This window comes from Streptomyces sp. 8N706, assembly GCF_052245415.1.
Taxonomy (GTDB): domain Bacteria; phylum Actinomycetota; class Actinomycetes; order Streptomycetales; family Streptomycetaceae; genus Streptomyces.
The window spans coordinates 1-57,671 of sequence record NZ_JBQQBW010000007.1; the positions used below are offsets into that span (position 1 = coordinate 1).

At 69.9% G+C, this 57,671-nt stretch carries 47 protein-coding genes and 1 pseudogene (1 of these 48 running past the window's edge); 27 read left to right on the forward strand and 21 right to left on the reverse strand.

Features of this window, described 5'->3' with window-relative positions; genetic code table 11:
- From ACTWQE_RS04730 to ACTWQE_RS04760, 7 genes are all read left to right on the forward strand, one after another.
- A partial coding sequence (locus ACTWQE_RS04730) for a thiolase family protein (RefSeq protein WP_443327522.1) occupies positions 1 to 534 on the forward strand: 534 nt, incomplete at its 5' end.
- Positions 535 to 576: 42 nt separating this feature from the next.
- Positions 577 to 1,335 (forward strand): 3-oxoacyl-ACP reductase FabG, encoded by a 759-nt coding sequence (gene fabG, locus ACTWQE_RS04735; protein ID WP_443327523.1) that lies wholly within the window; start codon positions 577 to 579, stop codon positions 1,333 to 1,335.
- An 88-nt stretch (positions 1,336 to 1,423) separates the two neighbouring features.
- Positions 1,424 to 2,617: an acyl-CoA dehydrogenase family protein gene (locus ACTWQE_RS04740; RefSeq protein ID WP_443327524.1), complete on the forward strand. Its 1,194-nt coding sequence runs from the start codon at positions 1,424 to 1,426 to the stop codon at positions 2,615 to 2,617.
- 208 nt (positions 2,618 to 2,825) lie between these two features.
- A complete protein-coding gene (locus ACTWQE_RS04745) occupies positions 2,826 to 4,322 on the forward strand; it encodes an AMP-binding protein (RefSeq protein ID WP_443327525.1) in 1,497 nt (498 codons plus the stop codon).
- Positions 4,323 to 4,586: 264 nt separating this feature from the next.
- Positions 4,587 to 5,249 (forward strand): DedA family protein, encoded by a 663-nt coding sequence (locus ACTWQE_RS04750; RefSeq protein WP_443327526.1) that lies wholly within the window; start codon positions 4,587 to 4,589, stop codon positions 5,247 to 5,249.
- An 88-nt stretch (positions 5,250 to 5,337) separates the two neighbouring features.
- Positions 5,338 to 6,561, forward strand: a complete 1,224-nt coding sequence (locus ACTWQE_RS04755) for a sensor histidine kinase (protein WP_443327527.1) — start codon at positions 5,338 to 5,340, stop codon at positions 6,559 to 6,561.
- On the forward strand, positions 6,552 to 7,196 hold the full coding sequence (locus ACTWQE_RS04760; RefSeq protein WP_443327528.1) for a response regulator: 645 nt from the start codon (positions 6,552 to 6,554) through the stop codon (positions 7,194 to 7,196). The genes ACTWQE_RS04755 and ACTWQE_RS04760 overlap by 10 nt, the downstream gene beginning before the upstream one ends.
- Before the next feature lie 182 nt (positions 7,197 to 7,378).
- Here the strand turns inward: ACTWQE_RS04760 and ACTWQE_RS04765 are convergent, their stop codons facing one another.
- The 8 genes and pseudogenes from ACTWQE_RS04765 to ACTWQE_RS04800 all read right to left on the reverse strand — a co-directional run.
- Complete coding sequence (locus ACTWQE_RS04765) at positions 7,379 to 8,662, reverse strand: ATP-binding protein (RefSeq protein ID WP_443327529.1); 1,284 nt, start codon at positions 8,660 to 8,662, stop codon at positions 7,379 to 7,381.
- A gap of 518 nt (positions 8,663 to 9,180) precedes the next feature.
- Positions 9,181 to 9,942, reverse strand: a complete 762-nt coding sequence (locus ACTWQE_RS04770; protein WP_443327530.1) for a class E sortase — start codon at positions 9,940 to 9,942, stop codon at positions 9,181 to 9,183.
- A gap of 219 nt (positions 9,943 to 10,161) precedes the next feature.
- A complete protein-coding gene (locus ACTWQE_RS04775) occupies positions 10,162 to 11,799 on the reverse strand; it encodes an FAD-dependent oxidoreductase (protein ID WP_443327531.1) in 1,638 nt (545 codons plus the stop codon).
- Between the two features lie 440 nt (positions 11,800 to 12,239).
- Positions 12,240 to 13,229, reverse strand: coding sequence for a glycine betaine ABC transporter substrate-binding protein (locus tag ACTWQE_RS04780; protein WP_443327532.1), 990 nt, complete (start codon positions 13,227 to 13,229; stop codon positions 12,240 to 12,242).
- Positions 13,229 to 14,095, reverse strand: coding sequence for an ABC transporter permease (locus tag ACTWQE_RS04785; RefSeq protein WP_443327533.1), 867 nt, complete (start codon positions 14,093 to 14,095; stop codon positions 13,229 to 13,231). The genes ACTWQE_RS04780 and ACTWQE_RS04785 overlap by 1 nt, the downstream gene beginning before the upstream one ends.
- Positions 14,092 to 15,390 (reverse strand): ABC transporter ATP-binding protein, encoded by a 1,299-nt coding sequence (locus ACTWQE_RS04790; RefSeq protein WP_443327534.1) that lies wholly within the window; start codon positions 15,388 to 15,390, stop codon positions 14,092 to 14,094. The genes ACTWQE_RS04785 and ACTWQE_RS04790 overlap by 4 nt, the downstream gene beginning before the upstream one ends.
- Positions 15,383 to 16,030 carry an ABC transporter permease gene (locus ACTWQE_RS04795; protein WP_443327535.1) on the reverse strand — a complete coding sequence of 216 codons (648 nt, stop codon included), beginning with the start codon at positions 16,028 to 16,030 and terminating at the stop codon, positions 15,383 to 15,385. Before ACTWQE_RS04795 ends, ACTWQE_RS04790 begins: the two co-directional genes overlap by 8 nt.
- Positions 16,031 to 16,310: 280 nt before the next feature.
- Positions 16,311 to 16,576 (reverse strand): annotated as a pseudogene (locus tag ACTWQE_RS04800) (Lrp/AsnC family transcriptional regulator); the annotation flags it as partial.
- 92 nt (positions 16,577 to 16,668) lie between these two features.
- Here ACTWQE_RS04800 and ACTWQE_RS04805 point away from each other — a divergent pair.
- From ACTWQE_RS04805 to ACTWQE_RS04815, 3 genes are all read left to right on the forward strand, one after another.
- A complete protein-coding gene (locus ACTWQE_RS04805; protein ID WP_443327619.1) occupies positions 16,669 to 17,304 on the forward strand; it encodes a nucleotide-binding protein in 636 nt (211 codons plus the stop codon).
- The gene (locus tag ACTWQE_RS04810; RefSeq protein WP_443327536.1) at positions 17,301 to 17,564 is read left to right on the forward strand and encodes a hypothetical protein; all 264 of its coding nucleotides are present in this window, start codon (positions 17,301 to 17,303) and stop codon (positions 17,562 to 17,564) included. The genes ACTWQE_RS04805 and ACTWQE_RS04810 overlap by 4 nt, the downstream gene beginning before the upstream one ends.
- Positions 17,565 to 18,229: 665 nt before the next feature.
- The gene (locus ACTWQE_RS04815; protein WP_443327537.1) at positions 18,230 to 18,817 is read left to right on the forward strand and encodes a polysaccharide deacetylase family protein; all 588 of its coding nucleotides are present in this window, start codon (positions 18,230 to 18,232) and stop codon (positions 18,815 to 18,817) included.
- A gap of 103 nt (positions 18,818 to 18,920) precedes the next feature.
- On the opposite strand, the gene ACTWQE_RS04820 is transcribed toward ACTWQE_RS04815, so the two are convergent.
- From ACTWQE_RS04820 to ACTWQE_RS04830, 3 genes are all read right to left on the reverse strand, one after another.
- Positions 18,921 to 19,655, reverse strand: coding sequence for a TIGR03943 family putative permease subunit (locus ACTWQE_RS04820; RefSeq protein WP_443327538.1), 735 nt, complete (start codon positions 19,653 to 19,655; stop codon positions 18,921 to 18,923).
- A complete protein-coding gene (locus tag ACTWQE_RS04825; RefSeq protein ID WP_443327539.1) occupies positions 19,652 to 20,662 on the reverse strand; it encodes a permease in 1,011 nt (336 codons plus the stop codon). The genes ACTWQE_RS04820 and ACTWQE_RS04825 overlap by 4 nt, the downstream gene beginning before the upstream one ends.
- A 502-nt stretch (positions 20,663 to 21,164) precedes the next feature.
- Positions 21,165 to 21,506, reverse strand: coding sequence for a hypothetical protein (locus ACTWQE_RS04830; protein WP_443327540.1), 342 nt, complete (start codon positions 21,504 to 21,506; stop codon positions 21,165 to 21,167).
- A 756-nt stretch (positions 21,507 to 22,262) separates the two neighbouring features.
- On the opposite strand from ACTWQE_RS04830, the gene ACTWQE_RS04835 reads away from it, so the two are divergent.
- Genes ACTWQE_RS04835 through ACTWQE_RS04850 form a run of 4 tightly spaced genes read left to right on the forward strand, consistent with a single transcriptional unit; the run spans position 22,263 to position 25,291 of the window.
- The gene (locus tag ACTWQE_RS04835; protein WP_443327541.1) at positions 22,263 to 22,595 is read left to right on the forward strand and encodes a hypothetical protein; all 333 of its coding nucleotides are present in this window, start codon (positions 22,263 to 22,265) and stop codon (positions 22,593 to 22,595) included.
- On the forward strand, positions 22,595 to 23,875 hold the full coding sequence (locus tag ACTWQE_RS04840) for a putative T7SS-secreted protein (protein ID WP_443327542.1): 1,281 nt from the start codon (positions 22,595 to 22,597) through the stop codon (positions 23,873 to 23,875). Before ACTWQE_RS04835 ends, ACTWQE_RS04840 begins: the two co-directional genes overlap by 1 nt.
- Before the next feature lie 34 nt (positions 23,876 to 23,909).
- Positions 23,910 to 24,614 (forward strand): hypothetical protein, encoded by a 705-nt coding sequence (locus ACTWQE_RS04845; RefSeq protein WP_443327543.1) that lies wholly within the window; start codon positions 23,910 to 23,912, stop codon positions 24,612 to 24,614.
- 5 nt (positions 24,615 to 24,619) lie between these two features.
- Positions 24,620 to 25,291 (forward strand): hypothetical protein, encoded by a 672-nt coding sequence (locus ACTWQE_RS04850; RefSeq protein ID WP_443327544.1) that lies wholly within the window; start codon positions 24,620 to 24,622, stop codon positions 25,289 to 25,291.
- Between the two features lie 183 nt (positions 25,292 to 25,474).
- Here ACTWQE_RS04850 and ACTWQE_RS04855 read toward each other — a convergent pair whose 3' ends face one another.
- From ACTWQE_RS04855 to ACTWQE_RS04875, 5 genes are all read right to left on the reverse strand, one after another.
- The gene (locus tag ACTWQE_RS04855) at positions 25,475 to 26,029 is read right to left on the reverse strand and encodes a hypothetical protein (protein ID WP_443327545.1); all 555 of its coding nucleotides are present in this window, start codon (positions 26,027 to 26,029) and stop codon (positions 25,475 to 25,477) included.
- Between the two features lie 99 nt (positions 26,030 to 26,128).
- Positions 26,129 to 26,263 (reverse strand): hypothetical protein, encoded by a 135-nt coding sequence (locus ACTWQE_RS04860; RefSeq protein ID WP_443327546.1) that lies wholly within the window; start codon positions 26,261 to 26,263, stop codon positions 26,129 to 26,131.
- Positions 26,264 to 26,433: 170 nt separating this feature from the next.
- Positions 26,434 to 27,492: a UDP-N-acetylmuramate dehydrogenase gene (locus tag ACTWQE_RS04865; RefSeq protein ID WP_443327547.1), complete on the reverse strand. Its 1,059-nt coding sequence runs from the start codon at positions 27,490 to 27,492 to the stop codon at positions 26,434 to 26,436.
- A 311-nt stretch (positions 27,493 to 27,803) separates the two neighbouring features.
- Positions 27,804 to 28,595: a hypothetical protein gene (locus ACTWQE_RS04870; protein WP_443327548.1), complete on the reverse strand. Its 792-nt coding sequence runs from the start codon at positions 28,593 to 28,595 to the stop codon at positions 27,804 to 27,806.
- Between the two features lie 359 nt (positions 28,596 to 28,954).
- Positions 28,955 to 30,526, reverse strand: a complete 1,572-nt coding sequence (locus ACTWQE_RS04875; RefSeq protein WP_443327620.1) for a glycosyltransferase family 39 protein — start codon at positions 30,524 to 30,526, stop codon at positions 28,955 to 28,957.
- A gap of 894 nt (positions 30,527 to 31,420) precedes the next feature.
- Here ACTWQE_RS04875 and ACTWQE_RS04880 point away from each other — a divergent pair.
- Positions 31,421 to 32,368 (forward strand): arginase family protein, encoded by a 948-nt coding sequence (locus ACTWQE_RS04880; RefSeq protein ID WP_443327549.1) that lies wholly within the window; start codon positions 31,421 to 31,423, stop codon positions 32,366 to 32,368.
- A gap of 384 nt (positions 32,369 to 32,752) precedes the next feature.
- Here ACTWQE_RS04880 and ACTWQE_RS04885 read toward each other — a convergent pair whose 3' ends face one another.
- Entirely contained in the window at positions 32,753 to 33,829 is a 1,077-nt protein-coding gene (locus ACTWQE_RS04885; protein WP_443327550.1) for a mechanosensitive ion channel family protein, read from the reverse strand.
- Positions 33,830 to 34,187: 358 nt separating this feature from the next.
- Here ACTWQE_RS04885 and ACTWQE_RS04890 point away from each other — a divergent pair, with 358 nt between their 5' ends.
- On the forward strand, positions 34,188 to 34,544 hold the full coding sequence (locus ACTWQE_RS04890; protein ID WP_443327551.1) for a hypothetical protein: 357 nt from the start codon (positions 34,188 to 34,190) through the stop codon (positions 34,542 to 34,544).
- 526 nt (positions 34,545 to 35,070) lie between these two features.
- Here ACTWQE_RS04890 and ACTWQE_RS04895 read toward each other — a convergent pair.
- Complete coding sequence (locus tag ACTWQE_RS04895; protein WP_443327552.1) at positions 35,071 to 35,724, reverse strand: TetR/AcrR family transcriptional regulator; 654 nt, start codon at positions 35,722 to 35,724, stop codon at positions 35,071 to 35,073.
- A 489-nt stretch (positions 35,725 to 36,213) separates the two neighbouring features.
- Between ACTWQE_RS04895 and ACTWQE_RS04900 the strand changes: the two genes are divergently transcribed.
- Positions 36,214 to 36,864: a class I SAM-dependent methyltransferase gene (locus ACTWQE_RS04900; protein WP_443327553.1), complete on the forward strand. Its 651-nt coding sequence runs from the start codon at positions 36,214 to 36,216 to the stop codon at positions 36,862 to 36,864.
- A gap of 312 nt (positions 36,865 to 37,176) precedes the next feature.
- Here the strand turns inward: ACTWQE_RS04900 and ACTWQE_RS04905 are convergent, their stop codons facing one another.
- On the reverse strand, positions 37,177 to 37,671 hold the full coding sequence (locus ACTWQE_RS04905) for a MarR family winged helix-turn-helix transcriptional regulator (protein WP_443327554.1): 495 nt from the start codon (positions 37,669 to 37,671) through the stop codon (positions 37,177 to 37,179).
- A 167-nt stretch (positions 37,672 to 37,838) separates the two neighbouring features.
- Here ACTWQE_RS04905 and ACTWQE_RS04910 point away from each other — a divergent pair, with 167 nt between their 5' ends.
- The 9 genes from ACTWQE_RS04910 (at position 37,839) to ACTWQE_RS04950 (ending at position 55,005) form a co-directional block, all read left to right on the forward strand.
- Positions 37,839 to 38,255, forward strand: coding sequence for an Ohr family peroxiredoxin (locus ACTWQE_RS04910; protein ID WP_443327555.1), 417 nt, complete (start codon positions 37,839 to 37,841; stop codon positions 38,253 to 38,255).
- Between the two features lie 279 nt (positions 38,256 to 38,534).
- Complete coding sequence (locus ACTWQE_RS04915) at positions 38,535 to 41,162, forward strand: hypothetical protein (RefSeq protein ID WP_443327556.1); 2,628 nt, start codon at positions 38,535 to 38,537, stop codon at positions 41,160 to 41,162.
- A 78-nt stretch (positions 41,163 to 41,240) separates the two neighbouring features.
- Entirely contained in the window at positions 41,241 to 42,203 is a 963-nt protein-coding gene (locus tag ACTWQE_RS04920) for a Gfo/Idh/MocA family protein (protein WP_443327557.1), read from the forward strand.
- A 173-nt stretch (positions 42,204 to 42,376) separates the two neighbouring features.
- Complete coding sequence (locus tag ACTWQE_RS04925) at positions 42,377 to 43,252, forward strand: hypothetical protein (RefSeq protein ID WP_443327558.1); 876 nt, start codon at positions 42,377 to 42,379, stop codon at positions 43,250 to 43,252.
- Between the two features lie 15 nt (positions 43,253 to 43,267).
- On the forward strand, positions 43,268 to 45,295 hold the full coding sequence (locus ACTWQE_RS04930) for a CHAT domain-containing protein (protein ID WP_443327559.1): 2,028 nt from the start codon (positions 43,268 to 43,270) through the stop codon (positions 45,293 to 45,295).
- Positions 45,295 to 50,343: a hypothetical protein gene (locus tag ACTWQE_RS04935; protein ID WP_443327560.1), complete on the forward strand. Its 5,049-nt coding sequence runs from the start codon at positions 45,295 to 45,297 to the stop codon at positions 50,341 to 50,343. The genes ACTWQE_RS04930 and ACTWQE_RS04935 overlap by 1 nt, the downstream gene beginning before the upstream one ends.
- On the forward strand, positions 50,340 to 51,725 hold the full coding sequence (locus tag ACTWQE_RS04940) for a hypothetical protein (RefSeq protein ID WP_443327561.1): 1,386 nt from the start codon (positions 50,340 to 50,342) through the stop codon (positions 51,723 to 51,725). The genes ACTWQE_RS04935 and ACTWQE_RS04940 overlap by 4 nt, the downstream gene beginning before the upstream one ends.
- A gap of 379 nt (positions 51,726 to 52,104) precedes the next feature.
- A complete protein-coding gene (locus ACTWQE_RS04945; RefSeq protein WP_443327562.1) occupies positions 52,105 to 53,346 on the forward strand; it encodes a choice-of-anchor Q domain-containing protein in 1,242 nt (413 codons plus the stop codon).
- A gap of 291 nt (positions 53,347 to 53,637) precedes the next feature.
- Entirely contained in the window at positions 53,638 to 55,005 is a 1,368-nt protein-coding gene (locus tag ACTWQE_RS04950; RefSeq protein ID WP_443327563.1) for a phenylacetate--CoA ligase family protein, read from the forward strand.
- A gap of 96 nt (positions 55,006 to 55,101) precedes the next feature.
- Here ACTWQE_RS04950 and ACTWQE_RS04955 read toward each other — a convergent pair whose 3' ends face one another.
- The gene (locus tag ACTWQE_RS04955; RefSeq protein ID WP_443327564.1) at positions 55,102 to 55,758 is read right to left on the reverse strand and encodes a TetR/AcrR family transcriptional regulator; all 657 of its coding nucleotides are present in this window, start codon (positions 55,756 to 55,758) and stop codon (positions 55,102 to 55,104) included.
- Positions 55,759 to 56,229: 471 nt separating this feature from the next.
- On the opposite strand from ACTWQE_RS04955, the gene ACTWQE_RS04960 reads away from it, so the two are divergent.
- Positions 56,230 to 56,781 carry a transglycosylase SLT domain-containing protein gene (locus ACTWQE_RS04960; RefSeq protein WP_443327565.1) on the forward strand — a complete coding sequence of 184 codons (552 nt, stop codon included), beginning with the start codon at positions 56,230 to 56,232 and terminating at the stop codon, positions 56,779 to 56,781.
- A 284-nt stretch (positions 56,782 to 57,065) separates the two neighbouring features.
- Here the strand turns inward: ACTWQE_RS04960 and ACTWQE_RS04965 are convergent, their stop codons facing one another.
- A protein-coding gene (locus tag ACTWQE_RS04965; RefSeq protein WP_443327566.1) for a type 1 glutamine amidotransferase domain-containing protein crosses the window boundary here: on the reverse strand, positions 57,066 to 57,671 show its 3' portion. 135 nt of this gene lie beyond the right edge of the window; only the last 606 of its 741 coding nucleotides appear in the window; the start codon falls outside the window, past its right edge; it ends in the stop codon at positions 57,066 to 57,068.

Here is a 57,671-nt window from a genome sequence, read left to right on the forward strand (position 1 = left end):
GATGAGGGCATCCGCGAGGACACCACCGCCGAGCGCCTCGCCTCCCTCAAGCCGGTCTTCCGCCAGGGCGGCAGCGTCACCGCCGGCAATGCCTCCCCGATGAACGACGGCGCCGCCGGTCTGCTGCTGGTCAGCGAGGAGGCGCTGGGCGAGCTGGAGCTGGAGCCGCTGGGCCGCTACGCCGCCGGCGCCAGTGCCGGGGTCCACCCCGACACCATGGGCATCGGCCCGGTCCCCGCCACCCGCAAGGCGCTTGCCCGGCTCGGCCGGGACATCGCCGGCATCGAGGAGGCCGAGTTCAATGAGGCCTTCGCCGCTCAGGCACTTGCCTGCATGGACCAGTTGGGCATCGATCCGGAGCTCGTCAACCCCACCGGCGGCGCCATCGCGCTCGGCCACCCCCTCGGCTGCTCCGGCGCCCGCATCCTCACCACCTTGCTGCACCGTATGCGCCGCACCGGCGCCCGCCGCGGGCTGGCCACCATGTGCGTCGGCGTCGGCCAAGGCAGCGCCGTGGTCGTCGACCGTGGCTGACACCCACTCACTGCAGAAGACATCACCGATGGGAGAACATTCGTGAGCAGGTTCACCGACAAGGTCGCTGTCGTCACCGGAGCCGCCCAGGGCATCGGCGCGGCCACCGCCCGGCGCCTGGCCGAGGAGGGCGCCGCCGTCGCCGTCGTCGACCTGACCGCCGAGCGGGGCGAGGCCGTCGCGGCGCAGATCCGGGAGAAGGGCGGCACCGCCCGTGCGTACGGATGCGACGTCGCCGACCTCGACGCCGTCGAGGTCGTCTTCGCGCGGATCGTCGAGGAGCTGGGCGGCCTGCACATCTTGGTCAACAACGCCGGCATCACCCGCGACAACCTCTTCTTCAAGATGCCGAAGGCCGACTGGGACACCGTCCTCACCGTCAACCTCACCAGCGCCTTCAACTGTGCCCAAGCCGCGCAGACCTACATGGTGAAGCAGCGGTACGGCAAGATCGTCTCACTCAGCAGTCGCTCCGCCCTGGGCAACCGCGGCCAGGCCAACTACGCCGCCGCCAAAGCCGGGATCCAGGGCCTCACCGCAACCCTCGCCATCGAGCTGGGCCCGTACGACATCAACGTCAACGCGGTCGCCCCCGGGTACATCGCCACTGCCATGACCGCCGCCACCGCCGAGCGGGTCGGCTCCGCACCCGAGGAGCACCAGCAGCTGGCCGCCGAGCGCACCCCGCTGCGCCGCGTCGGGCAGCCCGAGGAGATCGCCGCCGTGGTCGCGTTCCTCGCCGGCGACGACGCCTCGTACGTCAGTGGCCAGACCCTGTACGTCAACGGCGGAGCCCGCTGAAGACAGGCAGCAGAGCCGCCGCCGGCTACGGGGGGCGGATCCCTCGGCCCGTTTCGATGTCCATCACGTCATCACGTAAGGAAGCACCGTGAGCAACAGCCGTACTCTCGCTCCGTTCGACCCGATGGATCCGCTGGGCCTGGACTCCCAGCTCTCCGAGGACGAACGGGACGTCCGCGACACCGTCCGGAAGTTCTGTGCGGAACACGTGACCCCCTACGTCGCGGACTGGTTCGAGGCCGGTGATCTGCCGACCGCGCGGGAACTCGCCAAGGAGTTCGGCAAGCTCGGCGTGCTCGGCATGCACCTCGAGGGCTACGGGTGCGCCGGCGCCGGCGCCGTGCACTACGGTCTGGCCTGCCTGGAACTGGAAGCCGCCGACTCGGGCATTCGCTCGATGGTCTCCGTGCAGGGCTCACTGGCGATGTACGCGATCTGGGCGAACGGTTCCGAGGAGCAGAAACAGGAGTGGCTGCCGCGCATGGCCGCGGGCGAGGCCATCGGCTGCTTCGGTCTGACCGAGCCCGACTCGGGATCCGACCCGGGCTCGATGACGACCACGGCCCGGCGCGACGGCACGGACTGGGTCCTGAACGGCCGCAAGATGTGGATCACCAACGGCAGCATCGCCGACGTCGCCGTGGTGTGGGCGTCCACCGAGGACGGAGTCCGTGGTTTCGTCGTTCCGACCGACACGCCCGGATTCAGCGCCCCCAAGATCAAGCACAAGCTGTCCTTGCGGGCGTCGGTGACCAGCGAACTGGTGCTGGACGACGTCCGGTTGCCCGGCAGCGCGATGCTGCCCAAGGCTAAGGGGCTCTCCGGACCACTCGGCTGCCTGAGCGAGGCGCGGTACGGAATCATCTGGGGCGCCATAGGATCCGCCCGGTCCGCCTGGCAGGCCGCGCTCGAATACGCCCAGCAGCGCACCCAGTTCGGCAAGCCGATCGCAGGCTTCCAGCTCACCCAGGCCAAGCTCGTCGACATGGCGGTGGAACTGCACAAGGGCCTGCTGCTGTCCCTGCACCTCGGTCGTCAGAAGGACACGGTCGGCCTGCGCCCCGAACAGGTCAGCTTCGGCAAGCTCAACAACACACGCGAGGCGCTGGGGATCTGCCGGACCGCGCGCTCCATCCTCGGTGGCAACGGCATTTCGCTGGAGTACCCGGTGATCCGGCACATGGTGAACCTCGAAACGGTGCTGACCTATGAGGGCACGGCCGAGATCCACCAGCTGGTGCTCGGACAGGCGTTCACCGGGCACAACGCGTTCCGCGGATAGGAGACGTGGCCGGACCCGACGGCTCGGCCCCGCGCGTGCGAACGCGGGGCGGACGTCGAGCTCGCGGCGGTCGCGCCGGTTCGACCAGGCCGCACGGATAACCGCCAACCCGCCGACCGTACCGGCCACAGGCAGTCACACGCGGGCTGCACCGCCGGCTCGCGAACACGTCCGTACAGGACACCGCTCAATGAGGAGAGGATTCCGGATGACCGCAACCGTCTGCTTCGAAGACACGGAGATCGCCCCCGAGGAGCTTGATGCCCGGGCGCGCAAACTGGCGGGCGGCCTGGCGGCGCTGGGGCTGCGCGAGGGCGATGTGGTCGCGGTGCTCCTGCGCAACGATCCGGTCTACGTGGACATCATCCTCGCCTGCCGGATCGGCGGGTTCTCCTACTGCCCCCTCAACTGGCATTTCACGCCGTCCGAAATCGGCTACATCATCCAGGATTCCCGCGCCCGGGTGGTGGTCGGCCACGCAGATCTGCTCGACGCGGCACGCTCCGCGCTGCCCCACGGCGTCACCACGCTCGCCGTCGCGGGCGATGCCGGCGTCGAAGCGGTCGAGTACGAGAACTGGCTGGTGGACCAGCCGGATTACAGCGGCCCGGTCGTCGCACCGCGCGGGCACATGGCCTACACCTCGGGCACGACGGGACGGCCCAAGGGCGTGGTCCGCGCTCCCATACCCCTGGGGGAGCTGGAGCTGTACCGGAGTCGGTCCCTCGAGGTGATGGAGGCCTGTTTCGGGGTGCGGGCCGGCTGCCGTGCCCTCATACCGGCTCCGCTTTACCACAGTGCGCCGAGCGGGTTCGTGCAGTGGACGAGCCAGATCGCCGACACCCTCGTCATCGCACCTCGCTTCGACGCCGAGCAGACGCTCGCCCTGATCGAGCGCCACCGCGTCGACACCCTGTACTGCGTCCCGACCATGTACGTCCGCCTGCTGAAACTGCCGCGCAGCGTGCGTGAGCGCTATGACCTGTCCTCGCTGCGGTTCGTCGGTTCCACGGGCGCGCCCTGTGCTCCGGAGGTGAAGAAGGCGCTGATCGACTGGCTCGGGCCGATCGTGTACGAGACCTACGCCTCCAGCGAGAGCGGCTGGATCACCGTCATCGACTCGAAGGAGGCACGTGAGCGTCCCGGCAGTGTCGGCCGTCCGGTCGGCGAGGCGCGGATCCGGGTCGTCTCCCCGGACGGCGTGGACTGTCCCCCCGGTGAGACCGGGATCATCTACGTGCGGCAGCCCGCGTACACCGACTTCACCTACCGGAATCAGCCCGAGGCGCGTGAGCGCGTCGCTCTGGACGACCTGATCACCCTCGGTGACATGGGCTATCTCGACGAGGACGGTTACCTCTACATCTGCGATCGCGCGGTGGACATGGTGATCTCCGGTGGAGTCAACATCTATCCGGTTGAGATCGAGAACGCGATCCTTGTGCAGCCCGGTGTGCTCGACTGCGCGGTGTTCGGTGTGCCTGACCCGGAATTCGGCGAGCGGCTGCACGCCCTGGTGCAACCGGAGCGCGACGCCGTGATCGAGCCGGGGGAGCTCGGCCAGGCCCTGCGCGCCACGCTCGCCGGATTCAAGGTGCCGCGGAACATCGAGATCGTCGACGACCTGCCGCGTGACGACAACGGCAAGATTGCCAAGCATCGCATCCGTGCGCAGTACGCGGAGCCGGGGAAGCGACAGGCCTGACGGTCGGAGTGGAAGTCCTCGGCGCAGCCAACGCTCGACGAAGAGGCCGTGCGTCGGCAGCATCGCCGCGGGCAGCAGCGCTGCCATGTGGCCGATCCAGCCTTACCGGCCTACGGACAGTGCGGTTTTCCGCAGGTCGAGTACTGCGGAGAACACCACCATGCCGGATGGCAATCCTCATAGCGCCGGTGATCTGCGGTTTCTAGCTTGGAGGGGCATCGGGGCGCCTGCCCCGGGCGATTGACCCGCGGCTAGGAGACCTACATGCACGTCACATCCTTGGCTCTGCCTGAGGAACCCGCGGACGGAATCGCGGGCTGGGCCGCCGATCTCGTCGACACTTTGGGCGGTCCGGGAGCCGGCTTGGCCATCGCGCTGGAGAACCTCTTTCCACCGCTGCCCAGCGAGGTGATTCTGCCGCTGACCGGGTTCGCCGCCGGACAGGGAGTACTCACGCCGGCCTCGGCGCTGTTCTGGACCACGCTCGGTTCCGTTGCGGGAGCCGTGGTCCTCTACTGGATCGGGATGCTTTTCGGCCGTGAACGCATGCACGCGATCTGGGCGAAGCTGCCGCTGGTCCAGATCTCCGATCTGGAGCGCACGGAGGAATGGTTTGCGAAGCACGGCACCAAGGCGGTCTTCCTCGGCCGCATGGTGCCGATCTTCCGCAGCCTCATATCCGTCCCCGCCGGGGTGGAGCGGATGCCCCTGCTCGTGTTCCTCATGCTGACCACGCTCGGCAGCCTGATCTGGAACTCGGTCCTGGTATTGGCCGGTTACTGGCTGGGCGACCAGTGGGCGGCGGTGGAGACCTACGTCGGGATCCTCTCCAAGGCCGTCCTGGCTCTGGTCGTCGTCGCCCTCGCGGCGTACGTGGCCGTACGGCTGCGCGGCCGGAACCGGGCCCAGCACCGCCGCACTTCATGACCCGCCACACGCACTCCCGCACGGGCCCGTCCCAGCGCAGTCTGGGCGATCTTGCTCCGGCTGTGCGGCCGCACTAGGCTCGGTCCCCGTGCAGGGGGACTCCGCAGGCATCAGCACCCATCACTTCGCGGGCCCGATGAGTCAGGACGACTCCGGAGAGGACGTCGTCGCGGCGGTCCGGACACCTTCCTGGCCGCGCAGGAGCCTCGGTGCGCTCCTCGGCTGTGCCACGGCCCTGTTCAGCTTCTCGTACTTCCTCCTTGTCGGCACTGCCCTCGGCTCTTTCCTGCTGTGGCCGCTCACCCGGCCCAGTGCCCTCAGCGTCCTCATGGCCGGAGCTCGCCGGCTGACAGCCCTGGAGCGGGCCCGTCGGTCCGTCTTCTTCGGCGACCGCTTTCCCGAGCGCTACAGGGCGTCCGACCAGAAGGTCCTGCGCTATCTGGCGGTCCGCAGTTACTCGGGGCTGCTGTGCGGAGTCGTGATCGGACTGCTGGGTTTCGGCGTCGTCCTGGCGGGGCTGCTGCTGAGGGGGATGGCTCAGGGGACGGTCCGCTGGGACGAGTTGCTGATGCAGGTGCTCCTCGGCGGCGTGCTGCTCTTCCTCGACGTTCAGGGGCTCCACTCGCTTGCCGCCCTGGACGCGCGGATCGCCCGCGAGTGTTTCGGCCCCTCCGAGGGGGAACTGCTGCAGCGCCGCATCGACGAACTGGCCGCCAGCCGGGCGGCGGTTGTGCAGGCGGTCGACGCGGAACGCCGGCGCATCGAGCGGGATCTCCACGACGGAGTTCAGCAGCGTCTGGTGGCGCTCGCCATGCTGCTCGGCCGTGCACGCAGGGGGCGTAGTCCCGAGCAAGCGGACGCCCTCCTGCGCCAGGCGCACCAGGAGTCGGGGGATGTCCTCACAGAACTGCGCGAAGTGGCCTGGCGGGTCTATCCCTCAGCGCTGGACAGCCTGGGGCTCGAGGAGGCGCTGGGCGGGGTGTCCGAGCGGTGCAGCATCCCCATCCGTACGGCGTTCGACGTCGGCGGGCCACTTACGCAGCCCGTGGAGACGGCCGCGTACTTCGTGGTGTCGGAGTCCGTGACCAACGCGGCCAAGCACTCCGGTGCCACGGCCATCTCCGTCCAGGTCGTGCTCCGCGGCAGGGTGCTGGCGGTACGGATCCAGGACAACGGCAGAGGCGGCGCGAATCCCACGGGCAGCGGGCTGCGCGGGTTGCGCAGCCGGGTGACCGCGCTCGACGGCACTCTGCACATCGACAGCCCCGTGGGGGGACCGACCACCATTACCGCGGAGCTTCCATGCGCGTGATGATCGCCGAGGACTCGACCCTGTTACGGGAAGGCCTGGTCCGGCTGCTGGTCGAAGAGGGGCACGAGGTCCTGGCTGCGTTCGGTGACGCGGTTTCCCTGCTGAAGGAGATGGAGTCGCGGCGACCGGACATCGTCGTCCTGGACATCCGGATGCCGCCGACGCACACCGACGAGGGGCTGCGTGCGGCGCTGGAGATCCGCGAACGGTGGCCGGAGATCGGGGTCCTGGTGCTGTCCCAGCACATCGAGCGCAATTATGCGGCCCAACTGCTTGCCTCCAACGCGGAACGGGTTGGATACCTCCTGAAGGACCGCGTCGCCCAGGTCGAGGAGTTTCTGGGCGCGTTGGAGCGCGTCCAGGCGGGCGGCGCTGCCATAGATCCCGAGGTGGTACGGCAACTGGTCATCCGCACCACGCACGGAGATCCGCTGGCCCGCCTCACTCCCCGCGAACGCAGTGTCCTCGAGACTCTGGCCCAGGGGCACACCAACATGGCCATCGCGGAGAAACTGCACATCTCGCTGAGTGCGGTGGAGAAGAACCTCAACACCATCTTCGACAAGCTGGAGTTGGCACACACCACTGGTTACAGTCGACGGATCCTGGCGGTGCTGAGGTATCTGGAGTCGTAGCGGCACCGCGGAAAAAGATCTCAGCCTACGAAACAATCGATCGGCGGGCTCCCCCGACTCGTGAAGCGGCCATACGTCAGAGCCGTAGGCAGGGTTCGCTCCGGACGCCGCAGAGCGTCAAGGTATGGAGCTTGATCGCCCGCGCCGGGCGAGCTCCGTCGATCTCCGTCCACCCAGCGACGTCACATCCGGGTGTATCGCTCCATGTCCTCGTGGAATTCTCTGAGCATCTGATCGGTGAGGGTCGGCCTGATGTCCTGGATGGCGGCGAGGTAGTCGTCCGTGGTGGCGGGCTCCCCTTTGCGGTGGATCACCTCGCGTTCGAAGGCCGCCTGCGCTCCCTTGCGCGCGGCGAACTCGATGTCCGCGGGGGTGAACATCTCGGTGGCCTCCACCAGCCGCGAGATGGTGACCGTTTCGGCAGCCGACCCCAGATACCGCTTCCAGATCGCGGCCCGCGCCTCCGTATCCGGTGGCCCGATCGGGATGACGTAGTCGAACCGGCCCGGGCGCAGGAACGCCGGGTCCAGGGAGCGTACGGAATTGGTCGCACAGACCATGAGGTGCTCGTCGTGCTCGCGGAAGCCGGGGATCAGTTTGAGCAGCTCGTTGGTCACCATGTGCCCCGGGTCGGCGGCCCTCCCCGTCCGTACGCCGGCGATCTCCTCGACCTCGTCGATGAAGAGTACGACCGACTCCAGGGCGGTGATGTCGGCGTACACCTCCCGCAGCGCCGCGGCCAGCCCCGCCGGGCCGCCGGCCGCAGCCAGGCGGGAGGGGAACAGCTCCACGAATGGCCAATCCAGCCGGGACGCGACCGCCTTGACGAAGCTGGTCTTTCCGGTCCCCGGCGGTCCGAAGAGGATCACCGCCTTCGGCGGGACGACCCCGTAACGCTCGACCAGCTCCGGCTCCTTCAACGGCAGTACGATCCGCCGCTCGACGATCTGCTTCTCGCGTTCCATCCCGGCCATGGCGTTCCACAGCCCGCTTGGCAGCACCCTCCCGCCGAGCGTCTCGAGCAGACCCGCGTCGGCCGCCGGCAGATGCTCCACCTTCTCGAAATAGACCAGCCTCTCCCGCGACCGGTAACCGGAATTCCGCAGCGCCGCCGTTCCGGTGGCGGCCTCCGGCAGCAGCGCGCTGATGCGCCGTACCCCTGACGCCCGGAGGCGCCGCTCCAGCTCGGCGAGCAGATCACTGCCGATCCCCCGGTGCCGCCAGCGCGCCGCCAGCGCCACCAGCAGGACCCACGCCCGCTCGCCGTCCGTCTGCGCCACCGCCGTCCCCACGAGCTCGTCGCCGACCAGTGCCACCACGGCGGGCTGCCCCGTCCGGGCCGCGGCCATGACCTCCGAGATCGGAAAGACCGGAGCCGGCTCGTCGTCCGCCCGGCTCTGGTCCCATACCTGAACGGCCTGGTCCAGGTCATCGTCGTGAAAGTCCCGTATCCGCCAGACCGGCATCCGTCACCACCTCCTCGCAGCCACTGCCACGAGCCTGTGACGGAGCGCGCCGCCCCGCACGCTGGACGCGCGGTCGGGCGACGCGTGTCCCCGGAACCGGGGCGCCGCCGCAACCCCCCGGAGGCCAGGTGGGAAGCCCCTCTCACGCGGTACTCCTGCGGGATGGGGTCCCCCCCAGCCACTGCCGTGGGGATCCCCGCCCAGCGTTAGCGGGGGAGGGCGGGATGGGGGAAGAATCCTCCCCCACAGCTGCCGTCCATCGCGTCGTAAGGAGCGGGGGCGCGGATGCCGCCACTCCACGTCGCAGGGCCGGCACAGTTGCGGACGGCCGGGGTGGAGGAGAGAGCGGCCGTCCCGGCCTGGCACCTCAAGTACACGGACATGGCACCGGTCGCGCAGTTGCCGGTTCCGCGGCTCCGGGGGCCGGACGGGGTGGGTTCGTCGAGGGTGGTGCCCCTGGGGCCGGCCGCCAGGTGCGCTGTGAGCGCCTTGCCCGCCAGATCCGAAGGAGTGCCGGGTCAGGGTGAGGCCGGCTTGCCGGGAGCCTTCCGCGTCGAGGTCAGCACGCCGACCTTGTCGATGCGGTGCTCGGGGTTGCCCTTGTCGTCGCGCCAGAAGTTTCCGGCCGCGTCGTCCTCCGGAGTCGCACAGGTCGAGATCGTGATCATGGATTCCGTGGGACGTTCACCCGGGGAACCGGGGACCGCCGCCCGCTGCTCGGCGAGAGAGCTCTCGGAGCGGAAAGAGGTCTCCCTGGTCTTGGTGATCTTGTATGCGTAGATCGTGCCACCCGACGTGACGAGCACCGAGTCGCCCTGGTCGAGGGACGGGAGGTTGCGCAGGGGCCCACCAGCGGAGAGGCGGTGGGCTGTCACGAGGTAGTTGCCGACCTCACCGGGGCCGACACCGCCATGGTCCCCGTACGGGCTGGTGGCCACGCCGCGGTTCTGGATCCGGGTACCCGGCCAGTCGTCGGTCGTTCCCTCGTACGGGACGACGTGCAGGTCCTTGAGGCCGATCGACGGGATCGTCAGCGAGGCGGTCCGGGTCTGCGTACTGGTCTCACGCGGAGTCGGCTTCGTCGAGGTCGTCTGCGGGGCGGGCGAGGGGCTGTCCGGCGACGGAGTCGTGGGCGTCTCCGTGGGCACCGTTGCGGTGGACGCTGAGCCCCGGGTGGCCATTCTGTCGGCTGCATCTTCGCTGCCACCGGAGAAACAGCCGGCAAGCACGGCGATGAGCGTGCCGGCGAGTGCGATCAAGGCCGCGCGGGAAGGTGACATGGTATTTGCCAGTCGAAGCGGGGGCGTATCGGACCAGGGCGGTCGAAGGTGAGCGCCTCTGGTCGACAACAACAGGAACCGATCAGGTGTTCCTCCGCCCCGGGCGTGCGAACGCTGACGCGCGCATCCTCGGCCCGGACATCTGTCGACATGCAGACCCAGCAGCGTCCGAGAAGGATCGGCCGGCGCGTGGACCTTGTGATCGAGGACAGGAGCGGCTCAGCTGCCCAGGTACTCGTGCACCAGGCGCACGGCCGTGGCTCCCTCGCCCACCGCCGAGGCGACACGTTTGATCGAGCCGTTCCGTACGTCTCCCGCCGCGAATACGCCGGGCATGCTCGTCTCCAGCGGCATGGGGTCCCGGCCGAGTGGCCAGCGCGCGGGGGAGTCCTCGCGGATCTCGCGCCCTGTCACCAGGTAGCCCTGCCCATCGCGCGCCATGCCGTCCGGGAGCCACTGCGTGTGCGGTTCGCCGCCGATCATGATGAACAGTGCGGCTGCCGGAACCCGCTCGACGGTGTGCGCTTCCCGGTCCCCGAGCGTCAGGTGTTCCAGGTGCCCATCGCCGCCACCGTCGACGACCTCCGTCCGATGGCGGACGATGATGTTCGGCGTCGCCCCGACGGCACGCACCAGGTAGGCCGACACCGACTTCGCCAGGCTGTCGCCCCGCACCACCAAGGTGACCGTGCGAGCGTGCTTGGCCAGATGTACCGCGGCCTGACCGGCCGAGTTTCCGGCGCCGACGATGAAGACGTCCTGGTCCCGCATCGCCCGGCTCTCGCCCACGGCCGTGCCGTAGAAGACGCCGGAACCGACCAGGGCTTCCAGACCCGGCACGCCGAGTCGCCGCCAGTCGACGCCTGTGGCGATCAGCACCGCGCGTGCGCTGACCTCGGAGCCGTCCAGCATGTGCACCACTCGCCGGTCGCCGCGGCGTTGGAGCGAGACCGCTTGCTGGGCGAAGACGATGTGCGCGCCCATCAGCCACGCCTGTTCGCAGGTCTGCTCCATGAGGTCGCCGCCGGCAATGCCGTGGGGGAACCCTGGATAGTTCCTGATCATCGGGCTCGTCCCGGCCTGCCCACCCGAGATGGCCTGTTCGAGCAGCACGGTGTCCAGTCCTTCGGACGCCGCGTACACCGCCGCCGTCAGGCCGGCGGGCCCGGCACCGACGATGGCGACGTCGCAGAGGTCCATGTCGTTCGTGACGTTGACCCCGAGCGCGCGGGCGAGATCGGGCAGTGTCGGATCGATGAACGCCTGGCTGTCATGGCGGATCACCACCGGCAGGTGCGACGCGTCGATGCCGGCCTCCTTCAGCAGACGCCGGCCGGCCTCCTCCTCGGCCGGGTAGACCGCGAACGGCAGGTTGAAGCGTGCCATCACATCGCGCAGCTGCAGCACACGGCGGTCGCCCTTGGGGGCGACGACGCGGAACAGCTCGAATGTCGGCTCCTGATCCCTCGTCCACGACGACAGGAACTCGCTCACCGCGCGGAACAGCATCTCGACGTCCGGCCACGGTCGCACGATGTGGTAGTCGGCGCGGCCGAGTGCCATCGCCTGTACGGCCGGGCTGGTCGACGAGTAGTCGCGGTCCACGAGCAGCACACGCTTGGCGCGCGGATACAGCTCGTGTGCCCGTGTGAGGACGTCGACGGAGTCGTCGTCCACGAGCAGCAGTGCGACGGGTTCCTCGGCGCGCGCGAGTTCCTGCACCTCGATGAGCGCGGCTTCCGGTGAGCCCGCGCCCTTCACCGTGAATGCTCTGCCGAACCGTCGCGTGAGATCGGCGAGCAGCACGCGAAGCGAACCCGGGTCGTGATCCACCACGAAAATGACTGGCCACGCCACCTGTGCAAGCCTAATGGCGGTCGGCCCGTCATGCGCGGCGACGGCTCGCTCGCCGCGCCAGTGGCTCTCCGGCCTCGGAGCCGCTCCCTGGGATCGATCTTCGGCTGCCGCGTGGGAATGAGGGAATGACCATCAAGCCGGCGTCGCGTCCGGGAGCACGTTGGGACCACACGTACGCACGCAGTCACACATCCCCAGCCCCGACCGACCGTGCGCCTCACACCCGATGACCTGGGGGAATGCCCGCCGCACTGTGCTGGGGGCCAAGGGGACCGCAGCATGCAGGTCGAACCGCCTGTGCGCCCTTGCGGGTCTGTACCTGCCACATCGGACTCATGATCTGCGCTGCGACGCCGAAGGGGCAGGGTGACCGCGACCTCACTTTTCGGCCCGGGTCGTGAGCCGGTGGTGATGGAGCCCATGCCTCGCGGAGCCGCCCATCAGCCCTCCCGGATGAAGCCCTCCCGCACCAGCCAGTCCTTCGCCACCTCGTGCGGGTCCTCCCCCTCCACGTCCACCCGTGCGTTCAGCCGCTGGGCCTCCGCGGCCGTCAGCCGTCTGCTGACCGGGGCGAGGATCCCGGCGATGGCGGGGTACTTCTCCATCGCGGCGCTGTTCATCTCCGGTGCCGCGTTGTAGTTCGGGAAGAAGTGCCGGTCGTCCTCCAGCACCTTCAGCTTCAGCTGCGGAAGGCGGCCGTCGGTGGTGGCGGCCACCCCGAGGGTGCAGGCGGAGCCCTTGGCGACCTGGGTGTAGACGACGCCGTCGTCCATCTTCTGGTAGTTCCCGGGCGGGAGGGTGAAGCCGTACTTCTTCGCCACGCCCGGCAGGCCGTCCTCGCGTACCGCGAATTCGCTTCCCCCGCAGATCGTGGCCGCGCCCGGGTTCTCCTTCACCAGACGCGCCACGTCGGAGAGGGTGCGCAGACGGTACTTCTGTGCGTTCGCCTGGTTCGCGACCAGCGCGTAGGTGTTGTCGAGCGGGGCCGCGGGCAGCCAGGTGATGCCGTGGCGGCGGTCCTCGTCGCGTACGGCCTCCCACTGCTCGTACGGATCGACGATCGGCCGGGTGTGCCCGAGGTACGTGATCCAGGCCGTGCCCGTGTACTCGTACATCCCGTCCGCCGCACCGGACTTGACCGCCTCGCGGGCACCGATCGAGCCCTGGATGTTCGTCCGGTCCAGGACTTCCGCGCCGGCCGCCTTGAAGACCAGCCCCATGATCTGGCCCAGGATGATCTGCTCGGTGAACTCCTTGGAGGTGACGGTCAGCCGGGCGCCCGCCAGCGGCCGCCCCTTTCCGATCGACCCCGGCCGCACCGAGTCGGCCAGCGGGCTGCCGCTGGTCAGCCCGCAGCCGCTCAGACCCGCGGCGGCGAGCAGCAGCGCGCACGCGCCCGCGGCGGCGGCCCGTACCCGGGACAGGCGCATCAGTCCACCTCCAGGCCGCGCGGGCGCAGCAGTAACTCGACGAGCATCCCCAGCCAGTCCACGATCAGCGCCATGGCGACCGTCAGCATCGAGCCGAGGACCAGCACCGGCATGCGCTGGTTGGTGATGCCGGAGGAGATCAGGTCGCCGAGGCCGCCGCCACCGCCGAAGGTGGCCAGCGTCGCGGTGCCGACGTTCAGCACCAGCGCGGTTCGTACGCCCGCCAGGATCAGCGGTACGGCCAGCGGCAGTTCGACCCGGAACAGCACCAGGCGCGGCGGCATCCCGATGCCGCGCGCCGCCTCCACGAGCGCCGGGTCGATGGCCTTCAGCCCGGCGACGGTGTTGCTCAGCACCGCGAACGCCACGATGCCGATCAGTGCCGCCCGCCGGCCGATGCCGAGCCAGATCACCAGCAGCGCCAGCAGGCCCAGGGCCGGGGTCGCCTGGCCGACATTGGCCGCCGCGACGAACGGCGGGGCGGCCCGGCGCAGGCTGCCGCGGGTCAGCGCCACGCCCAGCGGGATCGCGATGACGAGCACGAAGAACGTGGAGATCGCGACGAGTTCGGTCTGCTCGCGGAGCGTGGTGCGCACGATGCCGCCGGAGAGCGAGTTCCTGGCGATCGAGTCCAGCTCGGTGGTGTTGAGGTACAGAGCGGTGGCGCCGAGGGCGGCCGCGACGAAGGCCGGCACCGTCACCACCTTCTGCCAGGTGATACGGGGGGTGATACGGGGTGGGACCAGGTGGGGGGCGACGAGCCCGGTACCGGCCTCGTCCGGCCCCGGAGCCCGGTGACCGGCCTCGGGAGCGGCCCTGCCACCGGCCCCGCCGCCACCCCCGCCACTGACCTCGCTCCGGTTCACGCGGGCTCACCCCGGCCGGTCTGCCGAGCCTCCTCGGCCCGTCGCTCCTCCGGCGCTCCGTTCATCGCGTTCAGCAGTGTCGCCATGTCCACGACGCCGACGTACTCGCCGCCCTGCCCGGTGACCGCGACGGGGCCCCCGCCGTCGGCCAGCAGCGCCTCCAGCGCGTCCCCCAGCGTCGCTTCCACCCTGATCCGGCCCCGCACCGGGGCGCCCGCCGATAGCGGCAGGGGCTGGGTGGCAGGCTGCGCGCTCCGGGCGCGCGTCAGGTCCTCGCGCCGCAGCCAGGTGTGCGGGCGCCGGTCCCGGTCCAGCAGCAGCAGTTGCTCGGCGGAGGCGCAGGCGGAGGCGGCGCCCGCGCGGAGCAGCGCCAGGACGGTTTCCAGCGGGTCGTCGACGGTGGCGGTCGGGACGTCGGCGAGCTCCACCTCCCGTACGCGCTTGAGGTGCAGTCGCCTCACCCCGGCGCCCGCGCCCACGAATCCGGCGACGAAGTCGTCGGCCGGGCTGGTCAGGATGCCCTCCGGAGTGTCGAACTGGGCGATGTGCGACCGCTCGCGCAGCACCGCGATCCGGTCGCCGACCTTGATGGCCTCGTCGAAGTCGTGGGTGACGAAGACGATCGTCTTGCGCAACTCTTGCTGGAGCCGGATCAGCTGGTCCTGGAGGCGTTCGCGGGTGATGGGGTCGACGGCCCCGAAGGGCTCGTCCATCAGCAGCACGGGCGGGTCGGCGGCCAGCGCCCGCGCCACCCCGACCCGCTGCTGCTGGCCGCCGGAGAGCCGGCGCGGATAGCGGCCGCGGAACTCCCCGGGATCCAGCCCGACCAGATGGAGCATCTCCTCGACCCGGTCCCGCACCTTCGCCCGGGGCCAGCCGGCCATCTTCGGTACGAGCGCGATGTTCTCCGCGACGGTCATGTGCGGGAAGAGGCCGGTGGCCTGGATGGCGTAGCCGATGGTGCGGCGGAGCGCCACGGGGTCGATGCCGGTGACGTCCTCGCCGCCGATGGTGATCCGCCCCGAGGTCGGCTCGATCAGCCGGTTGATCATCTTGAGGGTGGTGCTCTTGCCACAGCCCGAGGGGCCCACGAGGACCACGGTCTCGCCCGCCGCGATGTCCAGGGTCACGTCTTCCACGGCCGGAGCGGGACTGTCCGGATAGCGCTTGGTGAGGTTGTCCAGTCGGATACTCGCGCCGGCGGTGGCCGGCCGGGCGGGCCCGGCAGGCTCCGGGGTTGCGGAAGCCCGGGTGGTAAGTCCGGCTGTTTCGGCGGTTTCGGCAGGTTCAGCCACGGATCCCCCGTGAGATGGTGAGCCGTCCGATCAGCACGTACCCGGCGTCGAACAGCAGGGCGAGGACGACGATTCCGAGCGTCCCGGACAGTACTTCGTTGAGCGCGTTCGCACTGCCCAGGCTGGAGATCCCGCGGAAGATCTGGTTGCCGAGCCCGGGCCCCGAGGCGAAGGCCGCAATCGCCGCGATACCCATCAGCATCTGGGTCGCCACCCGGACGCCGGTGAGGATCGGGGGCCAGGCGAGCGGCAGTTCGACCCGCAGCAGCCGGGCGAACCGCGACATCCCCATGCCCTTGGCGGTCTCGACGAGGGCCGGGTCGATCCCGCGTAACCCGACGACCGCGTTGCGGACCACGGGCAGCAGCCCGTAGAGCGTCAGCGCGATGACGGTCGGCGCGACGCCGAGGCCGACGACCGGGACGAGCAGGCCGATGAGGGCCAGGGAGGGGACGGTGAGGATGGTCGCGGTCGTGGTGATCGCGAGGTTTCCCGCCCACTCCGTGCGGTAGGTGAGGACGCCGATCAGGACCCCGAGCACCGTGGCGGCGACCATGCACTGGAAGACGGCGCTGGCGTGCTGGTAGGCGTCCACCAGCAGTTGCTGGTAGCGGGTGCCCAGGTACTCCCAGAAGCTCACTGCGCGGCCCCTCCCTCAGGGGCGGTCCTCCAGCGGTGAGCGCTCCCTACCGCGCCTGTCGCGTCGCCTGGCGCACTAGGGCGTGTTTCGAAAGTCCTTCCCCCAGACTCCGTCCGGGAGGTGCCCCCAGGCTCGCGACGCCTGGCACGCACGCTCGCTGCGTTGTCGGGCTCGTCCGAGTACGCCCAGTACGAGGACGACCCTCCGCCTTGCGATCGCACGCACCAGCCGCCGCGACCCCCGCCCTTCGGGCGGACGGCGCTACTTTCGAAACACGCCCTAGGGGAATGATCCGGAGCGGCACCGGATTCTCCATCCGATCGCCGTCGTGGCCCGCATGCTGCCATCGAAAACCCACCCCCCGGTCGATCACGTGCCGCGCGTCCGGATCCGAGCGTGCCACCAAACGGCACAGCATGTCACCAGGGGCCGTGGTGGTGCGGAGCTCCAGCACTTCCGGTACGCGCCCAAGTGTGCCCCTATGTCCCCGCCTTGGCCCTGCATGATCTCCCGCGTGGCGAACGTGGCCACCGGACGGCCCAGCGCCGTAGCGGTTTCTGACTGCTTGCGAGTGAACGCCGAAACTCCGCCCTCGCGCCGACCGTCACCAGGCGAGGGAGCCCATTAGGTTGGCACTCGTGCTGCTGAGCTGTGCGTTTGTGAACCTCAAACCGGGAGTCGGTAAGACGACCAGTGCTGTGTGGCTGGCCCACGCGCTTCACGAGTCGGGCTTCTCGCCGCTGCTGGTCGACGGTGATCCAGCCGCCTCCGCGCTGCGCTGGAGCGAATTGGCCGGTGGTTTTCCGTTTCCCGTAGTCGCCTTGCCGGTGGGGGACGTGCACCGTCGCGTGAACGACTTCCTCGGCGGACGGCAGGCCGTCGTCCTCGACGCGCCGCAGTTGGAGGATCATCCTCGTATCGCCCGCAGCATCATGAGGTACGCGAGCGAGTGGATCGTGCCGGTGACCCCCGCTCCTATCGAACTGGACCGGATGGCACCCATCCGTGGCGAGATGGGCGACGTGCAGTCCTTGCGCGCCGAGCCGGCCCGCATCGCCGTCCTGCTGAATCGCACGAATCGTCCCGACGCCACGCGCACCGGCCCGGATGCCGACGCTCGTGAGGCGCTCACCGAGTGGGGCTTCGTGGTGCTGGGCACCCAGATTGCGAGGCTCGACTTGTACGCCCAGTCGTTCGGCAGCGCGGTCCGGCCCAAAGGCTCGGCGTACATGGACCTTGCCCATGAACTCATCAAGCGTCAGGAAGAAGCATGAACCAGCGGAAGGACAGATACCGTGCGGCACTGGAGCGCGGACAGGACACCGTTGCCCGGTCTGCCAAGGTCGCCACGCTGCACAGCAGAGGCGTACGGGTGACCATCGAGGTGGACCCGGACCTGCAACGGGACCTGACGCGATGGGTGGGCCGACCGGTTTCCACGCTGGTGCTTGCCGGTACGACCGTCCTGCGTGCCCTGGCCGATACCGCCGCCAGTGCCCGGTCCGTCGGCGGCGGCCGACGTACCGCGCCGTAAGGACTTCGAGGACGACGCAGGACCGCGAGAAGCGAAGAGTGGCGTCGCCGCACATGCTCGTACCCGAGCTGGACCACGACCTCGTCCCCGTGGGGCGCGTCCCGCGGGACCACAGCGGAGATCCGACCGCGTGGGACGGGTGAACAGCCGGTTTCCTGGGGTCATGCCGACCGCGTTCAGCCGCGCGGCGCCATGGGACGGATCTCCGGGGGTGAGCGGCACGGTTCGCCCCGTGGCGTGGGGCAACTGTACGGGGGGCGCATCACCGACCCCGGACGGCTGGGTGCTCTACAAGGTTGCTGTGTCCTGCCCGGGCGTGCGGGCGAGGAGGTCCTGTCCCGCACCTCCTGGTGGGGGCCTGGCCGGCTGCATGGCCAGTCCGGCCCAGCAGGGCGCAAACGGCCGCCGCAGACCGCTGCGCGATGATCGGTGGCATGCAGCAACGAGGCCGAGCGACCAAGACGACCATGAGCCGGCTGACCGCCCTCATCCTGGCGGCAGCCGTCGCGAGCGGGTGCGGAACGGGCAGCGAAGACACCCGGGGTGCGCGGGGACACGAGGCGCCCGCGCCCACCCGGGAGGCTCTCCCAGAGCTGATTCCGCCCCCGCCTCCACCACGGAAGAAACCGCCCCTGCGCGCCCCGATAGTGAACGGAACGCGCCAAATGCCACGGATCGACCGGGTGCCCACCCCTGACCGGGTCGTCTTCCTCACCATCGACGACGGTGCGGCGAAGGACCCGGCCTTCGCGAAGCTGATGCGCACCCTGCGCGTGCCGTTCAGCATGTTCCTGACCGACTCCATGGCCGGGGACAACTACGGGTACTTCGCTCGAATGCATCAGCTGGGCAATAGGGTGCAGAACCACACCCTGACCCACAGACGGCTGGACAACCTCCCCTACGCCGCTCAACGCGCCGAGATCTGCGGCCAACAGAACCGCCTCCAGAAGGTCTTCGGGGAACGGCCAACGCTGTTCCGACCTCCGCGTGGCCACTACGATCCCACCACCCTGCGGGCGGCGGCAGACTGCGGCATCCGCGCCACAGTGCTCTGGCGCGCCAACATGCAGCCCAGGGGTTTGCGCTACGAGGGCACCGACCGCACGCTGCGCCCGGGCGACATCATCCTGTTCCACTTCTTCCCGAAGCAGCGTCTCCATGGCGCCGCACTGACCGACGTAACCGAGGACTTGCTACGGACGATCACCGAGCAGGGCTTCGCCGTCGCCCGGCTCGAGGACTACGTATGAGAATCTCGCCAGGTCGGCCAGCTCGATGCGTGACGACGCCTGGGACATCACGCGGGCGTTGCGCCGCTCGAACCGTGGAGCGGTCACGGACGGCGAGCGCGCCTCAGCCTTCGTACGGGTCGTGCGGGGCCGGGACCGGTCGGGCCCGGGTGACGTTGATGAACGGGATGACGCCGCCGTTGACGGGATCCTTGGTCCGTTTCTTGGTGTAGGTGCCGGTGACTTCGAGCCAGGTGTCGGGTTGCAGGATGGGGGGAATCCGTCCGGACAGACCGATCTTGACGGGTTGGGCGTCGGCAGCGCAGCAGTTGAGGACCATGCGGTTGAGGTACGGCGCGCCGTGGCGGTCGCGGCTGATGAAACCGGTGACTTCGATCCGCCGGTGGCTGAGGGATCGTCCGTGGTCATAGACCGCGCGGCCCGCGTAGTCGACGACGCTGAGCTGGAGGGGGTCGTCGGCGGGGAGGTCGGAGAAGCCCCAGGGTTGTTGCAGGGCCGTGCCCGTGCGCATGGCGCTGTAGGAGCCCAGTGCTGGTGGGGCGACCAGGATGAGGGCGAACAGGGGCAGGACGAGGAGCCAGGAGATGCGTGGTTCCCGGTGGGTGTGGCCGTGCCGGTCGTGGTGCTCACGCTCGGGCTGGTGGGCCTGGAGCGCTCGCGGCCGGCGCAGTTCGTACCAGACGGTGGCGATGGCGGCCGAGATCAGGACGAGCCCGGCCACGACCAGCAAGGGGCGCAACCCGGCCTTGACATAGCGCAGGGAGAGGTCGGTGAGGCCGGCGTGCGCCACCGCCCCGCCGACGAGGAACAGCACGACTGCTTGCGCCTGCCGGTTCACAGCAGGACCGCCCCGACCAGGGCCGACACGAGGACGGCGAGGGTGAAGGTGGCGGGGGCGAACCGCAGCGCGAACCCGCGGCCGAATGTGGCGGCCTGCATGGCGAACAGTTTCAGGTCGATCATCGGTCCGACGACGAGGAATGCCAGCCGGGCGGTGAGCGAGAACTGGGACAGGGACGCGGCCACGAAGGCGTCGGCCTCGGAGCAGATCGACAACACCAGCGCGAGGATCGCCAGGGCGAGGATCGACACCACAGGGTTACTGGCCGCGGTGTGCAGCCAGCTTGCCGGGACGACGGCTTTGAGGGTGGCCGCGGCCATCGCGCCGACGACGAGGAACCCGCCGGCGTGCATCACGTCGTGCCGTACGGATCCCCAGAACGCCGCCCCCTTGCTGAGGCCGTCGAGCGACGGATGGGCCGGTGGGCGCAGCCAGTCGGTGCGGCCCAGCCGCTGCCACAACCAGCCCATCGCGCACGCCACGAGCAGACTCGCCACGAACCGGGCGAGGACCATCTCCGGGTTGCGGGGAAACGCGACCGCGGTGGCGATCAGCACGATCGGGTTGATCGCCGGGGCGGACAGCAAGAACGCCAGAGCGGCCGCGGGGGTGACGCCCCGGCGCACAAGCGCCCCGGCCACCGGCACGGAGGCGCACTCGCAGCCCGGCAGCACCGCCCCGGCCATTCCGGCTACCGGCACCGCCAGGGCGGGCTGTCTCGGCAGCGCGCGGGCGAAGAACGAGGGTGGGACGAACACCGCGATGATCGCCGACAACAGCACGCCGAGGACGAGGAAGGGCAGGGCCTGGACGACCACGGCGACGAACACGGTCATCCAGTTCTCCGTCACCGGCGCGGACAACGCCCGGCGGATCGGCCCCTGCAGCGCAACCACCAGGAGCAGCAGCATGGTCAGGACGAGCGGTGAGTTGAACTGCCAACCCTGCGGCTCGTGCGCGTCGCTGTGGTCAGCCCGGGCCGGGGCTGCTTCGGTGGTGGTCACGGGTGAGGTACCTCCGGTAGGGAAGGGCTCGGGGTTCTCCCCTCCACCCCCAGTACGCCGGTTCAGGCGCAGCGTCTCATCGTGAGATCAACCTCGGTGTGCCGGTTGTTCTCATCGAGCGGTCGCATCGTGCCCTGCGCCGTCCTGGGACGTTCGGGAACGAGTTGAGCGTGGGCGTAACGCAAACTGCGTCGAAACCCCGGCGCATGACGCATACGGCTCCCTCGCCGCCTGGTGCGGAAGGCGCCGGAGAACCCGGCCCGCCGCTACCGAGGCCATCGCTGGATCGACAGCGGCGGCCACCGGCTTGATGGCCGACTGCTGCATCGGCCGAGATGGTCGTCGTCCCGGTCCAGCAGGGCTGACCCTGCCGGGTCCGTGGCCGGCCGGACGGGACGCGGGCGGCGGCTGATGTGTGGCGGAACGCCGCAGCACCGGCAATCGACCAGAGCAACGCGGTCCGCCCGGGCGGTCGTCGGAACCCGCCTACCTGGTTCCTGCCCTACTGCGCTGTGGGTCCGTGTGCCTTGCGATAGAGGGCGATCGCCGAGGCCGGAGGCCGGTACGGCAGGGTGCTGATCTTGCCGGTTTCCTTGGATACGACGACGCAGGTACCGCCGGGGTTCCCCCTGGGGCGAGGCCGCCCCGCCCGCTGATCCGCCGGCTGTTCCGGCTGCGGCGGGAGACCGGCGGTGATGAGGTAGCCGATGTCGAATTCCTGGATACTCAAGGGTGCCGGGGTGCCGTCCGGCCATACGGGAGCGAACCGCGTGCGGGCGATCTCCAGCGCCTCGTCGGCATTCGTCGGGACACGTTGGGCTTCGTCTTCGGGGTGAGAGTCCATGACCATGACTCCTTATACGCTGGTTCAGCTCAGAGGCCCGCGGCAGTCGGAACGGCTCTCATCTCATGTACAGCCGTGAGGCGTTGGAGTAGATGGACGACCCCGCGGGCTCCTCGCCTCCCTCACGGTGGGCCTGGGCAAGCGCGCCGAACACGCACTGGGGCAACAGGTCGGCCTCCACGCCGCTCCTGCAAGTCGTCGATGGGGGGAAGCCTGAAGGCACGCCCCGGTATGAGCCGTGGCGTGCTCAGTTGGCCACTAGCTCCGCGCTGATCAGCGTCATCGTGTGGTTGGCATCCGCGTGGGTGACCCCTCGTGGCGAGTGCAGGCGGCGCCCGAGCCGCGCACTGCGCGGAGCGACGCGAACCTCATCGTGAACGAATGCTATTCGATGGACTGGTGGCTGAGGGCAGGTGATGCGGTGGTTCCGGTGCTCATGATCTTGAGCCTTGTGGCTCCCTTACGTGCTGACCAGCACCTCGGCGTTTCGGGCTGCTCCTGTGCGTCTCTCCGGGCATGTCTGCAGGGACCTTCGCGGTCGTCGAAAGTGCGCCCGAACGCCGATGGCCGAGGAGTTGTACATCAATTGCTAGCAAACCTCGGATGATGCACGGAACGACCCAATTCTGGCAGTTAACCGTCGACAGCCGGTCCGCAAGGTCCATGTAGCCTCCCCTTGGGCGCGGTTGACCCGACGCTTCGAGTTGCGAAGGCTCTGTAGTCAAATATTGAACGAATGGGGAGTGCGCCAGCTTTATGGGGGGTCAATTCAAAGCGGACACGGATCAGTTTGCGGCGTTCCTCAAAACGCTCGAGGACTGTGTCCGGGATCTGGATGAGGCGCGATCGGCTCTGGGACATGTTCGGGCCGACCAGGTCGGGACGACACGACTGGATGAGGCGTGCGACGGCTTCCAGGAACGCTGGAAGTACGGTTCCGAGCAGACCAAGAACATGATCGACGCCATCAGTGAGGGCGTGAAGGAGAACAAGAAGAACTACGACGAGGTCGAAATGGCCTTGGAGAGGGCATTCAAGGAGATGGAGAAGCCTTCGGCGTCAGGTGGCGAGAACGGGGGGACGAATTAGTGGCTGCGAATCCCTATACCAACCTTGGCTGGAACCCCGTTCCTGGTATCCCCAGTGAGGTCGACGCCCTGCGGCGTAAGGTCACGTCCGCGGCGACGGCTCTCCGGAAGTGCCACAACCAGCTCCAGAAATTGATCGGGGAGAGTAGCTACTGGCAGGGCGACGCGGCAAGGGCGTTCCGAGAGGCGATCGACGGCGAACTGCCGACCTATATCAAAAACGCCGCGCGCTCCTTGGAGAAGGCGTCCGCCCAGCTGACGATCTGGGACGGCGACCTGACGTCCAACCGTGACCTGGCGCAGAAGTACGACACAGAGGCCGGTGAGCGCAAGGCCGCGGTCACCAAGGCCAAGGAGCAATGCGCTAAGGCCGAGCAGGACCCGGACCTGGGGCTCGCGGGCCAGCAGTTTTCCACCCAGGCGGAGGCCGACGCGGCTACCGCCAGGCTGCGGGCGGCCGAGCGGAGCCTGAACGAGGCGACGACGGCACTCGACAACGCCAACAGCCGGTACGACGAAGTCGTCCGCAAGGCCAGGGAACTCGAGACCACCCACTCGGAACAGGCCGAAACCGTGGCCAAGAACCTCGACGGCGCTACGGAGAAACTGGCACCTAAGGAGCCGGGCTGGCTCAGCCAGGCCGTCAATTCTATTTGGGACGGCATCAAGGCTGTCGGCAACTTCCTCTACCAGCACGTGGGCACGATCGGGGCGATCGCCGGACTGTTGGCTCTCTTCCCCACGCCACTGGCACCGCTCTTTGCGGGGATCGCACTTGCGGCAAGTGCGACATCCATGACCAAGAATCTCTCCGATCCAAATTTTAGAAGCGACTTGAGGGGCGGCGGAAGCGGCATGGATACTTTCTCCGCCTGGGCCTCCGTAGGCGGCGACTTTCTCGGTATGGTTCCGGGTGGGAAAGCCCTGAGTGCGGCCGGGAAAGAGCTTGCCGTTGGTCTTAGGATGGCTGACAGCTACGGCGTGGCTGTATCGAATGCCGAGAAGGCAGGCGGATTCGTCCGGGAGATCGTCCCCGCTTTCAGATCGGGCGCCGAGAGGAGCGTTGACGACGCGTGGCGGGCTGCCGAGGCCAGTGCAGGGGGCTCAGCCAAGCTGATGGGTAACATCACGGCCAACGGTCTCAATGTTGCCGCGAATACTGTCTCCTCTTTGGAGGCTGAGGGAGTGCTTCCCAAGGAAGCTGCCGCGCACAATGCTTCGGAGATTACCAAGGCAGGCGCCGGTCTGTATGGCCTCGCCGGTTTGCTGAAACTGGTGTGACACACATGATCGCAGTCCTGAAAGGTGGACCTCTGTGACCGACCTCCTGACCGAGAAGGCGAACGAGTCGGAACCAGCCTTCTGGTACGGGATTCCGTACGGCTACATGACGTTGGATCTCGATCCACCGCTCGAGCGCATCGAAGCCTTGGTCGAGGAAGTGCTCCGTTTTCCGGAAGGGTTGCGTGACCTCGGGGAGCAAGTGCTGCGCTTCTACACCGGTGTGATCACCTCCCTGAACGCCCAGAACGTCCAAGGGTGCGCTGTGGGTCTGCACCCGGACGAAGAGGGAGGCGTTTCCCTCTCCACTCTTACGGTTTCGACGGTCCCTGCCTCCGGGGTCAGCGCGAAGCTCGTCCTCGCTGCCATGGTGGGGACTGCTGCCGACAATCTTGATGAGGCGATGCGCCCATTGGAGTTGCCATGCGGTACAGGGTTCGTTGCTGAGAAGAAGCGCCGCACGGTCGCCCCGGGCAGACCGCCCGAGGGGAGCGACACCCCGCCAGAGGGGACGATTTGGCAGGGGACGGTCGCAGTGACTGGCTCCGGCACCCGCGACATCGTCGTGATCCAGTTGGTGACGTCGGCTGTCGACCTCGCCGATGACTATCGAAACGTGCTGCTCGGTGTCGCGCACACGCTGACGTTCACCGATCCCTCGGTTCTCGAAGCCGAAGGTGATCCGGCAGGCGCCGAGGCAAATGTCCCGGCTGACGCCAGTCGAAGCCCGTTTGGATGACGAGGATGGATGACGTGGAATCAGGAGGCGCGATGCCCGATAACCATCAGGTTGTGAATCCGCCCGATGCCGTAGATGTGCAGAAGGTGCTGAGGCATAACTACACAGTTCTGGCCAGGCTCCTGGCAATACGCATAGTTGTCATCGTGGCCTTGGTGATAATGCCGCAGGCACTCATGGCACTGGGCCTCCCGGATTCCTTCTTCACGGCCCTACCGACCGTCGGGGCGGTCTTCGTCTTCATCTTCACGGTCTACCGGGTCAGGTGCGGAGTTCGGCTCGTCCAGTGCGCCAAGGTACTGCGCACCTATCCCCTCGAATTCCGCCCGCGCGTGGAGAAGAGGAGTGAGGAATGGACCGAGTACGGCAATGTGTTCACGATCCGCCTCCCCGTCCGAGGTCAGCACGGGGCGCCGCTGATGTGGGCCCTCAATGCGGCCGGGCGCCGCAAGTGGCCCCAAGGTGCCGAGACAGACGTCTGGTTCGCGGGTGATCCGCCCTTCGGCGGGGTCATGGTGGTGCCGGAGAGCCAAGCGATGCTGTTCCTAAATCCCGCGGACTGGGATAAGGAAGCCCCGAAGCGCGACCAGGCCGACACCGAGCGTCTCGCAAGGGCAAAGCAGGCCGGCATCCTGGAGAGGAACTGGAGGAAGCCGATGATGTGGCGTGGCGGATAGCGTACTGCGTCAATCGACTCCGGGGGGCCGTCCTGGGAGCTTCCCGGCTCGTCATGGTGCCTTTGGCCCACAGGGGCCTTCGGTGATGCGAACATGGAGCAACTCCGGGCGATGGCGTCAACGTTTGTGCGTTGGTGGAGCGTTGGAGGTGCGCAACCGGCAGCGAAAGGATCGTCTTTCGAACTACTGGGGCGTTGGTGCGCTTGGTGCCCGTTGCTCCATGGTCATGAGGCCCTCGCCCCCCGGCAGCGCGATCACTCCCCCGAAGGTGGGGTTTCCGGCTGTCCACACGCCTTTCTCCATCGCCTTGTCCCAGCGGTACCACCGGAGCGGATTGCGCGCCGTGTATCCCTTGGACCAGTCACCTCGCAGGGTGATGAGCTGTATCGGGACGCCCCGTGAGTCCACCACTCCGGGCTGCTTGCGGGCTCCCTCCCCGAGCCTCCAGGGGCCGGACCGCAGGACCTTGCGCATACGGTTCAGACGGCGGAGCGATCCGATGTAGGAGTACAGCCCGGCAGGGACGACGATGCCGAAGAAGAGAGCGGGAACCACTCCTGCCCGGGCCGACCTGATCGGTTCGGCGTACAGGCTCGTCAGGACGGCGAGCGCAAGCGTGACCCCCACGAAGGCGACTAGCCCCGTCGCCACCCGCCTGCGGGCTCGGTGCCACGCTCGCCGCGTTCCCCGGTGGTCGAAGGCGTACGGGGTCGACGGCACGGGGGTGTCGGGAGCCATGAGTGCTCCTCCTGGTGTGGGTGCGCCAAGTCATGCGAACCGTACCCGAGTGCATAGGGGCCACGGCCGGGAGCGTGGTCCTAGTCCCGGGCGCTGTCATCAGATCAGTGAGTGCCGCCAGTTGGTGCTGGTGTTCGGCGGGCGCGCTCCAGCGTAGCCGAGCATGATGACGCCGGAGCGGGTCGGTGTCGCCGGAGAGGTGGAGCCGGGAGCGTTCGCCTCCCGCAATGGCACCGCCCCTCCCCGGCCGACGGCACCACTGGCGCCCGCGCCGGGGAGCCGGAGCGCGTCACGTCACGTGCCGGCCCTCGTGACACACCACAGATCACGCGAGGCCCCGCAGGTAACGCATCACCTGGGCCAAGCAGTGGTCGGGCGGCCGACTGCGCCATGAGAGCCCGCTGCTATCTGCCGCCAGAACCCGGCTTCCACTCCCCGAGGTAATCGATTTCGGGAATGAGCCTCACCCCGGTGCGGAGCAGGGTCTCTTCCAGGACGATGTCGATGGCCCGGGTGAATCCGGCGGCGCTTGCGCCTGCGTCGGCGACCAGGGTGTAGTGCAGCGAGGAGACACGTACGCCGTGAACGATCGGGGTGCTGAGTTCGAAACCGGCCTGGCGGATGAGCCAGCTTGCGCTGACCCGGGTCGAGCCGTCGGGGAAGTCACTGACCGGCGCGTTCTGCGCACGCAGGCGTTCGGCCTGGGCGGGGGAGACTTCGGGGCTGAGGAACACGCTGCCGACCGACCGACGGTCGGTGTCACAGCAGCCCAGCACCATGCCCTTGCCCTTGCGGACGACGAGCACCGAGCGGGCGGCCTCGGCCAGGGGGACCCGGCTGCCGACCGGCACGTCGAGTTCTGCGGCGACCGCACGGTGGGTGACCGGTGTGCTCAGCGGGGACCGGCGCAGGGCGAAGACCAGTTTCAGTACGGTCCAGCGGCGGGCTCCCTTGAAGACGCTGGTGCGGTGGCCCAGTCCACAGGCCGCCGCGTCCAGGGTGACGCTGCGCCCCAACGCCCAGTCCCAGGCCGTCACTTCGACCAGGGTGTCGGAGATTTCCTGGCCGTAGGCGCCGACGTTCTGGACCGGTGTGGCACCCGCCGTCCCGGGGATGCCCGCGAGCATCTCCATACCGCTCAGACCCTCATCGATGGTCATGTCGACCAGGTCGACGAGGGAGTGGCCTGCCTGGACCTCGATCAGCGTCCGGCCGTCGGCGGTCTCCTCCGCCATCCGCACCCCTGTGGTGCTCATCCGTACCACGGCGGAGGAGCAGCCGAAGTCGCTGACCAGGACATTGCTGCCCGTCCCCAGGCAGACCGGTGTGTCGGGAAAGGTACCGGCGAACTCGACGAAGGAGGGAAAGTCCGCCGGGTCGTACAGATCGACGAAGGCCGCCGCCGGGCCTCCGATGCCCAGCGTTGTCATCGGGGCGAGCGGGACCCCGTAGGTGACTCGCATAGGTTTCGGTGTTCTCCTCGGTGCTTGCCTTCGGACACCTGGCACTGCGTGGCCGGAGCCCCGGCCCATGGTCGGCCATCTTGCTCTCCCCCGCGCTCGCTTCGGTGTCTTCCCTGCGGGGCTCCGGTCGGCGGAGGAGCAGAAGGGCGCAGTGGTGGTGCCGCAGTGCGAGCGGCGGACCGCCGGAAGGGGACCGGTACGCGCACGGTGCGGGCTGACGCCAAGACGAGGCGTCCGGCCGGGATGTGCCCGGCCGAACGCCTCTGCCCTACGCCTGCGTTGCCCGGGCGCGGCCGCACCGCGCCCCCGCCTCACGGCTGCTCGGAGATACGGGTGGCGACGCCGTTGACCACGGTGACGTCCGCGTGCACGCCGCCCTTCTTGACCGCCGCCTCCAGCTGGTCGAAGGTGCAGTCGTTGGACGTCTCGCCCTCGGGGTCGCCGCAGATGGTGCCGGCGCCGATGATCTCGGTGTTCTCGGCGACGTGGAACATCTGGTCCTTGATGATGTACTTGCCGGGGGCGAGGTAGGTCAGCGCGCCGGTGAAGGTGCCGTTGACCGGCTTGGCGGAGGGGGCGTCCCCGTTGCCCGAGGAGCCGCCCGACGAACCCGCCGATCCCTGCTCGGCGATGCGGGTGGCGATGCCCTTGACGACGGTGACCTCCGCGTGGACGCCGCCCTTCTTGACCGCCGCCTCCAGCTGGTCGAAGGTGCACTCGGAGGCCGACTGGCCCTCGGGGTCGCCGCAGATGGTGCCGGCGCCAAGGATCTCGGTGTCCTCGGCGACGTAGAACATCTGGTCCTTGACGGTGTACTTGCCGGGGGCGACGTAGGTCAGCGCACCGGTGAACGTGCCGTTGACGGCCTTGCCGGACGAGGTGCCCTTGCCGCCCGAGGAGCCGCCCGAGGAGCCGCCCGTGCCGTTGACGGCCTTGCCGGACGCGGCCGGGGCGGAGAACGACGAGTCACCGGAGTCCGTACCCGCGGCGTCGGACTGCTGGCAGGCGGTGGCCAGCAGAGCGGCGGTCACCAGCAGACCGGCACTGGCGAACGTACGGACTCGGGAGCGGATGGCACGCATGTGGAAGACCTTCTTCGTCATCAGTGGAGTGGTGTAACCCCGGCGAGGTTTCGCTCGGTGTGGTACTCAGCTTGCTGGTAGCGGCTGCCGTCCCATTAACGCGCCGCTAACGAAGCGCTGGCGGCATCGAACCGTGCCGCCCACGGGCATGACTGCTCAAGCGAAGGCCGTCCCCTCCCGGCACCGTCCGGGCCTGAACCCGGGGCCGATGGAAGCCCGTACGCAGTGCCTCGAGGCCCCCGGCAGCCGTTCCTGCGAGACCCAGGACGTCACCGCGCCCTTGTCCACGGTCAGTTGCTGTGGCAATCCTGTCCGCACACGCGATCATTGCAAGACCGCACGGTCGGCACCTGGCCCCCACGCGGCAGCGGCCAACCCGCCTATGCCCTGCGGTAGATCGTGATCGAGTGGCCGACCTCGTCGATCGGCTTGCTGCTTTCGATCAGCGCCGCCAGTCGGCCGCTGGCCTTGGCGATCGAGGAGTCCGACACGACGAGGAGCCCGTGGACCTCGTCCGGGGGCACCTTGCGCGGGTTGGACGCATCGATGCCGTAAGAGGACGGCACGCCGCTGCCCTTGTAGACGAGCCAGATCTTCTCGCCCGGATACCGCTGCCGCAGGCGGTCGGCCAGCCGCCCCAGGTCCTGGCCCCAATCGACGTTCGAGTCGTGCAAGCGCAAGTGAGTCTTCGACGGCCCGCCGAACGCCTCGTTGGAGTACGGCAGGTAGTACGGGTACGTCCGCAGCGAGCTGACCGCGACGAACAGCACCAGCGCCGCCGTCACGACGTGGGCCCGCCTCCACCGGGCGACGACCACGCCGGCGGCCGCGACCGCCAGGAACATCGGCACGAAGACGGCGTACCGGACGCCGAGGTCGCGGGACCCGTACAGGCCCGAGGCCAGCAGGACGGCCGTCGGGACGAGCACGTACGGTGCCGCGGGCCGCAGCCGGGGAACGCCGACGATCGCGACGGCGCCGGCGGCCCACAGCGCGAGCATGCCGAGAGGCGTCTTCACGAGCAGCGCGGCCGGCAGGTAGTACCAGAGCGAACCGCGGTAGTGCCGGCCGAACAGGAAGCCGTCCCACACCTTGTCCTCGAATCCGAACTGGATGCGCATCCCGTCCCGGTACGGCTCCGGGAACGGCAGCCAGTCGACGGCGAGCCCGCGCAGCCCGTGGGCTACCGGCACGTGTCCGGGGGTCGCCCAGCGCAGCCGCGGGTCGACGACGAGGTAGGCGGCCCACACCACGATGACCGCGATCAGCGCCACGAGGGCCGCCGACGCCACACCGGACGCAAGAAGCCGCGCCCTCCCGCGCGCGCCGGTGCCGACGTCCTGCTTCCGACGGGCGTACCGGACCGACACGACGACGAGGAGCAGCAGCACCGGAACCGCCGCCAACGCGCTCATCTTCGTGGCCACGGCAGCGCCGAGCGCCGCCCCGGCGAGCGGGACGTAGAGGGGCGGCCGCCGCCGCGCCCGCCACAGCAGCCAGACCGACGTCAGCAGGAAGCCGGCCGCCGGTACGTCGAGCGTGGCCAACGACCCGTGCGCGATGATGTCGGGCGAGAACGCGTACAGGGCGAGTGCCGCCAACCCGCCCACCGAGCCGACGAGGTCACGGGCGAAGGCGAAGACGACCAGCCCGAACAGCAGCGTCAGCACGATCACCGGCGATCGCGCCAACAGCATCAGTCGCCAGGGATCGTTGCCGGATTCATACAGCAGTCGCCGCCCGAGCTCTGTCTGGTCGCCGGCGAATGCGGGGTCGAGGCGCACGTCGGCGAATGCCAGTCCGGTCGCGATGATCAGTTTGCCCAGCGGCGGATGCTCAGGGTTGTACCGGAGGCTGTGCTGCTGCTGGTAGACCACCGCCGTGCCCACGTACACGGGCTCGTCGATGGTCGGGGTCTGCTCCACGGCCGTCGTGACCATCGCGACCGCCATCTCGGCGAGGAGCACGACCACGACGAGCGCGACCAGGGCGTGTTTCGAAAGTAGCGCCGTCCGCCCGAAGGGCGGGGGTCGCGGCGGCTGGTGCGTACGATCGCAAGGCGGAGGGTCGTCCTCGTACTGGGCGTACTCGGACGAGCCCGACAACGCAGCGAGCGTGCGTGCCAGGCGTCGCGAGCCTGGGGGCACCTCCCGGACGGAGTCTGGGGGAGGGACTTTCGAAACACGCCCTAGCCACTGCTGGTGCCGCCGGAGCCCTTCGCATCGGCCCGGCGGCTCCCCGGCGGTCGCCGGCGTGGGCGGGCGAGCCGGAACGGGCGGCGTGGCGTGCTCGCCACCGTCGAGATCGAGGAGCGAGTGTTGTTCCTGCGTCATCGTCCCCGTACCCCGGTGAGCATCCGAACGGAGCGCCACTCTGCGTGTAGGCCCTGCATGATGGCACGACCTGCAGTACGTCCGCTCCTACGAGCTCGTTCATCGGAGGCCTGCCGCGTCTGTGCGGGAACGTTCCGGCCGTTCGCTGCCGAGGCCTTGCCGAGTCCCTTGCCGAAGGGAGTCGACGCGGGGGACCTCACCTTCGAGGCCGACGCGATGCCTACGGACCGTGGGCGGCCGGGCGCGGACCCCTGGAGCCCGCCGGGGAGCGACTGGGCCCCGCCTCCGTACGGCGCTCTCGTACCGGTTCCCGGCCGGACGTCCAGGTCGATGAGCCCGAGCCGGTCGCCGATCTCATCGGAGCAGGGGCGCAACGGGCTGCCCCGAGCGTGTCTCACGCGGCGCGGCTATTTGCCCGCTCTGCGGCACCATGGGTCCTGTGGCGGCGTGCCGAACCGGATGGCGTCAGAGGCATGCCGGTCGACGTCGCCTGGCCGACGAGGGAGTCCGGACGTGCGGGAACTGGCGATCATCGAAGCACCGTCCGTGCTCGGGCTGCGGCCGTCCGGCGTCCAGGGCATGCCGGAGGCTCTGATCGATGCCGGTCTGCCGGCCGGCCTCGGGGCGGTGCGGGCCGACCGGGTCGAGGCACCGTCGTACGACCCGAGGCGGGACGGTGACACCGGGGTCCTCAACCCGGTCGGCATCGCGCAGTACTCCCTCCGGCTGGCCGACACGGTCGGCGGCGTCCTCGACCGTGGCTGCTTCCCCGTCGTCCTGGGCGGAGACTGCAGCATCCTGCTCGGCAACCTCCTCGCGCTGCGCCGCCGCGGACGCTACGGCCTGCTGTTCCTCGACGGCCACACCGACTTCTACCAGCCGTCGGCGGAGCCGACCGGTGAGGCGGCCTCGATGGAGCTCGCCCTGGCCACGGGACGCGGCCCCCGGCTCCTCACCGACCTCGAAGGCCGAAGGCCCCTGCTGCGGGACGAGGATGTCATCGCCTTCGCCTTCCGCGACGCGGCCGAGTCCGCCGAGGCCGGGATGCAGCCCCTCCCACCGCAGTTGCACGCGATCGACCTCGACGGTGTGCGTGCCGTCGGCGCCGCCGCGGCAGCGCGCCAGGCGGTCGGTCGGCTCATCGCCGGTGAGAGCGCCGGGTACTGGGTCCACCTCGACGTCGACATCCTGGACGACGCGATCATGCCGGCCGTCGACTACCGCCTCCCTGGTGGGCTGACCTGGCAAGAACTGGAGAGTGTGCTGCGGACGGCGCTGGCCGACGAGCGAGCCGTCGGCCTCGATGTCACGATCTTCAACCCCCGTCTCGACCCTGAAGGGAGGATCGCGGCTCGCCTCGCCGAGTGCCTGCGCCAAGGGCTGATGTGCGTGCCCCACGGAGCGGACCGCCACCGTGCCGGCCCAGGCACTGACCGCCGACCTCCACGAGGGACGGTGTGATCCGCTGGGCACGGGCCGCCCACGCCGGTCATGACGGCGGTACGAGATGACCGCCCCATGGGGCCTGCTGGCCGGCGTCACCAGCCTCCGGACCGCGATCGCGGTTGCCGGACTCCTCATCCTGACAACCCCGCTCCTGCTCCCCCGACACGACCCCACGCCGCAGCAGGAGCGGGAACCGGCCCGGAGCCACACATGACACACCACAACTCGCCACGGCCCGCTGAAGGCGGACCGTGGCCGGTGCGCCGATGCGCGTCGTGTCACCTCGCCCACGTCGTCGCCGAGGCGGGTGTGTCCCGACCTCTCAGCAGGCCGATGAGTTGTTCGGCGAGGGCAGCGTCACCGGACCCTGATGCTGCTGTCGCCCACCAGCCCCTGCTTTTACGGCATCGGGTCCAACGTTTCGCGCTGGTGGGGAATCGCGATCTCGCCCGGCTGCTGCAAGGCCACGGTCCGCGTGGGGGAGGGGATCCTGATGCCCTCGGCCCGGTACCGCTGGTGCAGGCGCTTGATGAACTCGTGCTTGATCCGGTACTGGTCGCTGAACTCGCCGACCCCCAGGATGACCGTGAAGCTGATCCTGGAGTCCCCGAACGTGTGGAAGCGGACGGCCGGTTCATGGTCGGGGACGCCGCCGGTGATGTCGGTCATCACGCTTTCGACGACTTCGGTGGTGACCCGTTCGACGTGCTCGAGGTCGCTGTCGTAGCCGACCCCCACCTGCACCGTGATCGACAGTTCCTGTTCCGGCCGGGTGAAGTTGGTCATGTTGGTGCCGGCCAGCTGGGCGTTGGGGATGATCACCAGGTTGTTGGAGAGGTTGCGCACCACGGTGTTGCGCCAGTTGATGTCTACGACGTACCCCTCCTCGCCGCTGCTGAGCCGGATGTAGTCCCCGGGCTGCACGGTCTTCGAGGCGAGGATGTGCACGCCCGCGAAGAGATTGGCGAGGGTGTCCTGGAGTGCCAGGGCGACCGCGAGACCGCCCACACCCAGCGCGGTGAGGAGCGGGGCGATGGAGATGCCCAGGGTCTGCAGCACGACGAGGAAGCCCATCGCCAGCACCACGATGCGGGTGATGTTGACGAAGATGGTGGCCGATCCGGCCACGCCGGACCGGGACTGTGCCACGGACCTCACCAGGCCGGTGATCACTCGAGCCGCGGTGAGGGTGACGACCAGGATGAGCAGCACGGTGAGCGTCTGGTTGACGCTGTGTCCGACACTCTCCGTCAGGGGAAGCGCCGCGGTCGCCGCCGCCAGGCCGGCGGCTATCGTCGCCCAGGGCACCACGGCCCGCAAGGCGTCGACGATGACGTCGTCCCCGCTCCACCGTGTTCTGCGCGCGTGCGTGCCCAGCCACCGCAGGGCCGCTCGCAGCAGCAGACCCGCCACGATGCCGGCGGCCAGCGCGGCCCCGGCGACGATCACGTCGTGCAGGGTGAACGCGCGGTTCACCGGCCGGCTCCCGCTGCCTGGACGAGCGGCCTCGCTACGAGCCGAATGTGATGTGCCGTCACCTTGCCACCTGCTTGTCTCCGGGGTCTGGGAATACGCCGAGATGTACGAGGACGACCCGACGCGATCTGCCATCCTGCCGCACGCGGTTCGGCACACAGGAGGCAACCCGCTTCGTGGCGCGACGGCGCGGGTGCTCGGGCGCGGCATCCTCATCGCTACCGCCGACTCACCGGATGTCTTTCAGCCACGATCCGACACCGTGAACCAGCTCACCCCGTCCGTGCCCGGCCCACGTCGTGATGGGGTTCCGCTGATCTCCCGCCTGCGCCGTACGTGTGCCGCTACGGTGACGGGCATGGATGCCAGGAACGCGCACCCCGCCGAGGAGTGGCCGCTCCCTCCTTCGTGGATGTGGAGTTGCCAGGAGTGCACCGAGCTGTACAAGGCGATGAAGCGGGCTCCCGAAGTGGTGGATGCCGCGCGGAAGGCCGGTGGGCCGGGGGTGGACTACGACCCGGTCGACACTGTGGTGACCACGCAGATCCGGCTCGCCCAGCACATCGCCACCCGGCACACCGCGGAAGTCCCCGCCGTCGACCAGGCATGCCAGAGGTGCGTGTCCGACACGACGGGGCAGCTTCCCGCCGTTCTCGTCATGGAGCACCGTGCCCGCCACCTGTTCGCGCCGCCGAGCATCGTCGACTTGCTGTGACAGCCGCGGCCACTCGAGTGGGCGGAAGCCAGAACCGCTGACAGGGCGGGACCGTCGGAGAGGTGGGCGCGGAGAGGCCTTTCGCCGCCTCCGGCCCCGCGCGGTCTGCATGATCTCCGGAGGTCAGTGGCCGGGAGCGGAGGTGGCGCTGACCATCGGTGCGGCGACCGGGGGCCCGCATCAGGCATCCCGGTCGCCGTACCGTCACCGCTTTTCCGTCAGTGAGCGGTTCCCCGGCTCTTTCGGTTTCTGACCTCCTCGGTCGGCTGTGGTCAGGGCTCGGCGCGGGGCCGCGTCGTGCCGGAGATGTCCGCCGCGGTGGAGAGCTGCGGCAGGGCGGTCGGAACCGGTCCGGTGGGTGTGCGGGTACGAGCGGGTGTGCGGGTACGAGCGGGCGTCGCGCCGAGAGCCGACCGGAGGTGTCCCATCACGCGGACACGGACGTCCCCGGACGCGGCGAGGTGGTCCCGCATCCGGCGAGAGCCGGTGCGTCAGCCGGTCAGGGGCGAGCCGTCCTGACCAAGGGTCAGGACTTCGTGGAATCCCCGGCGTTCCCCACGACCCGTGCGTGCAGCGCGGTGAGGCCGTCGAGGAACATCTCCAGGGCGAGTTCGAAGCTGTCCCGGTCGATCTCATCGGCATGCTCGGGCAAGCGGTGGGCTCCCGCCAAGTGCGGGTAACGGTCGACGTACACCTGTATGTCGTCGTCGAACCCCCCGGCGAAGGAGCTCATCGCGGAACCGATCACGAGGTACTTGGTGGAGGCTCCGATCATCGTCGCGTACCGGGGCGGCCAGCCCGCACCCACCAGGCCGCCGTGCACGGCGTCGGCGCGCCGCAGGGATGCCTCACGGCGGGCCGGGCCATAGGCGAGGAACGGAACGATGTGGGGATGGGCGGCCAGGGCGGCACGGTAGGAACGGGCCCATGACGCCACGCCGTGCCTCCAGTCGCCGGTCTCGAAGCCGGAGACGTCCACGTTCGCCATGATGGTGTTCGCGACCTCGTGGAGAACATCGTCCTTGGTCTGTACATGCTCGTAGAGCGAGGAGACCTGGACTCCCAGCTTCCCGGCGAGCTTGCGCATCGAGAGGCCGGCGAGCCCCTCCTTGTCCACGATGTCCAGTGCCGCGGTGCAGATGCGCTCCCGGCTGAGGATAGGTCTGACCGGCCGGCCCACCGATGTACCCCCAGGTCGTGACGCGGTTGTTGGCCCGCGGTTCCTTGCCTCCGGCCTCAGATTACACGCGTGGCGGTCCGCCCAGGTCCTGGCCGCGATATCCGCCGGAGCTCTGTGCGGGGCAGGTTCCCGTGCCCGCTCCTGCTCCGGCGAGCGTGCCTGGTCGGAGCGGGCAGGGCCGCCGGGACAGATGTGCGGCGGCCTGCCGGTCCGGCCGTGCCGTAGGGAAGCGGCCCCAGGGGTGCCCCGGCTCTACGGCCGAGCGGCCCCAGGGGTGCTCCCCGGTCTGCGCAGGGGGCGACGCGGGACCGCCCCGCGTGATCCATGACCGGCTCCGCTGTCCGGTGACAGCTGCCCACAGCCGACTGCGACCGGCCGCCCAGGGGCGCGATGTTTGCTGTTCCGGCAACATTTGTTGTCAGTCGGTGAGGGGCGGGCGCAGGCTTCACCGAGAGCCACACCGACGGCCGTAGCGAAGGAGACCGATCGATGACCGACACCTCGCCGCAGACCACCGCTGAGCAGTACTGGGAGGACTTCTACCAGGAGCGGGAAAGCCCTTGGGGAACCAGCGGCAAGCCGAACGAGCTGCTGGTACGGGAAGTGGGTCCGCTGGCGCCCGGGACCGCGCTGGACCTCGGGTGCTCCGAGGGCTCCGACGCGATCTGGCTGGCCGAGCGGGGCTGGCGGGTCACCGCCGCCGACGTGTCGGCGACAGCGCTTCGGCGGGCCGCCGCCCGTGCGGATTCCGCGGGGCTGTCCGGACGGATCGACTGGCAGCAGCACGACCTGTCGCAGTCGTTTCCCGCCGGGATCTTCGATCTGGTGTCGGCCCAGTTCCTCCACTCTCCGGTCGCGCGGGAGGCGGAGCGGGAGGCCATCCTGAGCCGGGCCGCGGAGGCGGTGGCACCGGGTGGGGTACTGCTGATCGTCGGCCACGCCGGATGGCCGTCATGGATGCAGGAACCGCCCCACGACGTCCACTTCCCGACCACGTCCGAGGTCCTCGGTTCGCTCGACCTCGCGCCGCGGCAGTGGGACGTCGAGGTCGACGAGGTCCTCTACCGTGAACTGACCGGACCCGAGGGCCAACCCGGTACCCACACGGACAACATCCTGAGGGTCCGCCGCACGCGGTAGACGGCGCACCGCGGCACGTGCTGTCCTCGGTCTCCGCGACCGCCGTCCCCTGGCCCCGGGGATCCGCATCGCAACGCTGACTGAACTGCCAACAGTTGGGGGACGCGCTGTCCGGGGGCCTCACACGCCGCCGGACAGCGTCACCGCGGGCGACGGCTCCCCGCTGGGACTGGGGGCGAGTCGAAGATGGTCCAAGGTCGTGTGCCCACACGTCACCGGTTCACTGAGCACGCTGTCCAGCCCCCGGTACGCCGTGGTGCATCCCGGGAGGCCGAAAGCGCTGAGCGTTCACCAGCGGGGCCCGCCCCGGCTTCAACTCTCCCCGTCGGCCGCCAGGTCCAACGCCTCTGTCACCCTGCGCAGTTGGCCGCGCAGGGCCGCCAACTCCCCCTGGTCCAGCCCGCTCGCCGCCATGATCTCGAGCGGGATACCCCGGGCGGTCTCGCGCAGCGCTTCCCCGGCCTCCGTGGTCCGGACCCGTACGGAGCGCTCGTCCTGCGCGCTGCGCTCCCGGCTCACGAGCCCCGCCGTCTCCATGCGCTTGAGGAGCGGCGAGAGCGTGCCCGAATCCAGCCGCAGCATTTCGCCGAGCCGCTTGACCGACATCTCCCCGTGCTCCCACAGCGCGAGCATCGCGAGGTACTGGGGGTAGGTCAGCCCCGTGTCCCGCAGCAGCTTGCGGTACACGCCGTTGAAGGCCCGGGACGCCGCGTGCAGCGCGAAACAGACCTGCACGTCGAGGCTCAGCAGGTCCCGCCCCGAGGCGGAGGGCGAGGGGAGCTGCTGCGGGCTGGTTTCCGTGGCCATGTCTCCAGCCTACCTTTCGGTTGTACACATTTCGGACGGGCATGGCTCGATCGTACACCGCTTGGTTGTGTGCAACTGAATTGTGTGCTCTACTCCTCTGAGTCAGCGACTGGCGGACATCACGGCAGCACTCGCCGAGGTGCCCACGTGTGAGAGGGATGGTCTTCATGGATGCGCTGTACACCGCGGTGGCAACGGCCAACGGGCGCGAAGGACGGACGGTGAGCTCGGACAAGCAGATCGACCTGCCGCTGGCCCACCCGCCGGCCCTCGGCGGAAACGGCCAGGGCACCAACCCGGAGCAGCTCTTCGCCGCCGGCTTCGCCGCCTGCTTCGCCAGCGCGCTCGGTCTCGTCGGCCGCCAGGAGAAGGTGGACACCAAGGACGTCTCGGTCACAGCCGAGGTCACCATCGGCAAGGACGACAGTGACGGCGGCTTCGGCCTGAAGGTCGTCCTCCGTGTGGAGCTGCCCGACGCGCTGCAGGGCGAGATCGGCAGCAAGCTGGTCGAGGGCGCCCACCAGGTCTGCCCCTACTCCAAGGCGACGCGCGGCAACATCCCGGTCGAGCTGATAGCCGAGTAATCACCCCGCGTAACCGATGGTCGCGGCTGTGCCGCGCCCCGGGCCCCGTGAAGCCCGCCGCATGGTGCGGCGGGCTTCACGCATGATCACGTATGCCGGACCCCGGCGGGTGCCGGAGCCCGCCTGCCGCTGTCGTGCGGCGGCGGAACGTCGCCCCTGTGGCGTACTCGCCCTGTTTCGAGCCCGTCCGAGGCCACGCTACGGTCGCCTGGTGGGAGGGGCCTCGGCGGGCCGCCCCCGAGGTGCCCGTACCCGTACCACGTCGCCCGAGGAGACCGGATGGCACGAGTGAACTTACGTGCTGCGTTCATGAGCGGTACGGAGTCCAGCGTCTCCGCACAACAGGTGTTCACCAACCGGACCGACGAGGTGGCCGCGTTCGGCCGGTCGCTGGCCGGGCTCCACCATGCCCTGGACGAGGCGGAGATCTCGCCCGTCGTCGACCGCGTGCAGGGCCGTCGCAACGTCCTGACGTTCTACGGGGTGGGCGGGATAGGGAAGACGACGCTCTCCCACGAGCTGGAGCGCCGTCTCCTGGCCGACGCCCGGACCGGCAACCATGACGACGTCGTCTCCGTACGGATCGATGTCTCCGAGGGCGGCGCATCCGATATCGAGGGCCTGCTGCTGCGCCTGCGCGCCGGCCTCGGGCGGCTGGGGAACCGCTGGCCGGCGTTCGACCTGGCCCTGGCCTCCTACTGGGCCCGCGCCCACCCGGGGGAGGGGCTGCAGGAGTTCCTGGACGTCTCGCCGGCCGTGCGGCGTGCCTCGCGGAGCGTCGGCCTGACCGAGCAGATCGCGGCGAGTGTCGAACTGGTCGTCCCCGCCGACGTCGGGGGGCTGGCGGGGCTCGCCCAGCGCGCGGCGCTGGGCACCTACCGGGCCATCCGGGACCGGGTGCGGGAGGGGCGGCTGCTGTCCGACTGCGAGCTGTTCGCCGAGCTCATCGAGGCGGACGCCGACTACGAGACCCTGTCGTTCTTCCCGTATCTGCTGGCCTGGGATCTGGAACGGCAGCCCCGGCGGGGCCGGCGGCCGAGGGTGTGCGTGTTCCTCGACACCTTCGAGGCGCTCGGCGGCCGGGCCGACCGTACGGCGGAGCGGTTCGTACAGCGCTGCGTCTATCTGATGCCGAACGTGCTGTTCGTGATCACCGGCCGGAACCGCGTCGACTGGGCGGACGGCAGTGCGAGCGGTGAGCTGGACTTCACCGGCCCGGAGCGCTGGCCCTGTCTGCACTTCAGCAATGACACGGTCGAGCCGCGCCAGCACCTGGTCGGCTATCTGTCGGACTCCGATGCCGACAGCTATCTGCGCGAGGCGCTCACCCGGGACGGCGAGCCGGCGATGCCGGCCGCGGTGCGCCGGCGGATCATCTCCGGCGGCCAGGGGCTGCCGTTGTATCTGGACCTGTCGGTGTCGCACTTCGTGGAGCTGCTGGCGCGGGGCGGGCAGCCCTCGGTCGACGACTTCGGCGGCTCCTTCACGGCCGTGGCCACCCGGTCGCTACGGGACCTCCCCCGGGAGGAACGCGATCTGGTCCGCACCGCGGCGCTCATCGACCGGGTCGACGCCGGACTGCTGCGGGCCGGCCAGCCCTCCCTGCCGGACGGCTGTGTGGCGCGTTTCCTGCGGCGCCCGTTCCTGACGCACGACGACGCCTACGAGCTGCCGTACGCCTTGCACCTGGCGCTGCGCTCCGCCATCGGGGAGGCCGACCGGGCGCTTCCGGACGGCTGGTCCGACCGTGACCGCAGTGAGGTCGCGGCCCGGCTGCTGCGCTGGCTGGGGGAGCGGCTGGGCGCCTCCGCCGGGCGCGCCGCGACCGCGCAGGCCCTCGAGTTCGGCCTCAAACTGTCGGGCACCTACGGGGTCTTCGACGACTGGATGGTGCGGGCCACACAGCGGCTGGTGGAGGCGGGGCAGTGGACGCTGATCGGAGAGGGACTCACCGCCGGTGCGGTGGGTGTTCCGGAGTTCCGGGCGGTCCGTGCCGCGATACAGGGGGTTCAGCTGCGCCGGACCGGACGCGCGCCGGAGGCGGTCGGGGTCCTCGAGGGTGCTGACAGCGGCGTGGCGGAGGGCAGCCTGGCGGCGCAGCTGGTGCGCCTCCACCTCGCGCACGCACTCCGTAACCAGGGTGACTACACACGGGCCGCGGAGATCTACCAGGGCCTGCTGGGCGGCGAGTTCGACGCCGCCGCCCGTTACTGGCTCTGCGACTACGACTACCTCAACGGGCGCTTCGCCACCGCCCTGGCCGCGCTACGGGGGCGGGGCAGCCGTGACGCGGCCGACGAGGGCGAACGGCTCCGGCTGATCGGCCACATCTGGCGGGTCAACGCCCGTTTCGGCGAAGCCACCGACGCCTACTCCGAGGCGATCGCCCTCGCCCGTGGCGAGGGGCTGGCCGCCGCCGAGGCGAAGGCGCTGGTCAACCTGGCTCAGACGGCCTGCTGGACCGGGGACACGGCCACCGTGTCCGATGCGGCGGGCCGGGCCCGGGAGCTGCTCGACCTGGTGCCCAACCCCGTCGAGCTCGTCAAGGTCCGTTCGGCCGAGGCGGTCGCCTCGGCCATGGCCGGCAACGCCCCGGCGGCGTGGGAAGCGGTCGGTGACACCCGGCGGCTGGCGGACGGGATCGGCTACCGGGGCGGCCACAACCTGGCGGATGTGGCCCAGGTCCTCCTCGGCGCACTCGCCGGTGACCACGACTCCGCCCGCCGTACGCGCTCCGAGCTCGACGAACGCACGCGGACCTCGGGCGGCAACACGTACTGGGTGCCCATCGTGACCTGCTGGATCGACGGGCCCGATGCGGCGGTGGAGCGCCGTCCCGTCGTCGACTGGGTCGACGGTTCCGTCGCGTCGCTGGGCCGCTGGGCAGCGGTGGTGGCGCCCCGATGACGCTGCCGTATCCAGGAGCGACGCGCCGTCGGCCCGTCGCGCGACGTGGCGGAAACGCCCGAGGAGAACGGGGACTCCATGAGTGACCTGGTACGGGTCGGCCTGGTCGGGGTCGGGATCATCGCCCGGACCCATCTCGAGGTCCTCGCCGAACAGGCCCGGATCTCCCTGGAGTTCACCGTCGACCCTCACCTCACAGAGCGGACCGCCTTCCGCGGAACCGTGCCACCCCACTACAGCGCCCTCCCCGACGCGCTCGAAGCACACCACCCCGACCTGGTCGTGATCGCCACTCCCACGGACACACACGCCGGCCTGGCAGCCCAGGCCCTCACCCAGTCCTCGGCCCGGGTGCTGGTCGAGAAGCCCCTCGTCCATGATCTCGACTCCCTCGCCCGGCTGCGGTCCCTGGAGGGGACGGCCGATGTGCGGGGCCGCGTATGCGTCGCGCACCACTTCGCCTTCTCGCCCGAGGTGCGCTGGGCCGCGGAGCAGATCGCCGACCACCCCGACTGGGGCCCCGTCACGGGTATCACCTCGGCGTTCCACGACCCCTACGTCCTCCGGGGCGAGCAGGCCTTCGCCTCGTACATCTCCAGCTGGATGGACTCCGGGGTGAACCAGCTCAGTATGCTCGCCCGTTTCGTCGAGCTCATGGCGCTCACCTCCGTGCGGCACATGGACGACGGTGCGAGCGCCTGGTGCACCGTCGCGTACCGCTCCCGCGGCACCGTGGGCACGGCCCGGCTCCGCACCAGTTGGCTCACCGGCTCCAGCAGCAAGGAGACCCTCCTCACCTTCGGCCGCTCCGGCGTGGAGATCTGGATCGACCACACCGCCATGACCGGATTCGCTGCCCGTGGCGGCAGGCTGCTCGCCACCCACGGCCATGACGGCCGGACCCCCCGGAAAGTCGCCCACTACCGGCCCCTGTACGCGAGCCTGCTCTCCGACGAGCCCGACCCGGTCCTCGGCTTCGACACCGCCACGGCCGTCACCGAGATCCATCACGCGACACCCCCGCCCGGCGCCGACGCGTAGGACCGCAGGCGGGATCAGGCCCGCACGACGGCGGGCCGCCGGCCGGCCCGTGGTCGTACACCAGGGCGCCGGCCCTGGCCCGGCTCCGCGTTACGCGACATCCGGATCACCGGGCAGTAGCACACATCGTGTTCGGTATCAGTGGATTACCGGAAATCGCAATCTTCCGGCACATGCCGCCAGTACTCTGCGAGCACACTTCGGGGCCGCACACGGGGGACGCGATGAAGGACAGCTACGAGACGTACCGGGACGCCGTCAGAGACGTGTGGAAGGGCTGGTGGCTGGCCTGGCCGCTGTCCCGGCGGGTCGAACTCGGCGATGTGTTCGCGAGTGTCGACGGCCGGGTGCGTCAGGCGGGCACGCTCGCCGACCGGGGGATAGCAGCCGACCTCCGCCCCGGCACCCCTTGCAACGACTACACCTATGACACGCAGGGGTCGGCGTCCGTGCGCTTCAAGCCCGCCGGGGCGGTGCTCGACGGCTTCGGTGTGCTGGGCGCCGCCGACGCGGGAGCTCTGGTCGAGTTCCGTCAGGACAACGCCGCGCTCATCGTCTACACCGGCCTCACCGAGACGGGCCTCAGGAACATTCCGGAGCTGGCCGCCACGCTGGTGCAGCGCGTCTGGAACGACACCTGGGACCCGTCCCTGCTCGCCGTGACCGATGTGGTCACCGCCGCCTCGGGGATCATCGTCACCGCCGCACAGAGCGGGGCCTTCGCGGAGGTGCGGTTACGGGCGGAAGTCGGTCAGGGCCAGCTCCAGTTGGCTCATCTCTCGGGACACATGGGCTTCGCCGATGCGAAGCATCTCGGCCTGAAGTGGACCAGCACGGACGCCACGCCGTTCTTCCATGTGGTGCGGATCAGAAAGGACTGGCTCGGCCGGTTGAAGAAGGACTACGGCCCCCGCCAGACCGGGCGCGGAGCCGCCGCCGTGTCGGTGCCGCCCCTCCTTCTCGAGGAGGCTCACGACGATCCCGGCGCGGTGCTGGAGACAGTGCCGCCACAGGAGCAGTCGCCTTTCGGCGCTTCGCACTCCTCGTAGCCCGGGGGAGTCACGATGGCCACCACGGTGGATCTCCGGATCGACACTGCCCCGCGAGACGCTCTGGGCAGCCACGCCGGCCCGGACGACCGGGCGTATGTCGTCCATATGTCCGTGGACGAGAACCAGGACGCGACCGCTGCCCTGGCGCCCTTGGGCGAGATGGGGCAGCTCGCCGGGCTCTTCGGCCGGGACAGAACGGAAGCGGACCGCGAAGTGGCGGGGAAGGTCCTGTTCGGCGCCCTGCTCGGCGGTGCGCTCGCCGACCACTGGTCCACGGTGTCCCAGGCGGCCGACCAGGCTTGTCCCACACGGGTCAGCCTGGACATCCGGCCCACCGAACTGCGTTCCCTGCCATGGGAACTGCTCCGGAACGACGACCGGTGGCTCTGGCGCCGCAGGGATCTTCTGTGGCGCAGAAGATCCGGCGGAGCCACCGTCGGTACGGCGTCCGGGGAACCCGAAGGCGAACTCGGTCCGCTGCGGGTCCTGGCCGTCGTATGCAACCCGCGCGACCACCGGCTGCTCGCCGAGAAGGAACTCGCCCGGATCTCGGGAACCCTCGAGGGCTCCCCGGGCCGTACGCATGTCGAGGTGCTGGACGGTCCGAGCCGCACGGCCCTGGTCGAGCGTATTGAGCAACTCCGCCCGCACATACTGCACTTCATCGGCCACGGCATGCCCCGGCCCGACGGCGTCCACGCTCTCCACTTCAACTGGAAACCGGGCGAGCACGACCCGCTCGACTGGAGCCTGAGCACGCAACAGGTCGCGGACCTGACCCGATGGAAGCCACAGCTCGTCGTCCTCAACGCCTGCCGCACGGCGCAGACCGACACCGACGACCGGATCGGCGGACTGGCCCACGCCTTCCTGGACGCGGGGACCCGCGCCGTCGTGTCGATGCAGGGAGACATCGACTCGCCGGAGGCCGTGCGGTTCTCCGGCGCCTTCTACGACGCCATCGGCGAACACCGTCCGGTCGACGAGGCGGTGGCGGCCGCACGGGACGCCCTCGGGCAGTGCGAGGGGAGGCCTACGGACGCCTGGGCGCTGCCGGTCCTGCTCACCGCCGTGGCACCCGAGCGGGTGATGACCATCCGCTACGAGCCGCCGCCTCCCGCGAGGCCCGACGCGATGGACCGCAGCAGGCCTTATTACGATCTGCGCCACTTCGTGGGCCGCGCGCGGGAGCGCCGGGAAGCGTGGTGGGCGCTGGACAACCCCGGCCTCACGCCCGGAGGTACGGAACGCCCCCTGTTGGTGATCGGCGGCTTCTCACAGACCGGTCACGTCAAGACGGGGAAGACCTGGTTCACCCGTTGGTGCCTGGCCACCTACTTTCTCCGTGGTCACCGTGTCCTCTCCGTCGATCTGTCCGGTGGAACGAAGGACTGGCTGACGGTGATCCAGGAGATCCGGCGGCAGGCGACCGCGCGGGACCAGCTCTGCCCGCTGAGCGAGAAGACCTTCGCCGCCTTCGACAAGACCCTGGTCCGGCTGGCGCTCGGCGTCCCCGGAGCGGCCCCGGAGGCGGACGCCGCCGGCACCGGGCCGCTCAGGTTCAACGATGAGGCCGGGCACTCCGACGAGCGCAGGGAGGCCATCCTCGACTCCCTCCTCGCGGCCCTGCGCACGGCCGCGGCCGGCCGCCCGATGGTCATCGCACTCGACCACGCCGACCGGATCCAGCACGAGTCCTTCACCTACTGGCTCTACGGGCGGCTCATCCGCCCGATCGCCTATGGCGAGGCTCAGCCGCTCCGGCTCATCCTGGTCGCCTCGAACGCCTGGCTGGGCGACACGCTTCCCCCCGACGACACGCACATGATCGGGCGAGTGACGCTGGGAGACTTCGAGAGCGCCCAGCTGATGCGCCTGGTCCGGGCGTACGGGCATCGACGCCGCTTTCCGGTCGACGAGAAGGTCGAAGAGATGGTGAAAATGCTCCAATCCATGGGTAAACACACCAGAGTCGACATCTTGACGCAGCTCACCGCCATGCTCCCCGCGTGGTACGGAGTCGACGAGAGGGGCGCCTGATGGCGGATGTGCTGACGGAGATCACCCGCCGCCTGGCATCCGGCGAGAGCCTGGAGGCGATCAGCCGCCACCTCCGCCCCACGGAATGGCGCCCGCTGTTACGCGTCTGCGCCGCCGCCCGTACCTTCGACCGCCCGCTGTTCGACGCCGTACTGCGCCCCTTCGCCCTGCGGTACGGCCGCGAGGTGCCGAGCCTGGAGGGACTTCTCACCGCCCTCGCGGTGGAACCGGTGCCGGGCGGCGGGGATACGTACGCGCTGCCCGAGGACAACCGGGCCGCGTACTTCCTCGAGTGGTTCGACCAGGTCGGCGCCGACACCGTCCCCGGCGACCTCATCGAGCTGGAGCAGCGCATCGCCGCCTTCTGGCGCGCGGCGGGCAACCGTGCGGAGGAAGTGAGGCATCTGCTCCTCACCTCCCCCCAGGAGGCCCTCGACCTCTTCGAGACCCTGTTCGCCGAGGCCGACGAGCGCCGTGATTTCGCCGCCTGCCAGGACCTGGTCGACGTGCTGGCGGACCCCGACCGGCTCCCGCGCGCCGGGCCCGACGCGGAGCGGCTGCGGGTGGACCGCGCCGGCTATGTCCGGGCCCGCGCCTACTGGGCGGCCGACTACGCGCGGTCGGCGCAGTTCCTGCACCCGCCCGGCCTGGTGGAGGACGCGGAACGGCTGCTGAGCGGTGAGGACCGCGTCTGGCAGATGTACGCCCCCGGCGGCGCGGGAAAGACCATGCAGCTGCGCTGGCTGGTCGCCCGCTACTGCGTGCCCGCGGAGCGCGATGTGCTGTGCGCCCGTATCGACTTCGATGTCGTCAGCCCGCTGGGCGCGGGACGTCATCCCTGGCTGCTGCTGCTGGAGGCCGCCGAGCAGTTCGGACGGCGGCTGCCGGGACGGCCCTTCGAACGGCTCGACGACTACGCCGCGTACCGCGTGCTCCTGAACCGCAGACCGTCCGGCCCGGCTCGGGACGCGGCGCGCAATATCGCGACACTGGATCAGGAAGCGGTCGAGGAGGAGGTGCTGGACACCTTCGCCACCCGCCTCAACCTGGCCCGCCCCGACCAGCCGTCCGTGCTGGTGCTCGACACGATCGAGGAAGTCCTGCTGCGCGGACACGGTGACGCCACCCGGCTCCTGGCCATGCTGGGACGGCTGCTGGAGCGCTGCCCGGGGCTGCGCCTGATCCTCGCCGGCCGGTACGACCTGCGGGAGCCGGAGCGCATCCCGCAGGCGCTGGCGAGCCTGCCGGAGCGCGTACGGCACATCGAGGTACGCCCCTTCGACGCGCAACAGGCCCGCACCTATCTCGCACAGGTACGCGGCATCCGCAACCCGCGGCTGGCCGAGATCGCGGCCGCCAAGTCCAACGGTCTGCCGTTCGTGCTGGCGCTGTTCGCCGACCTCATCGAGCAGGATCCGGACATCAGCGCGCCGGACCTCGAGGTGTGCGACGAACCGCTCGTCCGCTATCTGATCGACCGGGTGGTGTGCCGCATCGACGACCGGGCGGTGCGTTGGCTGCTGCGTTACGGCGTCATCCCCCGGCGGCTGCGGTTCGACGACGTCCGGACGCTGATGCGGCCGTGGCTGGTCCGGGGCATCACCAAGACCGGCGGGGACGACGACCCCCGTGAGGACCGGCATCATCTGCGGGGCAGCGAGGACATCTTCCCCTTCGCGGACTCCGGCCCGACGGAAGAGGAGATGGAACGGGCCTGGAAGCGGCTGCTCGACTACGCCGGCGGATCGTCCTGGGTCTCCCTCGCCGCGGGCGACGACGCCACCATCGTCTTCCATACGAACGTCGTCGCGCCGATGCGACAGCTGATCTCCGACAAGCCGGTCTTCGGCCAGCTGCACCGTGCCTTCGTGGAGCACTTCGAAGCGTTGGCGAAGAGCGCCCCCGAGCAGTGGCTGACCTGTGTGAAGGAAGCGGTCTACCACCGGTTCCAGGCAGGCGTCCCGGAGGCGGAGCCGCTCTGGATGACCGCTGTCGGGGAGCTGCTCTCCAGCGGTCGTCCGGGGCCGCTGCGGGAACTCGCCGAGGAGATCCTGGGTGACGAGTACGTGGACGGGGACGAGCCGCGGCGCAGGCTGGACGGATCTTCCCTGGTCAGTGATCCGGCCCTGGCCACCGCCCATCTCGCGGTCGCTTCCGCGGAGCTCGAGCGGGTGATGGAGAGTGAGTCGGTGGACCGGTCCGATCCGGTCTGGAGCGAGATCGAGAGCCGTCTCGCACGCCTGGACCAGCTCCGGCAACGATCGTCCGTACCGATCCCCACGCAGTCGGCCGAGGCGATGCTCCGCGCCTTTGTGACCGTGGCCCACGGCCGGCCGGAGGAGGGCGTCAGGGCCCTCGAACGGGCGGTGGAGAGCGAGACCGACGAACTCTGGCGTCAGGTGCTGCGCAGAGCTCTCGCGCGGCTTCAGTCGCACCTGCGCGACCCGAACGCCGAAGTCACCTACCGGCAGGCCATTCAGACCGCGCGTGCCCAGGGCGCCTACGTCGAGGCGGCGCAGATCGCGCTCGAGCTGGCGAACGACCAGGGGGAGCGCGGACGCTTCGACGAGGCGGTCGCGCTGCACGACAGGGCTCTCTCGCTCGTCCGGGAGGCGCCCGATTTCCGAGCCGTCGCGCTGCTGCACAAGGCGCGGACGCAGCTGCGGACCTTCGCACCCACCGCCGCGCTGGAGACGCTCGAGGCTCTCGCCGCCCCGGAGCCCGCCCAGCAGTCCGAAGGCCACCGGCTGAGGGCCGAGGCACTCAGTCTGCTGGGCCGGTCCCGGCAGGCCCTCGAAGCCCTGGAGCAGGCGGACCTCTCCGCCGGCCGTGTCGAGGACGAGACGCGCTACCGCCACTTGGCCCAGAACGCGATGCTGCGCGGTCTCGTCGAGGGTGCGCTGCTCGCCCTGGACCGGGCGGAGCAGGCGTTCGACCAGGCCACGAGCTTCTGGACCGATCTCGGCTTTGTCAACGGGCATCCGGAGTGCCTGCTGATGTACGCCGAATTCCTCGCCAGGGACGTCGGTGACCTCGGCCGTGCCGCCCACAGCCTCCAACGCCTGCCGGAGGCGGACCCGTCGGGGGAGTACGCCGTACGGACGGCTCTGCTGTGGCACGAACTCGCCCTCCAGGGATACGACGTGCCGGACAGCTCCCTGCTCGAGATCCCCCTGAGGACGGACCGGGATCTGCTCACCGGGGGCGTCTGCGCCGTGCTGGTCGATCCCGGGCGTGCCGCCGCCCTCGCCGATGCGGTCGCCTCCGTGCAGCCGCCGGAGGCACGGCTGAGCATCCTCGAAGGGCTGGCGTACTTTCCCGTACCGGAAGGCGGCCCGCCGGCGGAGCTGGATCTGCTGCGCAAGCGGCTCGAGCCCGTGGTCACCGCCGAGCCGGTGGACACGGACCTTCCTGTACGGCTCGCCGGTCTGGCCGCGTTCGAGCATGCCGCGGGCCACCGCCCGGCCGCCCGGCGGCTCACCACCCGAGCCCATCGTGCGTTGTGCAGCGCGAGTGGGAACGATCCCATGGCCCTCTGGCGGTGGGCCCGGACCGAACTCCGTTGCGACGTCGTGCCCGGACGCAGGCAGGCCGAACTCCTCGCCGAGGCCGCCCGTCCGGTGTCTCCGCTGCTGTCCGCGGTGGGAAGCTGGCTGACCGCCATGTCGGCGCCCACCACGGCCCCTGACAAGTCCTCGCTGCTGTACGAGACGGCCGAGGCCCTCAGCCGGCTCCACCCACCGTCCGTCTGGGCCGTGCGTATCCTCCATGCCGTGGCCCAGGCCAACGCCGACGAGTCGACCCGGGCAGCCGCGGACCGGCTCGCCTCGCTGCTCGGGCAACGGTCCCACGAGCCCGCCCGGGCCTCGCGGCTCGTCTACGGTCTGATCCCGCCCGGGAGCGAGAACGTGGTCGTCCTGCGGCGGACCGACCGTACGGACACCGCTCCGCGCCGGCTGGCGGAGTCCCTGTTGAAGGACTGGCCGAAGGCCACCCGGGACATGTCGCGCACCGTCGGACTCCACCCGGCGACCTTTCGTGGGGAGGCACCCCTCCGGCTGGAGTCCGATGATGTCCTGCTGCACGCCGCCCCCTGGGAACTGGCCCTGGGCAGCCAGGCGATGGCGTACCGGACCCTGCCCGATCCCGCCGAGTCCGCGCAGGTGCGTGCGCTCCAGGCAGCCCTGAACCAGTCGCAGGCGTCGGGCATGCACCTGACCACCGACGGCATCTGGGGCCGGGCGACCCACGGAGCACTCGCGGCCGCGATCGGCCTGCCCGGCTTGTTCCCGGCAGCGTCGCTCTCCGGCGCCGTGATGACGTCCGTCTGGGAGCTGATGAGGGACGCCAGGGCCCGGTCGCGGGCCAGACGTGGCACGCGTACCGTGGTGCTGCTGCGCGGCGCACAACGGGACTCGGACGCACTGTCGTCGGGGCAGGAGGGTCTCGGCGCGGTCCCTCGCCGGATCTACACCGCTCATGACTGTGCGGTGGAGCAGTGGCGTTCGATGCGCAGTGTCCCGAACCGGTGGGTCGTACCGCCTGCCGTGGTGCATGTGAACGCCCCCTTACGGCTCAAGGGCTCGTTGCCCTACTTCGATCTGTCACCCGTGAACCGCGGGGAGCGGCTCAGCAGCAAGGCGTCGGGCTCCGATCTCGACGCGGGCAGGCTCGTCAACTGGCTCGCCCGCTTCGAGCCCGGAACCGCGCCACTGGTCGTGCTCGACCCACCGTTTCCCGGGTCGCCTGCCGACATCCCGTATCAGCTGGTGCTGCGCAATCTGTTCGCGGCGGTCCTGTTCGCGTCGGGGGTCGCTCCGGCCGTCCTCGGCACGGGACTCGTCCGAAGGCCGCACCGACAACTCGACGTCCTGGCACAGGGCATCGCCGCGGACGCTCCGCTGCTCGGCGTGCTCGAGGATCTACGAGCCGTCGGTGCGGAGCCCTACGGTCTCGCGGGGACGGAGTGGGGTGACGACCGACTGGCCACCGCCTGCACCTCGCTGTTCGCCGTCCCGTCCATGCTGCACCTGGCGAAGGCCTCATGACGGTGCCGGACACCGGTTACCCGGCGCGCCGCGAAGCGGAAGTGGGCCACATCGTGACCAGCCTCCGTGAGGAGCTGGGCGAGTGGAGCAAGGCCGTGGCCGTCGCGGGGTCCTGGGACAAGCAGCAGTCGCAGGTGGAGAGTGTCGTACGGATCCTGTCGTCCGGACTGGACCGGATCGACGGCATGCCGGGAAGCGACCGGGCGGCCAAGGCTCCTGAGCTGGTGCTGGATCTCCACCATGTGTGGGACTTCATGCGCGGAAAATTGACGCAGCGTCAAATCCTTCGCTACAAGCAGTTTCTCGATGTCGCCGACGAACTGGCCTGGGCGGTCTACGAGCCTGTGCGGGTGGCCGCGAACGAACAGCTCGCGCTGAAGGAACCCCCGCTGACCTTTCTCAGCCGCGAGCCGGTGCCGTTCGCCGCGGCCCGCGGCAGTGGTTTCGCCGATCTGCTCCCGGCGGGCGGGCTCCGTACGCGCGGCGGCGTCGAGGCCAGCAGCCATCTGCCGTTCCCGGTCATCGGTGTCCCCTGGACGGCGAACCGTCACCTCCCCGCGGTGCTGGTGATCGCCCATGAGACGGGCCATCACCTGGAGGACGACTTCACGCTCGGCCCGTCACTGCGGACCAGGCTGTCCGGGGCCGGGCTGCCGCCGGAGCGGGCCGTGGCCTGGGAGCGGTGGCTCGGCGAGGTCTTCGCGGATGTGTGCGCGACCTTGGCCTGCGGGGCGGCCTATGTGTGGGTCCTCTCCGATGCCCTCGCGGCCGCGGGCCAGGCGGACGCCGGGAGCGGCGCCGGCATGGAGCGTTATCCTCCGGCTCGTTTGCGACTCATGGCCTGCCGGGCCGCACTGGCGGAATACGAAGCGGGACCGGCCGGTCGCGGGGCTGCCCTGGCCGGTGGCGGGCGCTCTTTGGCCGGTGACGGGAGCCTTCCGACCGGTGGTGGCACCCTGGCGGGTGGCGGGACCGCTCTGCCGGAGTTGCCCGGCGTGCCGGACGCTTCGGACGCCGAAGCGGATCTCGTGGTGAAGGCTTTGATCACGAAGGGGTTCGACCAGCTGGGCGGGGCGACCCTCGGCTCGCTGATCGGAATCCGCACCCCGGACCGGCTCGTGACCGCCGCCCGCAGACTGCTGGACGGACTGTCCACCGGGCGCACCGACGTACCCGGGGTGCTGTCCGCCGCGGCACTCGCGTTCGTCAGCGATCCCCAGGGCTACGACGACGCATGTGTGGGCCGCCGCGCCATGCGGGAGGTCCTCCGGCTGGTACCCGAGGGCCCCCGCGCTGCCGCAGCCGACCCGGACGTCCTGGCTGCCCGTGACAGCCGCGTCGGCACGCGGCTGATCGATCTCCTCAGCGCGGTGCGACCGTGACCGGACCCGGAGCTGTGTGACCGTGTGCTGACGCCGGGGCGCCGCGAACGCCTTCCGCGGCCGTCCGGCGGTCCGGAAGCGGGGCGCTGTGACGTACGCCCGTTGTTTTCCCTGTCAGTTGTGTAGACAGCGACTCCCTCCGAATGGAACGCTCGCTACAGAGCGAGTACGGGCAACGCCGAGCGTGTCGTCCTGCCCGTACGGAAGAGGCCTCCGCCCACGCACCCGGCGGAGGCGATCGCGTTCGTCCGCTCGTCCTCTCTCCTCGGCTCACCCTCAGCTCAGCCTCGGATCCATCCCAGCAGGTCGTGAAAGGCCCGGCCGGTCTTTGTCGGCCGGTGCGTACGAACCACCTTCCTCAGCGGACAGGAGTTCATCAGTGAGGGACCGAACCGCCCCCGCGGCCATCGCCGTCGTCCTCCTCGCAGCGGCGACGAGCCTGGCTGCCTCGGCCTCCGCCACCGCGGCAGCCGAGGCGCCCACGGAGTTCACCGTGGACACCGCGTCCGACGCGGTGGACGCCGACCGGTCGGACGGTGCCTGCCGCACCGCGGCCGGTACATGCAGCCTCCGCGCGGCGGTGATGGCCGCCAACGCCCGGCCGGGCAGCACGATCATCCTGCCTGCCGGCCGCTACCGGCTGACCATCCCGCCCAATCCTCTGCTGGTCATCGGATCGCACCCCGACCCGACCACCGGTGACCTGAACGTCAGCGCGCCCACCACGATCCGGGGCGCCGGTACGCGTACCACCGTCATCGACGCCAACCACGTCGACCGGGCCTTCCGTATGCGGGCGGACACCCGGCTGTCCGATCTCACCATCACCAACGGAGTCGCCAAACAGCGCGAAGTGCCCATCACCGACACCGGTGGCGGCGGTATCGCCAATGCCAAGAACATGACCCTGAGGCGTGTTGCGGTCACCGGGAACTCCGCGGGCTACGGCGGCGGCATCTTCAACATCCCCGACTCGCACCTGGACTTGATCGACAGCACCATCAGCGGCAACACCGCGGGGGAAGCGGGGGGCGTCCGGTTCGACGACAGCGGCACCGTGGTCAACTCGACGATTGCCGACAACCGCGTGACCGACCCCGGCGACCGTCCCGGAAGTCTGGGCGGCTATGGCGGAGGCATCGACATCCGGGGGCTGGGGACCGTGGAGATCCTCAACTCGACCATCACCGGCAACAGCTCGACCGACGGCGGGGGCGGGATCAACATCGCCCCCGCCTACCTGGACAGCCTGCCGTCGCCCATCCCGGACATCATCGACCTGCCCCTGGGACATCTCACCCTGCGGAACTCGATCGTCGCGGACAACACCAGTGGCGGCGCCTCCGACAACTGCGAACGGGCCTTCGCCGACATCACCTCGGAGGGCCACAACATCGACGGCGACGGCAGTTGCCACCTCACCGGAGCCGGCGATCTGCCGAGCCGTACCCCGCGGCTCGGACCCCTTGCCGACAACGGCGGGCCCACGGACACCAACGCGCTGCTGCCCGGCAGCCCGGGCCTCGACGCGGCCGACCGCTGCCCCGCCACCGACCAGCGCGGCGTCGCCCGTCCCCAGGGCGCCGCCTGCGACATCGGCGCGTACGAGCACGCCCCGTGACACCGGAACCCGCCGCGACGGGCGCACCGCACAGCCGGTGCGCCTCGTCGCTCCACGGGTCCCGCTCTCCGGGGCGCTCTTCGGACCGCACCGCCGATCCCGCTCACACGGGCCTCTCTCCACGAACCCGCCGTGTCAACAGACCGGTTCATCGGCCCCGCCCGCCTTGGTGAGGCCGCCGTCCTCGGTCCCCGCGCGAACCCCGCTCCCCCCGGCAGCCCCCTGATGCCGGGGCAGCCGTGATCGTCCTGTGTAGGGCGGGCACGGCGACGACGACGGAAGAAGGGCGTGATGACGTCAACGCTCGGACTGGTTCTGGACGGGCGCCGGGCGTGCCGGCAAGGCTCCGGTGCCCTGGCGAGCCGACAGCGGGCCCGCCTGGCCGCGATGGTTGCTTTCGCGCGGGTCCGCTCCCCGTACTACCGCGAGCTGTACAGCGGTGTGCCGGCACGTGTCGACGACCCTGCCCTGCTGCCCGTGACGCGCAAAGAGACCCTGATGGCGCGCTTCGACGACTGGGTCACCGACTCGGAGGCGACCCTCGACCGGGTACGGGCCTTCGTCGACGATCCCGGCCGGGTCGGCGAGCGCTTTCTCGGCAAGTACCTGGTCTCCACCACGTCCGGTACCACGGGTCACCGCGGGATCTTTCTGCTCGACGACCGGGCGGCGACGGTGGTCAGGGCACTGTCGCTGCGGGCAGCCTCCCGAGCGCTCACCCCTGCCCGCCTGGCACGGATGCTGCCCGGCCGACTGCGGTCGGCACATGTCATCGCCACCGGCGGCCATCTGGCGGCGTACGCGGTCATCACCCGGCTGCGTACGTCCGGCCGCCACCACGCCAGGCGCAGCCGGGTCTTCTCGGTGCACACCCCCCTGCCCGAACTGGTGGACCAGCTCAACCAGTACCGTCCGGCGCTCCTGGCCGGCTACGCCACCGTGATCGCGCTGCTTGCCGGGGAGCAGCTGGCCGGCCGGCTGCGCATCGCCCCGGCCGTCGTGTCGCTCGTGGCCGAAGGGCTCAACGACGCGGAACTCCGGCGCGTCCGCACGGCCTTCGGGGCGCACGTCGTGAACACGTATGCCTGCAACGAGAGCCTTGCCCTGGGCTACGGCTGTTCGCAGGGTTGGCTGCACACCCACAGCGACTGGCTGATCCTGGAGCCGGTCGATGCCGACCACCGCCCCACCCCACCCGGACAGCAGTCCTCCACCGTGCTGCTGACCAGCCTGTGCCGATGGGCGCAGCCGATCCTCCGCTACGACCTGGGTGACAGTGTTCTGTGGCGTGCGGACCCGTGCCCGTGCGGAGACCCGCTGCCCGCGATCAAGGTGCGCGGACGCGCCGCGGACCTGCTGTCCTTCCCACGGCGGGACGGCGGGACCGTCCGCATCGTGCCGATGGCGTTCGAGACCGTCGTCGAGTGCGTCCCCGATGTCGACCTGTTCCAGATCGTGCAGACGGCACCCACCACATTGCGGGTGCGGATACGACCGACCGCCGGGGCGGACCGGACCAGGGTATGGAACTCGGTACACAGCGGGATCGCCGGGCTGCTCACCGCCCACCAGGTGGGCCACGTCGTCGTCGAACGCGCTCCTGAGCCGCCGCAGCAGTCGCCCGGTGGCAAGTACCGGGTCGTCATCCCCCTTCCCTGACGGGGCCCCTTCCCTGACGGGACCCCTTCTCCGGCGGCGCCCCGGGAGGCGCCTTTCTCCGGAAGGCCCTTTTCTCCGGCGGGCCCAGGCCTGCGCCTACGGGCCCGTGGCCCGTCCGTGGCCCGGGTCCGGCGCGGCGGTCTGTGCGACGGCAACGCCGTGGTGGGCGGCCAGAGCCAGCAACGCGACGCGCAGGGGCTCGATCTCCAGGGCGGCTGCCGGGTCGAACCAGCGGGCGACCGCGGTTCCACTCGCCGCTCTGAGGGTGAAGCGGGCCAGTGCGTCCGACACCTCGGGGCGGTCGCGCAGGCCGAAGACGGCGCTCAGCGAGTTCCGGGCCCATGCCCCCAGCGCGTCGCGGTAGTGATGCACCTCGGCCACGGCCGCCGTACTGGCGTCCTGCCGCAGCATGCCCAGTCCCAGCAGCAGCTTCAGCCCGTGCGGATGGCGCTGGAACCCGTCTCGGACCGCCGTGAGGAAGGTGCCCAGGCGCTGTGCGACATCCGCGCCCGGCACCTCGGCCGGGGGCAAGGCCGCCAGCAGATCGACTCTTGCGCGTTCGAGCACCGCCACGTAGATGCCGTCCTTACTGCCGAAGTGCCAGTAGATGGAGCTGGCGGGAAGGCCGCACGCGGCGGAGATCATGGAAATGGACGTGGCGGCGTAGCCGTGCCGCGACATCAGCTCGGTGGCGGTGCCGAGAATCGCGTCGCGGGACCGCACTCCCCGGTGCGGGGCCGGTGCCTCCGTCATGGGGCTGACTCTAGAGGAGCCCCGGAGCCGACGAGGAGAGACCGGCGCTTCCATGGCGTCCGCCCTGGGGCACGGCCGCTCCGCTGTCGAGTGCGGACGGTGAACGCCCTACCACCATCGGTGACTCTCGTGCTCCCCCGGCCGGTCGGGAAGCGCCGCACGTGTGACCCCACCCATAGGGCCTTAGTCCTCTCCGATGGAGGTTCGTAGAAGCGCCGGGGCCCATACCCGGGGCCGGGGCCTCTCGCCCGGGATCGTTGCGGACTTTCCTACGGAGCGGCGTAGTACGTCACATTTTTGCCCTCCCTTTCAGCCGCCGCTAACGATGGCTGCAGTTCGAGAGAGCCGAGTGCCGGGCCGGGCGGAATATCGCCCGCTTCGAAGGTTCCGGCCCGTTCCGCCCATGGAGGCGGGAGCGCTGCTCCCGCAGCCGACCAACCGCATCGGCCTCCCCACGACGTCCCCCGACAGATGAGGTGCATCCGCTTGCCCACCCCCACCCCGACCAGCAGCCGAATCGCCCGACTCCGTAAGTTCTCCGTCGCCGGAATCGCCACCGCGGGTGCCGCGGCCGCGGCGCTCACCCTGGCCCCGTCGCCCGCCCACGCCGCTGAGCCGGCGTCCGGCGGCCAGGCGGCGAAGGTCTCGGCGGCGAGCGTTCCGGCGCAGGCCGACGCGGCGGCGCCGAAGGCGCAGTCCTACCCCGACAACCTCGACGGCTGGATCCGTGAGTCGCTGGACATCATGAAGTCCAAGGGCATCCCCGGCAGCTACGAGGGTCTGCACCGCAACATCATGCGGGAGTCCGGCGGCGACCCGAACGCCGTGAACGACTGGGACATCAACGCGCAGAACGGCACGCCCTCCAAGGGCCTGCTCCAGGTCATTCAGCCGACCTTCGACGCGTACCACGTCGAGGGCACCGCGAATGACCCGACCGACCCGGTCGCCAACCTCACCGCGGCCGCCAACTACGCGGCCGACCGGTACGGCTCCATCGACAACGTCGACTCCGCGTACTGATCCACCGACCGGCGTATGACGGACGGACAGCGCATGCCGTAGAGAGCGGGGCCACCCCCAGGAGGAATCACTCCATGCCGTGGCCCCGCTCCGGTCGCACTCCGCTGATGACACGGCTGCCTTCGCCCCTGGGGGAAGGGACGGGGCCGTGGCGGAGAGCCGGTGGGAGCGTTGTTGTTCCAGGGCAGTGCTGTGGGCATGACTTCCGGCAGGGAGTCATGCCCTCGGCGTTGTTCGCGAAGTGCTGAGGCGCGCGAGGGCGCGCCCGCGACGGGGGCGCGCCGTTACCCGAGCATGTCGGCGAAACGGCGGGCGAACAGGTAGGCGTCCCCGGGCCAGCGTGCGGACAAGTAGGTGCCGTCCTGGACGACGAACGCGGGTGTGTCGTCGGTGGCGGTGCCGCGGCGACGCAGCTCGGTCGGGCCGCGTTCGAACTGCGCGGGGTCGGCGAGGGCGGCGACGACCTCGTCCTGGACGTAGGCCGGGTAGGTGCGGTAGTAGCGGCCGCGCCGCCACGCGGTGAGGTAGTAGGCGCTCCGCTCCATGTACTTGGGCAGGCAGGTGGTGCGCCGGTCGGCGAGGACGCTGCGGCCTGTGACCGGGTCGGGGGTGCGGGCGAGGGCGAGAACACCATGGCAGATCGCGCCGACCGGCCTGTCCAGTCCCCAGAACCGAGCGATCTTCTCGCGCAGCACCTCGGAGCCGAGGTACTGGCGCATACCGGGGGCGTGCCCGCCGGGCAGCACCAGACCGTCGTACTCCTCGGGGCTGAGGTCCGCCCAGGCGGTGGGGTGCCGGTAGGCGGCGTCACCGGTGAGTCGGCGGTAGAACTCCTTCGGCTCCGGCTCCGCGCCGAGCTGACCGAACAGGACGCCCGAGAGCAGCAGCGG

What these genes read in the sequence shown, in the direction of transcription:
- ACTWQE_RS04780 (WP_443327532.1), bottom strand. Translation starts at nt 13,229, where the DNA reads ATGCGCCTGTCCCGGGTACGGGCCGCCGCCGCGGGCGCGTGCGCGCTG.
- ACTWQE_RS04865 (WP_443327547.1), bottom strand. Translation starts at nt 27,492, where the DNA reads ATGCGAGTCACCTACGGGGTCCCGCTCGCCCCGATGACAACGCTGGGC.
- ACTWQE_RS04875 (WP_443327620.1), bottom strand. Translation starts at nt 30,526, where the DNA reads ATGGCGGTCGCGATGGTCACGACGGCCGTGGAGCAGACCCCGACCATC.
- ACTWQE_RS04830 (WP_443327540.1), bottom strand. Translation starts at nt 21,506, where the DNA reads ATGGACTCTCACCCCGAAGACGAAGCCCAACGTGTCCCGACGAATGCC.
- ACTWQE_RS04760 (WP_443327528.1), top strand. Translation starts at nt 6,552, where the DNA reads ATGCGCGTGATGATCGCCGAGGACTCGACCCTGTTACGGGAAGGCCTG.
- ACTWQE_RS04900 (WP_443327553.1), top strand. Translation starts at nt 36,214, where the DNA reads ATGACCGACACCTCGCCGCAGACCACCGCTGAGCAGTACTGGGAGGAC.
- ACTWQE_RS04960 (WP_443327565.1), top strand. Translation starts at nt 56,230, where the DNA reads ATGAGGTGCATCCGCTTGCCCACCCCCACCCCGACCAGCAGCCGAATC.
- ACTWQE_RS04915 (WP_443327556.1), top strand. Translation starts at nt 38,535, where the DNA reads ATGGCACGAGTGAACTTACGTGCTGCGTTCATGAGCGGTACGGAGTCC.
- ACTWQE_RS04810 (WP_443327536.1), top strand. Translation starts at nt 17,301, where the DNA reads ATGAACCAGCGGAAGGACAGATACCGTGCGGCACTGGAGCGCGGACAG.
- ACTWQE_RS04940 (WP_443327561.1), top strand. Translation starts at nt 50,340, where the DNA reads ATGACGGTGCCGGACACCGGTTACCCGGCGCGCCGCGAAGCGGAAGTG.
- ACTWQE_RS04765 (WP_443327529.1), bottom strand. Translation starts at nt 8,662, where the DNA reads ATGCCGGTCTGGCGGATACGGGACTTTCACGACGATGACCTGGACCAG.
- ACTWQE_RS04935 (WP_443327560.1), top strand. Translation starts at nt 45,295, where the DNA reads ATGGCGGATGTGCTGACGGAGATCACCCGCCGCCTGGCATCCGGCGAG.
- ACTWQE_RS04855 (WP_443327545.1), bottom strand. Translation starts at nt 26,029, where the DNA reads ATGGCTCCCGACACCCCCGTGCCGTCGACCCCGTACGCCTTCGACCAC.
- ACTWQE_RS04950 (WP_443327563.1), top strand. Translation starts at nt 53,638, where the DNA reads ATGACGTCAACGCTCGGACTGGTTCTGGACGGGCGCCGGGCGTGCCGG.
- ACTWQE_RS04750 (WP_443327526.1), top strand. Translation starts at nt 4,587, where the DNA reads ATGCACGTCACATCCTTGGCTCTGCCTGAGGAACCCGCGGACGGAATC.
- ACTWQE_RS04770 (WP_443327530.1), bottom strand. Translation starts at nt 9,942, where the DNA reads ATGTCACCTTCCCGCGCGGCCTTGATCGCACTCGCCGGCACGCTCATC.
- ACTWQE_RS04890 (WP_443327551.1), top strand. Translation starts at nt 34,188, where the DNA reads ATGGATGCCAGGAACGCGCACCCCGCCGAGGAGTGGCCGCTCCCTCCT.
- ACTWQE_RS04745 (WP_443327525.1), top strand. Translation starts at nt 2,826, where the DNA reads ATGACCGCAACCGTCTGCTTCGAAGACACGGAGATCGCCCCCGAGGAG.
- ACTWQE_RS04930 (WP_443327559.1), top strand. Translation starts at nt 43,268, where the DNA reads ATGGCCACCACGGTGGATCTCCGGATCGACACTGCCCCGCGAGACGCT.
- ACTWQE_RS04905 (WP_443327554.1), bottom strand. Translation starts at nt 37,671, where the DNA reads ATGGCCACGGAAACCAGCCCGCAGCAGCTCCCCTCGCCCTCCGCCTCG.
- ACTWQE_RS04870 (WP_443327548.1), bottom strand. Translation starts at nt 28,595, where the DNA reads ATGACGAAGAAGGTCTTCCACATGCGTGCCATCCGCTCCCGAGTCCGT.
- ACTWQE_RS04815 (WP_443327537.1), top strand. Translation starts at nt 18,230, where the DNA reads ATGCCACGGATCGACCGGGTGCCCACCCCTGACCGGGTCGTCTTCCTC.
- ACTWQE_RS04835 (WP_443327541.1), top strand. Translation starts at nt 22,263, where the DNA reads ATGGGGGGTCAATTCAAAGCGGACACGGATCAGTTTGCGGCGTTCCTC.
- ACTWQE_RS04910 (WP_443327555.1), top strand. Translation starts at nt 37,839, where the DNA reads ATGGATGCGCTGTACACCGCGGTGGCAACGGCCAACGGGCGCGAAGGA.
- ACTWQE_RS04850 (WP_443327544.1), top strand. Translation starts at nt 24,620, where the DNA reads ATGGATGACGTGGAATCAGGAGGCGCGATGCCCGATAACCATCAGGTT.
- ACTWQE_RS04955 (WP_443327564.1), bottom strand. Translation starts at nt 55,758, where the DNA reads ATGACGGAGGCACCGGCCCCGCACCGGGGAGTGCGGTCCCGCGACGCG.
- ACTWQE_RS04925 (WP_443327558.1), top strand. Translation starts at nt 42,377, where the DNA reads ATGCCGCCAGTACTCTGCGAGCACACTTCGGGGCCGCACACGGGGGAC.
- ACTWQE_RS04920 (WP_443327557.1), top strand. Translation starts at nt 41,241, where the DNA reads ATGAGTGACCTGGTACGGGTCGGCCTGGTCGGGGTCGGGATCATCGCC.